At 64.3% G+C, this 53,620-nt stretch carries 57 protein-coding genes, 1 tRNA gene and 1 pseudogene (2 of these 59 cut by a window edge); 24 read left to right on the top strand and 35 right to left on the bottom strand.

From position 1 onward, the window contains the following. From ABIC03_RS14165 to ABIC03_RS14155, 3 genes are all read left to right on the top strand, one after another. Positions 1 to 145, top strand: partial view of an ABC transporter permease gene (locus tag ABIC03_RS14165; RefSeq protein ID WP_354058760.1) — the 3' portion only. Its footprint begins 1,079 nt before the window's first position; the window shows 145 of its 1,224 coding nt (coding positions 1,080-1,224); its start codon lies off the left edge, out of view; its stop codon occupies positions 143 to 145. A gap of 48 nt (positions 146 to 193) precedes the next feature. Continuing rightward, positions 194 to 502, top strand: a complete 309-nt coding sequence (locus tag ABIC03_RS14160) for a response regulator transcription factor (RefSeq protein WP_275168044.1) — start codon at positions 194 to 196, stop codon at positions 500 to 502. A gap of 910 nt (positions 503 to 1,412) precedes the next feature. Further along, the gene (locus ABIC03_RS14155) at positions 1,413 to 3,278 is read left to right on the top strand and encodes an alkaline phosphatase family protein (RefSeq protein ID WP_354058759.1); all 1,866 of its coding nucleotides are present in this window, start codon (positions 1,413 to 1,415) and stop codon (positions 3,276 to 3,278) included. Between the two features lie 56 nt (positions 3,279 to 3,334). Here ABIC03_RS14155 and ABIC03_RS14150 read toward each other — a convergent pair whose 3' ends face one another. Then, positions 3,335 to 3,907: a hypothetical protein gene (locus ABIC03_RS14150; protein ID WP_275168047.1), complete on the bottom strand. Its 573-nt coding sequence runs from the start codon at positions 3,905 to 3,907 to the stop codon at positions 3,335 to 3,337. Positions 3,908 to 4,299: 392 nt separating this feature from the next. Here ABIC03_RS14150 and ABIC03_RS14145 point away from each other — a divergent pair, with 392 nt between their 5' ends. Further along, a complete protein-coding gene (locus tag ABIC03_RS14145) occupies positions 4,300 to 4,959 on the top strand; it encodes a peroxiredoxin (RefSeq protein WP_007603114.1) in 660 nt (219 codons plus the stop codon). A 56-nt stretch (positions 4,960 to 5,015) separates the two neighbouring features. Here ABIC03_RS14145 and ABIC03_RS14140 read toward each other — a convergent pair whose 3' ends face one another. Continuing rightward, complete coding sequence (locus tag ABIC03_RS14140; RefSeq protein WP_354058758.1) at positions 5,016 to 6,746, bottom strand: methyl-accepting chemotaxis protein; 1,731 nt, start codon at positions 6,744 to 6,746, stop codon at positions 5,016 to 5,018. Between the two features lie 77 nt (positions 6,747 to 6,823). Between ABIC03_RS14140 and ABIC03_RS14135 the strand changes: the two genes are divergently transcribed. Together ABIC03_RS14135 and ABIC03_RS14130 are read left to right on the top strand one after the other, a co-directional pair. After that, entirely contained in the window at positions 6,824 to 8,335 is a 1,512-nt protein-coding gene (locus ABIC03_RS14135) for a cryptochrome/photolyase family protein (protein ID WP_354058757.1), read from the top strand. A 69-nt stretch (positions 8,336 to 8,404) separates the two neighbouring features. Next, the gene (locus tag ABIC03_RS14130) at positions 8,405 to 8,725 is read left to right on the top strand and encodes a histone (RefSeq protein ID WP_275168050.1); all 321 of its coding nucleotides are present in this window, start codon (positions 8,405 to 8,407) and stop codon (positions 8,723 to 8,725) included. A 56-nt stretch (positions 8,726 to 8,781) separates the two neighbouring features. Here ABIC03_RS14130 and ABIC03_RS14125 read toward each other — a convergent pair whose 3' ends face one another. From ABIC03_RS14125 to ABIC03_RS14115, 3 genes are all read right to left on the bottom strand, one after another. Continuing rightward, positions 8,782 to 9,528 (bottom strand): hypothetical protein, encoded by a 747-nt coding sequence (locus ABIC03_RS14125; protein ID WP_354058756.1) that lies wholly within the window; start codon positions 9,526 to 9,528, stop codon positions 8,782 to 8,784. Positions 9,529 to 9,621: 93 nt separating this feature from the next. Continuing rightward, positions 9,622 to 10,494 carry a DMT family transporter gene (locus tag ABIC03_RS14120; protein ID WP_354058755.1) on the bottom strand — a complete coding sequence of 291 codons (873 nt, stop codon included), beginning with the start codon at positions 10,492 to 10,494 and terminating at the stop codon, positions 9,622 to 9,624. Between the two features lie 101 nt (positions 10,495 to 10,595). Continuing rightward, positions 10,596 to 11,042, bottom strand: a complete 447-nt coding sequence (locus ABIC03_RS14115) for a hypothetical protein (RefSeq protein WP_354058754.1) — start codon at positions 11,040 to 11,042, stop codon at positions 10,596 to 10,598. A gap of 289 nt (positions 11,043 to 11,331) precedes the next feature. On the opposite strand from ABIC03_RS14115, the gene ABIC03_RS14110 reads away from it, so the two are divergent. Next, positions 11,332 to 11,595, top strand: coding sequence for a hypothetical protein (locus ABIC03_RS14110; protein WP_275168054.1), 264 nt, complete (start codon positions 11,332 to 11,334; stop codon positions 11,593 to 11,595). Positions 11,596 to 11,624: 29 nt separating this feature from the next. Here ABIC03_RS14110 and ABIC03_RS14105 read toward each other — a convergent pair whose 3' ends face one another. Further along, positions 11,625 to 12,086: a host attachment protein gene (locus ABIC03_RS14105; RefSeq protein ID WP_354058753.1), complete on the bottom strand. Its 462-nt coding sequence runs from the start codon at positions 12,084 to 12,086 to the stop codon at positions 11,625 to 11,627. Between the two features lie 315 nt (positions 12,087 to 12,401). Here ABIC03_RS14105 and ABIC03_RS14100 point away from each other — a divergent pair, with 315 nt between their 5' ends. The 3 genes from ABIC03_RS14100 to ABIC03_RS14090 all read left to right on the top strand — a co-directional run bounded on the left by ABIC03_RS14100 (position 12,402) and on the right by ABIC03_RS14090 (position 14,078). Further along, positions 12,402 to 12,674: a hypothetical protein gene (locus ABIC03_RS14100; RefSeq protein WP_354058752.1), complete on the top strand. Its 273-nt coding sequence runs from the start codon at positions 12,402 to 12,404 to the stop codon at positions 12,672 to 12,674. A 157-nt stretch (positions 12,675 to 12,831) separates the two neighbouring features. Continuing rightward, on the top strand, positions 12,832 to 12,966 hold the full coding sequence (locus ABIC03_RS14095) for a hypothetical protein (RefSeq protein WP_354058751.1): 135 nt from the start codon (positions 12,832 to 12,834) through the stop codon (positions 12,964 to 12,966). Positions 12,967 to 13,112: 146 nt separating this feature from the next. Beyond that, on the top strand, positions 13,113 to 14,078 hold the full coding sequence (locus ABIC03_RS14090) for an AraC family transcriptional regulator (RefSeq protein ID WP_354058750.1): 966 nt from the start codon (positions 13,113 to 13,115) through the stop codon (positions 14,076 to 14,078). Between the two features lie 60 nt (positions 14,079 to 14,138). Here ABIC03_RS14090 and ABIC03_RS14085 read toward each other — a convergent pair. From ABIC03_RS14085 to ABIC03_RS14075, 3 genes are all read right to left on the bottom strand, one after another. Then, positions 14,139 to 14,215, bottom strand: a tRNA-Arg gene (locus tag ABIC03_RS14085). A gap of 146 nt (positions 14,216 to 14,361) precedes the next feature. Continuing rightward, positions 14,362 to 14,901, bottom strand: coding sequence for a hypothetical protein (locus tag ABIC03_RS14080; protein ID WP_275168058.1), 540 nt, complete (start codon positions 14,899 to 14,901; stop codon positions 14,362 to 14,364). Positions 14,902 to 15,061: 160 nt separating this feature from the next. Continuing rightward, complete coding sequence (locus ABIC03_RS14075; protein WP_354058749.1) at positions 15,062 to 15,631, bottom strand: hypothetical protein; 570 nt, start codon at positions 15,629 to 15,631, stop codon at positions 15,062 to 15,064. A gap of 179 nt (positions 15,632 to 15,810) precedes the next feature. Between ABIC03_RS14075 and ABIC03_RS14070 the strand changes: the two genes are divergently transcribed. Continuing rightward, positions 15,811 to 16,194 carry a VOC family protein gene (locus ABIC03_RS14070; RefSeq protein ID WP_275168059.1) on the top strand — a complete coding sequence of 128 codons (384 nt, stop codon included), beginning with the start codon at positions 15,811 to 15,813 and terminating at the stop codon, positions 16,192 to 16,194. 49 nt (positions 16,195 to 16,243) lie between these two features. Here the strand turns inward: ABIC03_RS14070 and ABIC03_RS14065 are convergent, their stop codons facing one another. After that, positions 16,244 to 16,741 carry a hypothetical protein gene (locus ABIC03_RS14065; protein ID WP_275168061.1) on the bottom strand — a complete coding sequence of 166 codons (498 nt, stop codon included), beginning with the start codon at positions 16,739 to 16,741 and terminating at the stop codon, positions 16,244 to 16,246. Between the two features lie 257 nt (positions 16,742 to 16,998). Between ABIC03_RS14065 and ABIC03_RS14060 the strand changes: the two genes are divergently transcribed. Next, positions 16,999 to 17,349: a GrlR family regulatory protein gene (locus tag ABIC03_RS14060; RefSeq protein WP_007603093.1), complete on the top strand. Its 351-nt coding sequence runs from the start codon at positions 16,999 to 17,001 to the stop codon at positions 17,347 to 17,349. Between the two features lie 102 nt (positions 17,350 to 17,451). On the opposite strand, the gene ABIC03_RS14055 is transcribed toward ABIC03_RS14060, so the two are convergent. From ABIC03_RS14055 to ABIC03_RS14015, 9 genes are all read right to left on the bottom strand, one after another. Beyond that, on the bottom strand, positions 17,452 to 20,139 hold the full coding sequence (locus ABIC03_RS14055) for a PAS domain S-box protein (protein ID WP_354058748.1): 2,688 nt from the start codon (positions 20,137 to 20,139) through the stop codon (positions 17,452 to 17,454). A 125-nt stretch (positions 20,140 to 20,264) separates the two neighbouring features. After that, positions 20,265 to 21,179 carry a DMT family transporter gene (locus ABIC03_RS14050; protein WP_354058747.1) on the bottom strand — a complete coding sequence of 305 codons (915 nt, stop codon included), beginning with the start codon at positions 21,177 to 21,179 and terminating at the stop codon, positions 20,265 to 20,267. An 80-nt stretch (positions 21,180 to 21,259) separates the two neighbouring features. Next, positions 21,260 to 22,075 (bottom strand): NUDIX hydrolase, encoded by an 816-nt coding sequence (locus tag ABIC03_RS14045; RefSeq protein ID WP_354058746.1) that lies wholly within the window; start codon positions 22,073 to 22,075, stop codon positions 21,260 to 21,262. Positions 22,076 to 22,079: 4 nt separating this feature from the next. Further along, on the bottom strand, positions 22,080 to 23,033 hold the full coding sequence (locus tag ABIC03_RS14040) for a dihydrodipicolinate synthase family protein (RefSeq protein ID WP_247396731.1): 954 nt from the start codon (positions 23,031 to 23,033) through the stop codon (positions 22,080 to 22,082). 107 nt (positions 23,034 to 23,140) lie between these two features. Then, entirely contained in the window at positions 23,141 to 24,019 is an 879-nt protein-coding gene (locus tag ABIC03_RS14035; RefSeq protein ID WP_354058745.1) for an SDR family oxidoreductase, read from the bottom strand. Positions 24,020 to 24,141: 122 nt separating this feature from the next. After that, positions 24,142 to 25,002 (bottom strand): MaoC family dehydratase, encoded by an 861-nt coding sequence (locus ABIC03_RS14030; protein WP_354058744.1) that lies wholly within the window; start codon positions 25,000 to 25,002, stop codon positions 24,142 to 24,144. Positions 25,003 to 25,216: 214 nt separating this feature from the next. Continuing rightward, positions 25,217 to 25,606: a Zn-ribbon domain-containing OB-fold protein gene (locus ABIC03_RS14025; RefSeq protein WP_354058743.1), complete on the bottom strand. Its 390-nt coding sequence runs from the start codon at positions 25,604 to 25,606 to the stop codon at positions 25,217 to 25,219. After that, positions 25,606 to 26,763 (bottom strand): thiolase family protein, encoded by a 1,158-nt coding sequence (locus ABIC03_RS14020; RefSeq protein ID WP_085360843.1) that lies wholly within the window; start codon positions 26,761 to 26,763, stop codon positions 25,606 to 25,608. The genes ABIC03_RS14025 and ABIC03_RS14020 overlap by 1 nt, the downstream gene beginning before the upstream one ends. Positions 26,764 to 27,151: 388 nt before the next feature. Then, positions 27,152 to 30,643 carry an indolepyruvate ferredoxin oxidoreductase family protein gene (locus ABIC03_RS14015; RefSeq protein ID WP_354058742.1) on the bottom strand — a complete coding sequence of 1,164 codons (3,492 nt, stop codon included), beginning with the start codon at positions 30,641 to 30,643 and terminating at the stop codon, positions 27,152 to 27,154. A 280-nt stretch (positions 30,644 to 30,923) separates the two neighbouring features. Between ABIC03_RS14015 and ABIC03_RS14010 the strand changes: the two genes are divergently transcribed. Then, positions 30,924 to 32,150 carry a c-type cytochrome gene (locus ABIC03_RS14010; protein WP_354058741.1) on the top strand — a complete coding sequence of 409 codons (1,227 nt, stop codon included), beginning with the start codon at positions 30,924 to 30,926 and terminating at the stop codon, positions 32,148 to 32,150. A 1-nt stretch (position 32,151) separates the two neighbouring features. Here the strand turns inward: ABIC03_RS14010 and ABIC03_RS14005 are convergent, their stop codons facing one another. Next, positions 32,152 to 32,802 (bottom strand): trimeric intracellular cation channel family protein, encoded by a 651-nt coding sequence (locus ABIC03_RS14005; protein ID WP_354058740.1) that lies wholly within the window; start codon positions 32,800 to 32,802, stop codon positions 32,152 to 32,154. Between the two features lie 164 nt (positions 32,803 to 32,966). On the opposite strand from ABIC03_RS14005, the gene ABIC03_RS14000 reads away from it, so the two are divergent. After that, positions 32,967 to 33,359, top strand: a complete 393-nt coding sequence (locus tag ABIC03_RS14000; RefSeq protein WP_354058739.1) for a hypothetical protein — start codon at positions 32,967 to 32,969, stop codon at positions 33,357 to 33,359. Between the two features lie 58 nt (positions 33,360 to 33,417). Here ABIC03_RS14000 and ABIC03_RS13995 read toward each other — a convergent pair whose 3' ends face one another. Genes ABIC03_RS13995 through ABIC03_RS13985 form a run of 3 tightly spaced genes read right to left on the bottom strand, consistent with a single transcriptional unit; the run spans position 33,418 to position 34,975 of the window. Then, positions 33,418 to 34,227, bottom strand: coding sequence for an isocitrate lyase/PEP mutase family protein (locus tag ABIC03_RS13995; protein ID WP_354058738.1), 810 nt, complete (start codon positions 34,225 to 34,227; stop codon positions 33,418 to 33,420). Between the two features lie 51 nt (positions 34,228 to 34,278). Beyond that, entirely contained in the window at positions 34,279 to 34,629 is a 351-nt protein-coding gene (locus ABIC03_RS13990; RefSeq protein ID WP_007603077.1) for an antibiotic biosynthesis monooxygenase family protein, read from the bottom strand. Positions 34,630 to 34,666: 37 nt separating this feature from the next. After that, positions 34,667 to 34,975, bottom strand: coding sequence for an NIPSNAP family protein (locus ABIC03_RS13985; RefSeq protein ID WP_063995954.1), 309 nt, complete (start codon positions 34,973 to 34,975; stop codon positions 34,667 to 34,669). A gap of 194 nt (positions 34,976 to 35,169) precedes the next feature. Between ABIC03_RS13985 and ABIC03_RS13980 the strand changes: the two genes are divergently transcribed. The 3 genes from ABIC03_RS13980 to ABIC03_RS13970 all read left to right on the top strand — a co-directional run bounded on the left by ABIC03_RS13980 (position 35,170) and on the right by ABIC03_RS13970 (position 37,499). After that, on the top strand, positions 35,170 to 35,868 hold the full coding sequence (locus ABIC03_RS13980) for a metalloregulator ArsR/SmtB family transcription factor (protein WP_354058737.1): 699 nt from the start codon (positions 35,170 to 35,172) through the stop codon (positions 35,866 to 35,868). 176 nt (positions 35,869 to 36,044) lie between these two features. After that, positions 36,045 to 37,055, top strand: a complete 1,011-nt coding sequence (locus ABIC03_RS13975) for an alpha/beta fold hydrolase (protein ID WP_354058736.1) — start codon at positions 36,045 to 36,047, stop codon at positions 37,053 to 37,055. A 192-nt stretch (positions 37,056 to 37,247) separates the two neighbouring features. After that, a complete protein-coding gene (locus ABIC03_RS13970; protein ID WP_007603074.1) occupies positions 37,248 to 37,499 on the top strand; it encodes a GCG_CRPN prefix-to-repeats domain-containing protein in 252 nt (83 codons plus the stop codon). Positions 37,500 to 37,642: 143 nt separating this feature from the next. Here ABIC03_RS13970 and ABIC03_RS13965 read toward each other — a convergent pair whose 3' ends face one another. Both ABIC03_RS13965 and ABIC03_RS13960 read right to left on the bottom strand, forming a co-directional pair. Further along, the gene (locus tag ABIC03_RS13965; RefSeq protein ID WP_354058735.1) at positions 37,643 to 37,921 is read right to left on the bottom strand and encodes a twin-arginine translocation signal domain-containing protein; all 279 of its coding nucleotides are present in this window, start codon (positions 37,919 to 37,921) and stop codon (positions 37,643 to 37,645) included. Positions 37,922 to 38,051: 130 nt separating this feature from the next. Continuing rightward, entirely contained in the window at positions 38,052 to 38,366 is a 315-nt protein-coding gene (locus tag ABIC03_RS13960; protein ID WP_275168079.1) for a hypothetical protein, read from the bottom strand. 125 nt (positions 38,367 to 38,491) lie between these two features. On the opposite strand from ABIC03_RS13960, the gene ABIC03_RS13955 reads away from it, so the two are divergent. Next, a complete protein-coding gene (locus ABIC03_RS13955; protein WP_354058734.1) occupies positions 38,492 to 39,139 on the top strand; it encodes a glutathione S-transferase family protein in 648 nt (215 codons plus the stop codon). A gap of 90 nt (positions 39,140 to 39,229) precedes the next feature. Next, complete coding sequence (locus ABIC03_RS13950) at positions 39,230 to 39,382, top strand: hypothetical protein (protein WP_354058733.1); 153 nt, start codon at positions 39,230 to 39,232, stop codon at positions 39,380 to 39,382. 10 nt (positions 39,383 to 39,392) lie between these two features. Here ABIC03_RS13950 and ABIC03_RS13945 read toward each other — a convergent pair whose 3' ends face one another. Then, positions 39,393 to 39,740, bottom strand: coding sequence for a hypothetical protein (locus ABIC03_RS13945; RefSeq protein ID WP_354058732.1), 348 nt, complete (start codon positions 39,738 to 39,740; stop codon positions 39,393 to 39,395). 121 nt (positions 39,741 to 39,861) lie between these two features. Then, positions 39,862 to 41,394, bottom strand: a complete 1,533-nt coding sequence (locus ABIC03_RS13940; protein WP_211399411.1) for an acyl-CoA carboxylase subunit beta — start codon at positions 41,392 to 41,394, stop codon at positions 39,862 to 39,864. A 138-nt stretch (positions 41,395 to 41,532) separates the two neighbouring features. Between ABIC03_RS13940 and ABIC03_RS13935 the strand changes: the two genes are divergently transcribed. The 3 genes and pseudogenes from ABIC03_RS13935 to ABIC03_RS13925 form a co-directional block, all read left to right on the top strand. Further along, complete coding sequence (locus ABIC03_RS13935) at positions 41,533 to 41,937, top strand: DUF4260 domain-containing protein (RefSeq protein WP_354058731.1); 405 nt, start codon at positions 41,533 to 41,535, stop codon at positions 41,935 to 41,937. 140 nt (positions 41,938 to 42,077) lie between these two features. Further along, positions 42,078 to 42,671, top strand: a complete 594-nt coding sequence (locus ABIC03_RS13930) for a hypothetical protein (protein ID WP_354058730.1) — start codon at positions 42,078 to 42,080, stop codon at positions 42,669 to 42,671. 153 nt (positions 42,672 to 42,824) lie between these two features. After that, positions 42,825 to 42,932 (top strand): annotated as a pseudogene (locus ABIC03_RS13925) (dienelactone hydrolase family protein); the annotation flags it as partial. A 140-nt stretch (positions 42,933 to 43,072) separates the two neighbouring features. Here ABIC03_RS13925 and ABIC03_RS13920 read toward each other — a convergent pair. The 5 genes from ABIC03_RS13920 to ABIC03_RS13900 form a co-directional block, all read right to left on the bottom strand. After that, positions 43,073 to 43,729, bottom strand: coding sequence for a carboxymuconolactone decarboxylase family protein (locus ABIC03_RS13920; protein ID WP_354058729.1), 657 nt, complete (start codon positions 43,727 to 43,729; stop codon positions 43,073 to 43,075). Between the two features lie 62 nt (positions 43,730 to 43,791). Beyond that, positions 43,792 to 44,610 (bottom strand): penicillin-binding transpeptidase domain-containing protein, encoded by an 819-nt coding sequence (locus ABIC03_RS13915; protein ID WP_275168083.1) that lies wholly within the window; start codon positions 44,608 to 44,610, stop codon positions 43,792 to 43,794. 128 nt (positions 44,611 to 44,738) lie between these two features. Then, positions 44,739 to 44,999, bottom strand: a complete 261-nt coding sequence (locus ABIC03_RS13910; protein ID WP_354058728.1) for an EscU/YscU/HrcU family type III secretion system export apparatus switch protein — start codon at positions 44,997 to 44,999, stop codon at positions 44,739 to 44,741. Further along, complete coding sequence (gene fliK / locus ABIC03_RS13905) at positions 44,996 to 46,600, bottom strand: flagellar hook-length control protein FliK (RefSeq protein ID WP_354058727.1); 1,605 nt, start codon at positions 46,598 to 46,600, stop codon at positions 44,996 to 44,998. Before fliK ends, ABIC03_RS13910 begins: the two co-directional genes overlap by 4 nt. A 57-nt stretch (positions 46,601 to 46,657) precedes the next feature. Next, complete coding sequence (locus ABIC03_RS13900) at positions 46,658 to 47,452, bottom strand: ATP12 family chaperone protein (protein WP_354058726.1); 795 nt, start codon at positions 47,450 to 47,452, stop codon at positions 46,658 to 46,660. A gap of 74 nt (positions 47,453 to 47,526) precedes the next feature. Between ABIC03_RS13900 and ABIC03_RS13895 the strand changes: the two genes are divergently transcribed. Continuing rightward, positions 47,527 to 47,973 (top strand): hypothetical protein, encoded by a 447-nt coding sequence (locus tag ABIC03_RS13895; protein ID WP_354058725.1) that lies wholly within the window; start codon positions 47,527 to 47,529, stop codon positions 47,971 to 47,973. 50 nt (positions 47,974 to 48,023) lie between these two features. Here the strand turns inward: ABIC03_RS13895 and ABIC03_RS13890 are convergent, their stop codons facing one another. The 3 genes from ABIC03_RS13890 to ABIC03_RS13880 are packed head-to-tail and all read right to left on the bottom strand — an operon-like array spanning position 48,024 to position 52,028. Further along, complete coding sequence (locus ABIC03_RS13890; protein ID WP_354058724.1) at positions 48,024 to 49,238, bottom strand: RluA family pseudouridine synthase; 1,215 nt, start codon at positions 49,236 to 49,238, stop codon at positions 48,024 to 48,026. Between the two features lie 55 nt (positions 49,239 to 49,293). After that, a complete protein-coding gene (locus ABIC03_RS13885) occupies positions 49,294 to 50,625 on the bottom strand; it encodes a replication-associated recombination protein A (RefSeq protein ID WP_354058723.1) in 1,332 nt (443 codons plus the stop codon). Further along, positions 50,622 to 52,028 (bottom strand): DegQ family serine endoprotease, encoded by a 1,407-nt coding sequence (locus ABIC03_RS13880; RefSeq protein WP_354058722.1) that lies wholly within the window; start codon positions 52,026 to 52,028, stop codon positions 50,622 to 50,624. Before ABIC03_RS13880 ends, ABIC03_RS13885 begins: the two co-directional genes overlap by 4 nt. A gap of 310 nt (positions 52,029 to 52,338) precedes the next feature. Between ABIC03_RS13880 and ABIC03_RS13875 the strand changes: the two genes are divergently transcribed. Continuing rightward, positions 52,339 to 53,620, top strand: the 5' portion of a protein-coding gene (locus tag ABIC03_RS13875) for an OprO/OprP family phosphate-selective porin (protein WP_354058721.1). Its footprint extends 332 nt past the window's final position; only the first 1,282 of its 1,614 coding nucleotides appear in the window; its start codon is at positions 52,339 to 52,341; the stop codon falls past the right edge of the window.

Below are 53,620 nucleotides of genomic sequence, written 5' to 3'. Positions count from 1 at the left end.
CATGGCAGGATGGATCACCTCGATCGACGGCCAGGCGATCGGCCTTGCCCTCGCCTTCTCGATCGCGACCGGCCTGATCTTCGGTTTTTATCCCGCCCACAAGGCATCCAAGCTCAGCCCGATCGAGGCACTCAAGACGGAGTGAGAACATGCTGGGGTGTTCGCATCGACCAAAGGCCACGGAGGAGCATTCATGAGTCCGGATCCGAAACAATCGATCACACCCACGCCACGCGAGCGGGACCTGATGATGCTGATCGCACGCGGAATGCAGAACAAGAACATCGCGTACGAGCTCAAGATCTCGGAGAACACGGTCCGGGCGCATATCGGCAACATCATGCGCAAATACCGTCTCCAGAACCGAACCCAGATTGCGATCATCTTTGCCCTGCAGGCGGCGCCGCCATCGTTTCGCCGCCACCTGGCCAATGGCGGCCCCAATCCCGCGCCTGCCAAGGCGGTCGCGCAGAATACGCCGGTGCCGACGTCGCCGGATTGACCGCTCCGGCCACAATCCCTTGCGTCATCTCAGACGAAACACCCAAGTCCGGGGTCAACGGACCGGCGACAAAATATTTCTCTTTATTAGAATTCGGATTTTTGTTAGTAATTCCTCACTCCGGCCCAAGGAAGAGGGGCGTATCGCGATCGTCACGAACGCGGGCCGGACGGCGGTGGACGCAGGTCACATCGGCGCGAAGGGCTTCGGAGGGCGGGCAACCGTGAGCGAAGGCGTCGCGCACACGATCGGTGTGATCGGCGTACGGCAAAATCGTGTGGTCCTGGCGCCCGGGGTCTGTGCGCCAAGCGTTGCGGTGATATTGCGGCCCGACCGGGCACGTGTATCAGCCATCCGCAAGGCGACGGGGGCAATAGTGCATCGCTCCCCGGGGAGAGCGCGACATAAGCCGTAAAACCACTGCGCAGGGAAGGCCGGATGTTTTGGCTTCACCTGTATGCCGCTGTGCAATCTAGTTACCACAATCTCGCACAGTGGACCGCGGGTGCCAGCCGGCACCCGGTCTTCCCTGCGCCCTCTTTCATTTGAGGGTGAGACGACGAAGCAAAGCTCGGGCGAACACGCCGCGAGGATGCGAAGGTGCGTCTGCGATCCGGAATGCGAATGGAAGCGCGACGCTGCCACCCACAGATTCCGTCATTGCGAGCGCAGCGAAGCAATCCAGTCTGCCGCGGAAAGATTCTGGATTGCTTCGCTGCGCTCGCAATAACGATGCTGAAGCAGTTCCCTGCCGACACCGCGATCTCGTGCCCGGACGCAGCGCAGAGCGGGGTCCCTCCCCTTCTTTGCATGCCGCTCCGCTCTTGTAACAAAACCGTCATGCAGCGAAACTAAACGAAGCCGGGGGCCGCGGTTGGCGGCCAAGCTGTCTTCGCAGGGAGAGATTTTGATGCGCCGTTCACTGGTGTTGCTGTCAGCCGGACTGACAGTGCTGTCCGCCGGACTTTCGACCGGACCTGCCTCCGCCGAGAACAACACGCCCCGCAACCTGATCCTGTTCATTCCGGACGGTCTGCGGGCGCTGAAGGTCACACCGGAGACTGCACCGGCGATGGCCGAAATCCGCGACAAGGGCGTCAATTTCAAGAATTCGCACTCGCTGTTCCCGACCTTCACCATGGCCAACGGCTCGGCGATGTCGACCGGCCATTATCTCGGCGACACCGGCGTGTTCTCCAACACGATCTGGACCAACTACACCTCGGTGCCCGCCGGCGACACCGTCGTCCCCTTCATCGAGAATGACGCCGTGCTCGGCGACATCGACGAGCATTTCAAGGGCGATTATCTCAACGAGGACACGATCCTGAAGCTGGCCCGCGACAAGGGCTACAGCACCGCCGCGCTCGGCAAGCACGGCCCGACCTATCAGTTCGACCACACCGACAAGCCCGAAAAGTCCGGCCTGCATTCGGTCGTGTTCGACGATGCGACCGGCGGCAAGAACGGCGTGGCGCTGTCGGACGAGGTCAAGGCCGCTCTCACCAAGGCCGGCCTGCCCCTCGCAACGCCGCCGCGCGGCGACAACTCCAAGGCGGGCGATGCCAAGACGCCCGGCACCACGGCGGCCAACATCGCGCAGCAGGCCTACTTCGCCGACGTCGCGGCCAAGGTCGTGCTGCCGATGTTCAAGGCCCGCAACAAGCCGTTCGTGCTGGTGTTCTGGTCGCGCGACCCAGACGGCAGTCAGCACAACACCGGCGACAGCCTCAACCAGATCACGCCCGGCATCAACGGGCCGACCTCGATGGCCGGCATCAAAAATGCCGACAACAACCTCGCCCAGCTCCGCAAGGCGCTGGACGAGCTCGGCCTTGCCGCCAACACCAATATCATGGTCCAGGCCGACCACGGCTTCTCGACCATCTCCAAGGAAAGCAAGACCAGCCCCTCGGCCAAGGTCAGCTATGACGACACCCCGAAGGACTTTCTGCCGATGGGCTTTCTGGCGCTCGACCTTGCCAAGGCGCTCGAGCTGCCGCTGTTCGATCCCAACGACAAGAACGCCAAGATCGAGGGCAACAAGCATCCGAAGGCCGGCAACGGCGTGCTCGGCAAGGATCCGGAAAAGCCCGATCTCGTCGTCGCCACCAATGGCGGCTCCGACCTGATCTATCTGCCGAACAAGGACAAGAAGCTGGCGGCCAGGACCGTCAAACTGCTGCTCGAACAGGATTACGTCTCCGGCCTGTTCGTCGACGACTCGCTCGGCCGCTTCCCCGGCACCCTGCCGCTGTCGAGCATCAACCTGCGCGGCAAGGCGGCGACGCCGACGCCGGCGATCGTCGTCAACTTCCGCTCCTATGCCAGCGATTGCGGCGAGGCGCCAACCAACTGCTCGGTGCAAGTCGCCGACACCGTGCTGCGCCAGGGCCAGGGCATGCATGGCAGCTTCAGCCGCGGCGACACCATGAACTTCATGGCCGCGATCGGTCCGGACTTCAAAGCCGGCTATGTCAGTGAGATTCCGGTGAGCAACGCCGACGTCGGCATGACGGCCGCCCAGCTCCTCGGCCTGCGCAGTTCGCAGAACGGCGGTCTCGTCGGCCGCGTGATGTCGGAGGCCCTGCCCAACGGCACCGTGCCGAAGGCGTACAAGGGGGTCGAGAAGTCGAAAAAGTCCGAGAACGGCCTGCAGACCGTGCTGAACTTCCAGCGCGTCGGCAGCCAGCGCTATTTCGACACTGCCGGTTTCCCGGGCCGCACGCTCGGCCTCGAGTTGGAGACCGGCAAACAAAAAACGGCGGGGAAATAACCCCGCCGTTCAAATGCGTCCTCGTGAGAGGCGCAGAATTTTACATGCCCAAAATCTTACATGCCGATGTCGAACACGTTCGGCAATTGGCCCGCCAGAGGCAGCGCGGTGGCGCCCAGGAAGGTCGCCACCATCGCCATCAGGCGACGGTTGTTCTGGCGCTTGCCGCGCATCTGGCCGGCGATCCACTCCAGCATTTCGCTGTTGACCTTGGAGGCATAGGACGGCGCCCAGCTCTCGATGTCGGACTCGGCCGACAGCGCCACGCTGCGCGGCGGCACCTTCAGGCCGGAGGCGCTGGCGGCATAATGGGCCACCGCCTTGGCGAGCAGGTCGTCGAAACGGCCACCATCGGTGCGCTCGGTTGCGGCTTCGTTGATCTCGAACAGCACTTCGGCCTCGGCGCGGCTGATCGGCTGGTCGTTGACGGCCGTGGCCGTCAGAATGCGGGCGCACCAGGCGGTATCATCGGCATCGAGCGAGCGGGAGAAATGCACCCTTCCCTTGGTGGTCGGGCCTTCGCCCGTGATCACGCCGTCGCGCACGATGGTCAGTGCATGGGCCGAGGTATCGCGGCAGGACGGTTCGAGGGACGGCGACTCAACAGACTTATGCGCAGCGGCAGACATAGTTCACTTCCAGATTTCTTCTGATCGGCCAGCATTTTCATGTCGGCGTAAAGGGGTGGTTAATGATTCGATACGGGGATCGCGACTTTTCTAGATGGTTGCCAATTGGTCGCTGTCAGGACCATTTCGGTTCTAGGAAGCGACGGGCGAGCGTGATGAGAGTCATAAAAGGCTTTCTCGGGGCAATCGCGCCCGTATAGCCCCGGTGGAGATGTTTCGCCGCAGGCGCGGCTGTAACAAAAAGGTGCTAGGAAATCAGGCCTTCAAAGAACGAATTCACATTTTACTTGAAGCGGTTCAGTTAGCGTTCACTTGGGATCGTGGAGTCCCTATACTGGTCCGGACGATCAAAGATGAATTCGCAAGCAAATTCAATGGCATGAGGTAGAACCATGACACTTCCGATCGGCGCCACCGCCCCTGACTTCGAAGCCGAGACCACCGAAGGGAAGATCAAGTTCCACGACTGGATCGGCAATAGCTGGGCGCTGCTGTTCTCGCACCCCAAGGACTTCACGCCGGTTTGCACGACCGAGCTCGGCGCGCTCGCCAAGCTGAAGCCGGAATTCGACAAGCGCGGCGTCAAGCTGATGGGCCTCTCGGTCGATCCGGTCGACCGCCACGCCAAATGGTCGGAGGACATCAAGGAGACGCAAGGCGCAGCCCCGAACTATCCGATGATCGGCGACACCGATTACAACGTCTCGAAGCTCTACGGCATGCTGCCGGCCGCGATCTCGGGCGATCCCCTCACCCGCACCGCCGCCGACAACCAGACCGTCCGCAACGTCTTCATCATCGGGCCGGACAAGAAGATCAAGCTGGTGCTGGTCTATCCGATGACGACGGGCCGGAACTTCCAGGAGATCCTCCGCGTCATCGACTCGCTCCAGCTCACCGCCAAGCACCGCGTCGCGACCCCGGCCGACTGGTCGCAGGGTGACGACGTCATCATCGCGGGCTCGGTCTCCAACGACGAGGCCAAGACGATCTACCCGCAGGGCTGGAAGGAGCCGAAGCCCTACATCCGGATCGTGCCACAGCCGAAATAACCCAACTGTCATTCCGGGCGATGCGTCAGCATCACCCGGGATGTCGATGTTTGCTCTTACGCCGCGCGCACACGTTCGAGGAAGCCCTCAACCTCGGCCTTCAGGTGCAGGCTCTCGCCCGACAACGCCTGGGCGGAGGCAAACATCCGGCTGGACGTCTCACCCGTCTCGTTCGCACCCTCGGCGGCCTGACGGACGTTGACGGCGACATCGGCCGTGCCCGATACCGCTGCGCGAACGCTGGCGACGATGTTGTGGGTCGCGCTCTTCTGCTGCTCGACCGCAGCCGAGATCGAGCCGGCGATGCCGCTGATGCGTTCGATGGTCTGGCTGATCGCCTTGATGGCGGCGACCGATTCCTCGGTCGCAAGCTGCATGCTGGCGATCTGGTTCGAGATCTCGTCGGTGGCCTTGGCGGTCTGGCCGGCCAGCGTCTTGACCTCCTGGGCCACCACCGCAAACCCGCGGCCGGCATCGCCCGCGCGCGCCGCCTCGATGGTCGCGTTCAGCGCCAGGAGGTTGGTCTGCTCGGCAATCGAGGTGATCAGCTTGACGACATCGCCGATGCGCGCGCCCGCCTCGGAGAGCTGCGCGATGCGCTGATCGGTCGCTTCGGCCTGCCGCACCGCCTCAGCGGAAATGACGTTCGATTCCTGAACCCGCCGGGTGATTTCGGAGATCGATTGAGACAGCTCGTCCGAGGCCGATGCCGCCGAACGCACGTGCTCGGAGGCGTTTTCGGAAGCTCCAGCCGACCGCGCCGAGAGATCGGCGGTGGAGCGCGCGGTATCGGTGAGCTGCCGCGCCGCCCGCTCGAATTCACCTGACGATGTCAGCACCTTGTCGAGAATGCCGCCGACGCCGCCGCGGAACTCTTCGACGAAATTGCGCAAGTCGGATTTGCGCTGCTCGGCGGCTGCAGCCGAAGCCGCCGCCTGCTCGCTGCGCATCCGCGCCCGCTCCTGCGAATTGCTCTTGAACACAGCGACCGTGCGGGCGATCTCGCCGATCTCGTCGGCGCGATCCTCGCAATCGATCTCGACGTCGCTTTGACCTTCGGCGAGCGCCGTCAGCGAGCGCGTGACCGAGGTGAGCGGCTTGGTGATACGGCGGACGACCAGCAAGGTCAGGACCAGCACCAGCAGCGCGGCGAGCCCGGCGGCGACCGCCATGCTTTCGATCGTGTGGGCCAGCATGCTCTCGAACTGGGCCATCGGGATGCCGACATAGAGGATGCCGGCGACTTTGCCGTTGGCGTCGGCGATCGGGAAATAGGCGGTCATGAAGGTCTTGCCGAACAGGGTCGCCGGGCCCTTGTAGGCTTCGCCGCGGCGCAGCAGCGCCTGCGCCGGATGATCGGCGGCAAGCTGGGTCCCCACGGCGCGGTCGCCATTTTCCTTCTTTACGTTGGTCGAGCGCCGCACGAACTGCCCGCTCGCATCGTCGAACACGAACAGGGTCGCGTTGCCGCCGACATAGGACACCGCGCGATCGACGATGGCGTGATCCCTAAAGTCCGGCATCTTGGGAATCTCGGCGCGCGCCACCGCGCCATCCTTCATGCTGATCTTCGCGTCGGGATTGGTCTCGGCAAAGGCCAGCGCCAGCGTGCGCAAGCTAACCTCGATATCGCGCAGCGCACGATCGTTGAACACGGAGCTGAGCGACCAATAGCCGGCCCCGACCACGAGCGCCGTATTCATGGCGATCAGCAGCACCGCGCAGAGGAGCGCCTTGGTGCCAAGTTTGAATTGCGGCAGAAACTTCGCCGTTGCTCGTCCGTACATGAATGGAATGACTCCTGTAATTCCTGCATATTCATGCAATCGGCTTACGGCCGCATTAACGCGGTTCCCGTCGCGACATGCTTTCCAAATCGTTAACGAGGACACCCCTGACCACGCCCAGAACTACGCTAAGGACCACGCCAAGCGCTCCGCCCATCATCGTCTGGTTTCGCGATGACCTTCGCCTGTCCGACCATCCCGCGCTCCACGCCGCCGCCAAGGCCGCCGCGAAGGGCGGCGCGTCGGTGATCTGCCTCTATGTGCTCGACGACGCGGCCGGGCGAGCGCCGGGCGCGGCGGCACGTTGGTGGCTGGCGCAGTCGCTGCGGGCGCTTGGCGCCGACATTGCCACCCGCGGCGGATCGCTGATCCTGCGCAGGGGGCCGGCGGCGCGGGTGATCGCAGAGGTGGTCCGCGAGAGCGGCGCCCACACTGTCTACTGGAATGGGATCGCACAGGCGCCGCATCAGGCGGTTGAGCGGCAGCTCGAAGCTGCGCTGGCGAAGATCGGTGTGGACTCGCATAGTTTTGCCGGTGACTTGCTCGTCCCGCCCGCGGCAATCCGCAACAAGGAAGGCCGCGGCTTGCGCGTGTTCACGCCATTCTGGCGTCGCGTGCTGGCGCTCGGCGATCCGCCGAAGCCCCTTCCGGCACCCAAGGAGCTGCATTCTGCGCCGACGGTCGCCAGCGACGCGCTAGAGACCTGGAAGCTCGAGCCGGGCAAGCCCGATTGGGCCGGCGGCCTGCGCAAGACATGGACCCCGGGCGAAGCCTCCGCCCGCGCCCGCCTGCGCGACTTCCTCAAGCACACTGCATTCGGCTATGTCGGCGATCGCGACCGCCCGGACCGGGAGGGCACCTCACACCTGTCACCGCATTTGAGGTTCGGCGAACTCAGCCCGCGCCAGGTCTGGTACGCCGCGCGGTTCGCCGCGGCGGAAAATCCCGCGACCGGACCCGGTGTCGAAAAATTCCTGAGCGAGCTCGGCTGGCGTGAATTCTGCCGCCACCTGCTGCACGACCATCCCAACCTTGCCACCGAAAACCTGCAATCGAATTTCGACGGCTTCCCATGGACGCCCGACGCCAAGGCGCTCGCCGCCTGGCAGCGCGGCCACACAGGCTATCCCATCGTCGACGCCGGCCTGCGCGAGCTCTGGCATACCGGCGTGATGCACAACCGGGTGCGAATGGTGGTCGCCTCGTTCCTGGTCAAGCACCTCCTGATCGACTGGCGCGACGGCGAAAGCTGGTTCTGGGACACGCTGGTCGATGCGGATGCCGGCAGCAATCCCGCCAACTGGCAGTGGGTCGCCGGCTGCGGGGCCGACGCGGCGCCCTATTTCCGCGTGTTCAATCCGGTGCTCCAGGGCCAGAAGTTCGACCCGGATGGAACCTATGTGCGGCGCTGGGTGCCCGAGCTAAAAGACGTACCCGCCAAGCTGATCCACCAGCCCTGGCAGGCGACGCCGATCGAGCTTGCAAGCGCCGGCGTCACGCTCGGCAAGACCTATCCGCAGCCGATCGTCGATCATGCCAAGGGACGAGAGCGCGCGCTCGTCGCCTACGCAAAGATCCGCAAAGGTTGAGCGTTGCTTTGACACAATTATGAAACCCGCTATCGTCATCGCTCCATGCAAACCGTGGGGGACGACGATATGGACGACGACAAGCCGATCACCGAACAGGCGATGGACACGATCACCGCCGCCGTAGAAACGACCAAGGACGCCGCTGTCACCGCCGTCAAGCAGGTGAAGAAAGCCGCCAAGAAGGTCGCGAAGAAGGTAGCGCCGAAGAAGGCTTCCAAGAAGAAAGCCAAGAAGGCTGCGAAGAAAACCTCGAAGAAGGCGGCCAAGAAGACTTCGAAGAAAGCTGCAAAGAAGTCGTCGAAGAAGGCGGCCAAGAAAACTGCAAAGAAAACGGCAAAGAAGGCCACCAAGAAAGCTGCCAAGTCGAAAAAGAAGGCCAAGCGCTGATCGCAAAGCCCAAGTCTCCGGGTGCGGACGCGCCCGGAGACGGCTCCAGCGATACCCTACCTTCGCCGTTTGGCTGCACGCCGGCCCGGATGATGCTCGCCTTGCGGATCGCGGAATTCGCTGCGATGACCGCGCCGGTCCTCGGCGTTGAAGCGCCGCCGCTTCTCGGGTGAGCCGAACTGCTTGATCAATCTCCTGCCGTTCACCTTCTTGATGACGTAGCCGCCCTCGGTCATCGAGAACGGCTCCTTGAGCGATCCCATGTGGTCGAACTTCGTGCCGCGGGGATGCTTGAAGGGTTCGAACCAGGAGGGATAGACGAAGTTCGACATCGGGAAGCCGTTGACGACGAAGGCGTCCTCTTCGACCGCGTCGCAAACCTCGTAGGCATATTGGGTGTGCCGGGTCTTGTCGGCCCACAGATTGGCCATGGGGTCGAGCACCATCTCGAACAGCTCATGCGAGGCTGCCAGACTGACCGGGTCGTCCTCGGCCAGCGCCTTGAGGAAGATCTTCGAGATCGGCTGTCCCCGATGCGTCAATTCATGCCGCCCGAGGAAATTTTCGTGGGTCGCATCGTCGAAATAGACCAGCTGCCAGTCGGTGGGCTTCGGCTTGCGGGTGACGTCGAGATCGACGGGATAACCCCAGACCGGCAGGAAGTGCTCGTCATAGCATTTCTGCAGCGCGGCCGTGAGCCGCGCCATCATCCGCTCGCTCATCATCTCCTCTGCGTAATTGATGCAGGCAATCCGGACCGGCTTCAGGGATCTGGCGAGCAGTGCACGACGCGCCTTCTTCATGGAAATCACCGTGTGGGAGGCTGAAATGCCCCAAACCTAACACGAACGCACCCGCACGTCAGGGATGTATTCCGGGGATCCGGCCCGCCGGTCCTAGAAGCGTCGGTTGACCACGAACACCGCGGCCGCGCACATCACCATGCCCGCGATCGCCAGCGCATCGAGCTTCTCTCCGAACAGCAGATAAGCCATCAGCGCCGTCACGGCGGGCACCAGATAGAACAGGCTGGCAACAGATGTGGCGGCGGCATGGCGGATCAGCCAGTACAGCAGCCCGATCGAACCGATCGAAAGCGCCACGGCGAGCCAGGCCAGGGCGAGCATGAACTCGCGCGTCCAGTGCACCACGCGGTCCTCGAACAGGAAGGCGCCGATCGCGAAGAAGATCGTGACGGATACGTACTGCACGAGATTGCCGGCGCGCCAGTCGATCTGGTTGCAGTAGCGGCGCTGATAGAGCGTGCCGAGCGTGATGCTGATCAGCGAGACCACGGAGGCAAGCCAGCCGAGCCCGGCTTCGCCGGTCATGGGACGGCCGTGCAGGATCAGCACCACGCCGCCGAGGCCAAGCACGAGCCCCGCCCATTGCACCGGTGTCACCTTCTCCCCGAGCCAGCGGTTGGCGATGGTCGAGGTCAGAATCGGCTGAAGGCCCGGAATGAGCGCGGAGAGCCCGGCCGGAATCGAGTGCGCGATCGCGATTGCGGTGCCGCCGAGATAGAAGCCATGGACGAGGATGCCGGCGACCGCGCTGTGCGCGATGCCGATACGGTCCGGCCATTTCGGTCGCGCAATCGCGACGATGATTGCCATCAGACCGACCACGAACGCCATGCGTATGGCGAGGTAGGTCAAGGGATCGGCATTGTTGACGACGTATTTGGTGCCGATGAAGCCGGTGCTCCAGAGCAGGACGAACAGGATCGGCGCGGCGCGGGCGGTCAGGGCTTCTTGATTATGGTTCATTGCCGCCCTCATTGCCCCACAGGGAGGCAATGCGGCAATGCGAATTTCGACCAATTTTGTCGGGACGATGCTGCGCTGCGACGGAGCGACGGCTCAGCCGCTCACCATTCGTCCGGACAGGGATCGATGATCTTCCAGAGCTCGACGCCGTTCTTGATCTTTTTCATGTCGGTGGTGAGCCCGCCATTGCGGCGGATCCAGTCCTTCACCTTGTCGGGGTAATAGGCCATCAGGTCGGACGTCCCCTCCGCGCTGGTGACCTTGATGCCGAAGGTGAAGGCCTTGTCGTAGTAGGCTTGGTGGAAGCCGAGGCTGGCACGCGGCGTCACGCAGATCTTGTTCATCGGCACGATGCCGAGCACCAGGGTGCAGGCCGAGTTGCAGATGCCGTCGATGATGACGCGCTCGCCCTTCTCGCGGACGCGCTTGTACTTGGCCTTGTACTCCTCGACATAGCCGCCGTGGTCGCGGGTGATGTGCAGCTCCGCCCGCGCCGGCGAGGCGGCGAGGACTGAGAGCAACAGCAGACTCAGAAGCGTGATGCGCATGGTGAGGTGACGGCGAAAGCCTTCAGGAATGGACCGGCCTATGGACCCCAAAAAGCCGGCAACAGGAGTCTTATGCTAATTCTCTTTGGTCACACTTGTGTGGGGAATTCGTTAAGCATCTCGAAAAGGCCAAAAATGGGCAAGTCTGGACCACAGAACCGGCAATTCTGTCACACCCACTTGGGAATCTGCGGGATTGGCCCCGATTTCCGGGCTTCGGACGGGTGTTCCGGCCCCCCGAAGTGGCTATAAACGGGTGTCCTATTCGTGCGGGTTCCGGAGATTCGAGATGAGCAAGTTGAAGCTTGTAGCCGCGATTGCTGCCCTGTCGGCCGCAATCCTTGTCCCTGGCCTCGCAGAGGCGCGTGGACATCACCGGTACCACCGCCACTACACGAACCCGCTGCCCTATCCGATCAGCTATCTGCACAATTACGGACCCGGCATGACTCCCGGGACGTTCGCCTTTTACGACGGCCCGTCGACCAACCATTGCTACCAGAGCGCAGCCGCCTATGTCGGCCAGGACCGCCGCCGGCACCCCTGCTACTGAGGGGCGCAGGCGTATTCTCTGCGGGGGCCCTATTTGACGGCGCCCGACAGCAGCAATTGCTTCTCGATCTCGTAGACCGGCTGTTTGACGAGGTCCTTGCCGACCTCGCCCTGGAGTGCCTTGCGCACTACGTCCGAATAGTCGGCGCGGATCATCCCAAGCGCGCGCGGCGAGGCCACCATGGTCAAGGCCGAGGTCTCGCCTGAGCTGACGGCGGCATCGAGCCGTCCGGCGAGGCCGCGCAGGAAGGCGCGCTCGGCCTCGTCATGCCAATCAGTCTGCTCCACCGAGCTGCGCGCGCTGCCAGCCGCGCCATGGAGCCTGCCCGGGGCGTCGGTCCCTTGCGAACCGGTCGATGGATTGGGCTGTTCGTGCACCTCTCTGGTGTGGAGGTTCGGAAACATCTCGTCGCCGAGGTTTTCCAGAATGAGTGCCTTGCGCCCGTCGTACACGACCAGCCAGTCACCCTTGTCGATTCTCATTTTGTCCATTTGCACAGCTCCAAAGCGACCTCGCGAGCCTGCTCTTCGAATTGCTCGAAAGGCTGGCCACGACGCCAAGCTTAGGGACGAAGCCGCACCGGTGAATTGCGCCGGATCAAGGATGGCGGCAATGTCCTGCGGGGACGCAAACGCAAGCGCAGCATTGGTCAAGAGCTCGAAGCTGGGATAGTTTCCCGGAGCCAAAGGTCAGGCCCGCGGCGGGCTGGCTGAAGACCTGTTCATCAGCATTACATTTCGGTCCCGCCACAATTTGATCAGAACAAACTTCGATATCCCTGTATTGCGTAAGCGGAGAAAGACATCATGAAGCTTAGAATTGGCCTCGTCGCCGCGTCCCTGTTGGGTGCGTTGGTCGCATCATCGGCGGCGTCCGCCATGCCCATCGCGCCTGCTCCTGCGACGCCGCAGGTCTCGGACGTCGAGCAGGTCCGCATGGTCTGTGACGCCTGGGGACGCTGTTTCTGGCGCCCGAACTACTATGGATACTACGGGCCGCGGCCCTACTACGGTCCCCGATATGCACCGCGCTTTTATGGTGGTCCTCGCTATTACGGACCACGCTACCGCCGCTGGTGATTTTAAAGGGGCCCTCCGGGGCCCCTTCGCTTTTGCGAGATCAAGGATGTTGATCTGGAGTCATTCCAAAACTGATCTAGATCAAAGACGAAATCCGCCACGCCGTCATTCTCCGACGATGGTCGATTTGATCGTTTTTCGATGTCCCCAGACGGGCATGAATGTGCAGACCCATCTCGAGAAGCAACAGAAACAGGAGGCGCAGAGCTTTGCCTCCTTCGCCTGTCCTGCCTGTACGCGGCTGCATTTCATCGACCTCGCCTCCGGCCAGCCGATGACGCGAGACCGTTGACGACGACATCGATCCGCCGGGCTTTATGCCATGATGTCCGCAATACTACGGCCCGGAATCCGGTTTACTGAAGCGCGATGTTTCGCCATTGATGGCGATGTACTGACGTTCATTTGATTGTCACATTGCGGCAGCCGGCCACACCCATGTTGTTCGACGCCCTCGCCCCATCCTCGGCGCTTCAATTGATCGGCTTTGCCGACGTCGATGCGTTTCGGCCGATCGAGTCGATGGAGGATGCGAGAAGCATTCCGCTCGATGTCCAGAATTTCGCGGCGGCTCGCGCTCTCGTCTCCCTGCCCGGCTGCCGCATCGTCATGATGCGCTCGTTCGCGCGCATCCTGGACGCCGCCTATCGGATGCCCGGCGGGATGGTGATCCTGCCCATGACGGACGACCTTCAGGTCAATTCCAAGGGCATGGAGCTGGACGCGCGCTTCTTCATCGCGCTCCGCGGCAGCGATGAATGCCATTTCGTCGAGCGCCGGACCAATCATCATGCGATGATCATCTTCTCGCCTGGCCTGAGTGACCGGGGCTGGTTCGATCAGGTGGACGATTTGCGGGCCTTTGGCGCGAACCGCCCCGCTTTGCTCCACATACGCCAGCTCCTGCTCGACATTCTGCGAACCGCGTCGGTGCAGCCGGCCCTTTTCGAAACGACCGAGGTCGCCGCCCATCTCCAGGAAGGTCTGCTGCTCGCGCTCGACGATCTGTTTCGCATCGATCCGCTCTCAGACCGGAGTGCCTCCGTCCAGGGCGAGCGGTCGATCAAACTCGTGCAGCGGATCGACGATTACGTCGCGGCACATCCGACTGCTCCGATCTATACAGCCGATCTCGCCGGCGAGTTCGGCGTCTCGATCCGGACGCTCGGCGGCGCCGTCAGCAAGGTGCGCGGCATGAGCTTGCACCAGTACATTCGCCTGAAAAAATTGTGGGCGACCCGGTCTCGCCTTCTCAAGGGCGGCGGCGCCACCGTCACCACATGCGCGCGCGCCCAAGGCTTTCACCATTTGGGGGAGTTTGCCGCAGCTTACCGCGCGACCTTCCACGAAGCGCCGTCCGACACGCTGGCACGGGGCCGGCAAGCTGGTCCGACGGCAGGCTGACCAGGCAGGCCGCTGCGACGCTGGTTGTTGTCAGCGCCCTCTTCCGAACATATCCGGAATTGGCGCGCTCGGAGAGATTCGAACTCCCGACCCTCGGAATCGAAATCCGATGCTCTATCCAGCTGAGCTACGAGCGCCCTGGGCCCGACATTGGGCCGCAGCCGAGACGCCCCAGTTCGCTGCTGGCGGGCAGCAGGCCGGATGACGTTCGGATGGGTTCGAATTAGCAGAGAGGCCCGCCAATAAAAAGCCCTTCCCGCCCCGATTCGGGGCAGACCCGCTCTTACCAGGTGCTATCGAAGAAGCCGAAATGCGGCTGCTGCGCCATCACCATCATCGGCCGCCCTTGCTGCGGCACCGGATGCGCTCTGGCGACCTTGCGCTTGGGCTGCTGCGCTGGGGTCTGAAGTGGCTGGGCCTGAGGAGTCTGGGCCTGGGCCTGCGCCTGAACTTGCGTCTTGGCTTCGGCCTTCTTGACCGCAGCGGCATCAGCCTTCGCGGCCGGCGTGAATTGAGCGAAAGTCTCGCGGACCCGCGCCTTGGCTGTAATCTCGGCCAAGGCCGGCGACATACCCTCCACGGGCGGCTGGGGAGCCGCGGCGGCGGCGATCTTCACCGCAGGGGCGGCAAGCGGCGGCTGAGTGGTGTCGAGCACGACGCGCTCCGGCAGGTGGCGATCGGACCGGATCCGGATCAACGGCTGTTCGTTGCTTGCGGTTGCAACCGCCTGCGTCACAGGCGAAGTCGGCAGAACGTGGTTCGCCGCGAGCAGCAGTGCGAGCAAGGCTCCACCGACAAAAATGAAATACCGAAGGATAGGCATTGGCCGCGCTCCGCCCGCCGCATCCCCGCGTGGGCTCTCCGCCTCAACAGGCGATCATTTAATTGGTTCCTGCCCCAGCCATTCGGTTCAAATGGCGACGGCAAGTTTTTTGGCCAAGGCCCCAGGACAGTAACTTTTCCGCTACCGAAAAATGCCGGCCTTAGGTCCGACGTGCTGCCACAAGCGCACACTTCGCCTGATCGGCATTCACATTGACGAAGCCGACAGGAATGCGCGCAAAAGTCTTGCGGCTCTTCATGTTAACCGTATCCGCCAGAACGCGGCTGCGGTCAGTGAGATGACTGCCATCGCGCCGCGCAAAAGCACAGGCGATCTCGACATCCTTTACGGCATAGTCGTTGTCGTTGCGCAGCGTGAACGTCACCAGCGCCTTCGAGCCAAGGCCGCCGCGGCGCCAGGTCTGCGATGAAATCCTGATCCGACCGAGTTCAGCCATTGTCGGAATCTGAGCTTCGGATGGCGACGACACGACGGCCTCGTCGCCCGAAGGCGCCGTCTCGACCGATGCCACGTCAGACCTCACCGGTTCGGCACTGTTGCCTCTGGAGAGAGGGAGCAGCATCCAGACGCCGCAACCGACGATGATGGCCGCCAACAGCCACAGCAGGCCTCGCCCAAATGAAACGCTCGCGATCGTCACCGCCCGCGCCAGTCGTTCGCCGGTCCCGGCGAAACGCCCTAACCCGATGCGGTCAAACCGAGCGTTCATGGTTGCCTCACCGATCGCGGCGGAAGCACGTTCGACAACGAATTCGGCCACTGCTTACCTTAATCCGGAAGACGAACTAAGGTTCCCGCGCAGCTTTCGAGTCGGCAAGAGCGGTGGCGGTCACCGGCCGAGGCCGCTAACATGCGCTGCAACATCAAGACCCGTCGGGAGAACATGAAATGCCAGTCGTCACTTGGGATCACGTCCATCTGCGCAGCCCTGATCCAGAGGCCACGGCGGCCTGGTTGCGGGACATCCTCGGTGGCGAGATCGTGCAAGCGCCCGGACGGATCGACGTGAATCTTGGAGGCGCAAGGATCTTCATTGCGCCACTCGAAGGCGACAACGCGGTCAACCCGCCGCCGTCGCACCCGCATCAGGGCCTCGACCATTTCGGTCTCACGGTGAAGGACATCGACGCCGTCGCCGCCGAGATCAAGGCCAAGGGCGTCACCTTCACGCGCGAACCGACCACGATCCGCCCCGGCGTGCGCATCTGCTTCATCCGCGGCCCCGAAGGCATCTCCATCGAGCTGCTCGAGCGCGACAAGAAATATACCTGACACGGCGCGCGCCGCATCGGCTCACCGGTCGTCGTGCCGCCCGGAGCGCCTAAGTCATGCTGCCGGGCATGAAGCAGCGGATGGCGACGCCCATGTAGCCGTAGATCGGCCAGACCATGGTGCGTCCCACCCGGTTCGGCTCCGAGATCACGGCCTCCTCGGGCACCTCGACCCAGACGAGCTCCTGCGGTCGGCCGTCGATCACGTAGCCATAGCGTGGAACACGGACCCGATAGTGCCCGTCCTTGCTGTCCCAGTCGGTGTCCGAGAGCGCCGAGCCGTCTGCATCGGAGCAGCAAGGCCCCTTGCCGCTTCGCAGGCCGTCGAACCAGGCCTTCAATTCGGCATTGGTGTTGACGAACTGGCCGCGGTCGCGCGCGTGCCCGAAGGGGGCTGCGAGTGCGATCAGGGTCAGGGCGCAAGCGAGGCTCGCCACGCTTCGCCAGCGTGCCGCGCCGCCAATCCGCCGTTGTCGTGTTTCGCAAATCGTGGGACGCACACTGTACAGACGCGGCTTCTCGCCGCCGGAATCGATCCAGTTGCTCACGTTTGTCTTGCTCCAGCACCCCGCGGCCAGTGCAACAATGGTTATGCATTTCGCGGGCCAACTTGATTCGCAACGACTGGCCTCGCTTCATGATCAGACCGTCATGGCGGCGTCATAGACAAGCCGGGACAACTACGGCTCACGGGCAGGCGCGCAAGCCCGGCGGCCAAACTCCCGCGTTGCGTGGGCGCATGCGCTTTGGCATAAATGCCCTACCGGTTACGCCATTGGGCGATGGCGGCCGGCCTCGGGACGTTATGAAGAACGGCCTCTATTCGATTCACGTGAACCTGCTCGATGGTCGGGTCGGCAAGGGCAGCGGCGTGATTCTTTTTCGCGACGGCAAGATTCTTGGCGGCGATGCCTACCTCTATTACACCGGCAGCTACACGGTGAAGGACAATACCTTCAAGGGCGAGGTGCTGGTCCAGCGTCACACCTCGCCGCGGGGTGACGACAATCCGCTGTTCGGCGGCCCTGCCGCGGTCGGCATCGGCGTCAGCGGCACCTTCACGGAGACGCGCGGGGACATGACGGGGACCGCGCTGGTCGGCAAGGCTAGCCAGATTTTCGGCGCAACGCTGCACAAGCTTGCAGAGGCCGACTAGAGCTTCGGTTCTGATTGAATCAGAATCTCAGCTCTCAATTGTTGTTATTTCGACGTTTTCTTCGCGCGAACCGGGCATCTACTTCGCTCGAAAACGCTCGGGCTATTCCGCGGCCTGCTCGAGTGGCGCGACTCGCGGCAGGATGATCTGGATACGTGTGCCGCCGCCCGGTTCGGAATCCAGATCGAGCCGTCCGCCAAGCCTGTTCGTGACGATGCTGTAGACGATGTGCAGCCCGAGGCCGGTGCCGCCCTGGTCGCGGCGCGTCGTGAAGAACGGATCGAAGGCACGGCGGCGGACGTCGAGCGACATGCCGCAGCCATTGTCGGAGAAGATGATCTCGACATTGTCCTTGCCGGACTCGCGCACCTGGATGTCGATGGTCCCCGGCCGGCCGTCCGGGAAGGCGTGCGCCACCGCGTTGAGAAACAGATTGGTCAGGACCTGGCCGTACGGTCCGGGATAGCTGTTCATGGTCAGATCGGGCTGGCACTCGACATTGAGCGTCAGATTGTGCTTTCGCAGGCCGGGCCGCAGACTCATCACCACCTGCTCGGTGAGGTCACCGAGATCGAAGCTGCGCTGGTCCGAATAGTTGCGGTCGGCGGCGACTTGCTTGAACGATTGGATCAGCTCGGCGGCGCGATTGAGATTGGAGACGAGCTGCGAGGACGCGTCGCGGCTGGTATGGAGAAAGTCGTTGAGCGTGGAGCGGCGCAACTCGCCCCGCTCGACCTCGGCGGTGAACATCGCGGTCTTGCGCTCCAGCGCGGAGGCGACCGTGAGGCTGATGCCGACGGGATTGTTGACTTCGTGTGCGACGCCGGCGACGAGGCGCCCGAGCGCCGCCAGCTTCTCCGCCTCGATCAACGAGGCCTGGGTCTCGCGCAGATTGCGCAGCGCGGTCTCGGCGGATTCCTTGGCTTTCCGCATCTCCTGCTCGCCGCGCTTGCGCTCGCCGATATCGAGCGCCACGGTGACGATCCGCTCGATCTCGCCTTCTGCATCGAGCAGCGGCAGCTTGTTGACGAGCCATTGCCGCATGTGGCCGGAAGAATCAATGTACTCCTCTTCGTAGAAGCCGAGACCTTTTCGCAGCGTCAGCACGCGCTTGTCGCTCTCGTCGGACTTGGCCGCGCCGTAGCGCGACATCAGGTCGGCCGTGGTGCGACCCAGTGCATCGCCGGGCTCGATTCCGAAGATGCCGGCCATGTAACGGTTCATCAGCACGTAGCGCAGATCGCGATCCTTGACGTTGATGACCGCGGGCACGGTGTCGATGACCTGCTGGAGCAGGCGCCGCCCTTCGGCGATGGCGTCTTCGGCGCGCTTCTGGTCGGTGATGTCGCGCAGCGTGCCCTCGTAGCGGACGATGTTGCCCGCCTCGTCGCGGACGCCGGTGGCACTGTCGGACAGCCACAAGATGTCGCCGCCGCGCTGGCGCACCTGGTATTCGAACTCGCGCACCATGCCGTCGCGTGCCATCAGCCGCTGATATTCGACGCGTGCCTCGGGATTGACGTAGATGGTGTGGGCGATGTCGTTGATGCTGTCGATCAGCTGCTGCGGGCCATCGTAACCCATCATCCGCGCCAGCGCCGGATTGGCGTTGAGGAGGTCGCCGGCCGGCGTCGTGACATAGATGCCATCGACCGAGCCCTCGAACAGCTTCCGGTAGCTCTCTTCGGCAAGGCGCTGCTCGGTCAGTGCGCGCACCGCCGCCTCGCGCGCCGTGTCGGCCTCTTCCAGCGCGCGGCGGAACACTTCGGCCGCCCGCGCAATGTCGCCGATCTCATTATCGAGGTCGGCGGACGGGATCGAGGTGTTCTTCTCGCCGGCTGCGAGCGCGCGGATCGACCGCGCGATCTGGGCAAGAGGACGGACTGTCCGCCGCACCACGAAGCCGGCCGCGAGAATGCCGATCAGCACGCCGATGGTACCGAGCACGATGCTCTGCCAGCGCGCCTCCGTCAGCGTGCGGGCAAAGTCGCGCGACAGCACGTGGCCGCGCCGGGCGCTGACCTCGCGCAGCAATTCGGTGACGCGGCCGATCAGCCGGCCCTCGGTTCCCAGTACTTCGCGGTCGATGTCGGCGATCTGCCGTTCCCGGACAGCGACCGCGATGATAGCCTCGGCGTAATCGTTGACGGCCGATCTGAGCTTCGGATCAGCGATCCCCATCGCCCGCATGCTCTGCGCCGCCTGCTCGGCCGCGGACGGGTTGCGCGCAAGCAAACCGAGCGCGATCCGGCTCTGCGCTTCCGACAGGCGGGATGCCAGTTCTCGGTCCCCGGTGCCGGAGACAGCCGCATCGAACTGGTCGCGGAGCGGCGGCAGGCCGGCAAGTAGCTGGGCGCGGCGGTCGATCAAGGTCGAGATCCGCTCCAGCCCGCTGCGATAGGTCGCAAGCCGCTCGCTGACCCCGTCGATCATATCCTGCTGCTCGGGCACGAGCTCGATGCGGGTCTTCTTCAGGATGTCACTGAGCGTCGAGGCCGCCTCGCCCACCTGCTTGAACTGGATGCCGGCGCCGGGATCGGTGACGAAGTCGCGCGCGGCGAGCCGCAGCTCGTTCATGCGGCGGTCGATGTCCTCGGCGAGATCGCCGACGCTCTGCAGCCGCTGCAGCTCGGCAAAGGTCCTGTCGATATGCCGGATCGCGATCACGCTCGCGGTCGAGGTGACGATGATCACCGCCAGCACCAGAAGGAAGCTGCCGAACGTGAGCTGGCCGATGGAGAGCGAGAATGTTCGCTTTTTCTCAGGGGTCGGCGTCAATTCGGCGGACATTGGTGATGTGAGGACCGGGCTATTGGAGCTCCCAATATACGACGTATTGCGGTCCCGGGGGAACATGCGTCTGGCCGCCGAATATCCTTAATATTTAAGCCCTGCCGCCCTCCCTGGCCCCGGTCTTACGACGTTTTGACGTCGGCCGGCCGCCGGGCCGGGATGGTCATGGCGGCGACGCCGAGGACGACGCAGGCAAGGCCGATCCAGGCGGTCCGGCTCAGGCCCTCGCCCAGCAAGGCGACGCTGATGGCAACCCCGATCGGCACGCGGAGATAGGCCTGCGCGGTGGTGCCGACCGAGCCCAGGGTCTGGATCAGGCGGAAATAGATCACGAAGGCCGCGGCGGTCGAGAAGGTCGCCAGCGCGAGCAGCGCCAGCACGGAACTCAGCGAGGGCGACAGCGTCCAGGGCTGCTCGACGATGAGCGAGGCCGGGATCAGCGCCGCCGCCCCCGCCAGCAGCGAGCCGGCCGCAGGCGCCATGGGATCGAGGCCCTTGAAGCTGCGACCGAAGATCGCGGCGCAGGCGTAGCAGATGGTGGCGGCAACGATGGCGGCCTCCGCGACGAGGCCGCTTCCGACATCATGGACGGCATCGACGCCGACGATCAGCAGGATGCCGGCCATGCCGGCGACCACGCCGACCAGCTTTCGCGGTGTCGTCACCTCGTGACGCGTCACAACGGCCGTGAGCAGGAAGGTGAAGATCGGGCCTGCCGAGTTGAGGATGGTCGCGAGCGCGGCATCGACGTGGCGCTCGCCCCAGGCGATCAATGTCCAGGGGATCACGCTGTTGAGCACGGCCTGGAAGGCGAAGCGTTGCCAGGTCGCGGCATCAGTCGGCATCCTGATGCCCCGCGCCCACATGATCGCGAGCAGCAGCAGGCCGGCAATCGTGGTGCGCGCTGCGATCAGCGTGATCGGCGGAATGGTGGCGACGCCGAGCTTGATGAAGGTGTAGGAGCCGCCCCAGAGCGTTGCGAGCGCGAGCAGCAGCGCCAGCTCGACGGCAATGTTGTTGTCCTGCCGGTTGTCCATGTCGCGCGCTCCGTCCCGTTGTCCGGGACGGAACCTAGCGCGTCTGCCCTCGCGGATACTTCGTTGTGTGTCGAACTGTCCTAGCCGACCGCCCCAACCTCGAACACTTCGCCGTCATAGCCGGCCTCGCGGGGGATGCGGAGCTGGCGGCCGGTGTCGGTCTTGGTCATGACAGGCATCACCGTCACGACAGACATGCCGCGGGCGTGCGCGAGCGCGGCGCTCACGCTCGACTGCTTGGCGAGCCGGATCAAATTGCGCGTGGTCGGGAACGGCAGCTTGAAGCGGCCGCTCTCGCCGCCCTCCACCGCCTCGCGCGGCGAGATCCAGATCGAGTCGGTCGACTCCCGGCCGTCATGTGCGCCGAGCTGGTCGGGCGGTGCCGCCGCAAGGAAGAACCAGGTGTCGAAACGTTTTGGCATTCCCTCGGGCGTGATCCAGTGCGCGTAAGGCACCAGCGTATCGAGCGCGAGCTGGAGGCCGTTATCGGCCAGAATGCTCAGGAAGCTGATCTTGTGCTCGTTGAGCGCGAGGCGATGCGCATCGGCGATCTCGCCGGCGCGCCTGGCATCGACCGGCGTGCCCGAGTCCTTCGAGCGCGCCAGCAGGATGCCGCTTTCCTCAAAGGTCTCGCGGATCGCGGCGATCCGAAAACCGCGGTCCGCTTCGCTCAGGCCCTCGCCGCCCGAATACAAGTCGGAGCGCTTGACGATCTCCTGATCGCCGGCATCGATGCTGCCGCCGGGAAACACCAGCGCGCCCGAATTGAACTCGATCTGATGATGGCGGACCATCATGAAGACTTCAATTTCGTCGCCGCTCTTGCCGTCGACCTTCACGCCGTCGCGCAGCAGGAGGATCGTCGACGCAGGGCGTGATGCTGATGCCTCGGCCATTCGATTAACCTGCCGCGCTGGATTGCGGGCCGAGATTGGCGCGCTTGTCGACGCGGGCGACGCGCGACAGCAGGTACTCGACCTCTGCCTTCGCCGCCGGCGTGATGGTGGCGCCGGGCTTGCGCTGGGCGCTGGAGGCGATGATGCCGCGCTTCTGCAGCACGTATTTGCGCACGGCGAGGCCAGCACCAGGCTGCTGCTCGTAGCGGATCAGCGGCAGATGTGCATCGAACAGATCATGGGCGGCGTCGCGCTTGCCTTCTTTCGAAAGGCGCACGACGTCGATCAGAAGCTCTGGGAAGGCATAGCCGGTCATGGCGCCATCGGCGCCGCGCTCCATCTCGAAGTCCAGGAAGAGTCCCCCATTGCCGCAGAGGATCGAGAGCGGTCGCAGCGAGCCGTCCTTCTGGAAATTGCGCAGCGTCGAGATCTTTTCCAGCCCCGGCCAGTCCTCGTGCTTGAGCATCACGCAGTTCGGATTGTCAGTGACGATCTTGCGGATCACGGCAGGGGTGAACACCACCGACAAGGTCAGCGGATAGTCCTGGAGCACCCAGGGCACGTCGGGGCCGATGGCCTCGGCCGCCTGCTTGTAATAGCCGATGATCTGGTCGTCGGTCCGCAACGACGGCGGCGGTGCGATCATCACACCGGCCGCACCGGCCTCCATCGAGGCCTTCGCCAGCGAGCGCATGGTGGCAAAACCCGGCGCGGAGACGCCGACGATCACCTGCATTGTCTTGGCGCGCTTGACGAAGCGTACCGCCACCTGCTCGGCCTCCGCGGCATCGAGCTTCGGCGCCTCACCGAGGATGCCCAGCACCGTGACGCCGTCGCAGCCGACCTCCTCGTAGAAATCGGTCAGGCGGTCGATCGAGCGCTCGTCGATCCGGCCGTCATCGTGGAACGGCGTCGGCGCGATTGCGAAGGTGCCCTTGGCGTCGGCGGTGAGTTTCATCTAGTCCTCTATCCTCTTGTTCGTCATTCCGGGACGATGCGTTAGCATCGGACCCGGAATCTCGAGGTCCCGGGTTCGCGCGCTGCGCGCCCCGGGACGACCATGGCCTAAAACCGCCGCGCCCCCATCTTGATCTGCTCTTCGGAGAAGAAGATCTCCTTGGCATGATCGGCGATGTCCTGGGCCTTCCAGCCCGTGTGCGGCGGCTTCCAGCCGTCCATTTCCATCATCCGCATTTCGCGCACGCCGCGGGGCCCGGACACGCCCAGCACCTTGCCGGTCTGGTCGCCGGACAAGTCGCTCACCATGTATAGCACGGCCGGCGCGATGCCGTCCGGCCCCAGCGCCGCGCCGGGGTTCTCCTTATAGCGGGGCAGGTCTGCGGTCATGCGGGTCAGCGCGCCCGGCGCAAGCGTCCAGATCCGGATGTTGTATTTGCGGCCCTCGATCGCCAGCACGTTGGACAGGCCCCAGATGCCGCCCTTGGCGGCGCCGTAATTGCTCTGGCCGAAATTGCCGATCAGGCCGGACGTCGAGGAGGTGTTGACGATGACCCCGCCGCCGTTTTCCCGCATCCAGCGAAACACCGGCATGGTGCAACAAAAGGTGCCCTTCAGATGCACCTTGATGACCTTGTCCCAGTCGGACTCAGACGCCTTGGCGAAGGTCTGGTCGCGCAGAATGCCGGCATTGTTGACGAGGATGTCGGCGCGGCCGAAATGCTTGATGGCGTCGTCGAACACCGACTGGCCGCCTTCCATGGTGGAGATGTCGGCGCCGTTGGCGACGGCCTTGCCGCCCTCGGCCTCGATCGCATCCACCACGAGTTGCGCCATCGATGTGTCGGCGCCGGAGCCGTCACGGGGCCCGCCGAGGTCGTTGACGACGACGGAGGCGCCTTCCCGCGCGAACAGCTTTGCGTAGGCCTCACCGAGCCCCCCACCCGCGCCGGTGATCAGCGCAACCTTGCCGTCTAGTAGTCCCATGGTGGCGTCTCCCTGTTTTTTATTGTCATTCCGGGGCAGCGCGCAGCGCTAACCCGGAATCCGGAGCTTGTCGCGCGAGATTCCGGGTTCGCGCTTCGCGCGCCCCGGAATGACAGCGGAGGCTATCCCAGCACCGTCTTGCCGTTCTTGATCACGGTGACGCCGCGAGACTTCACCTTGGCTTCGAACGAGATCACGCTGCCGTCCTTCCAGAGGTCCATGGTCACGGTCTCGCCGGGATAGACTGGCGAGGAGAACCGCGCGACGTGCTGGCGGAAGGCGGAGGCGTCGTAGTCGGCATAGGTCTGGAGCACGCCGCGGCAGGTGATGCCGTAGGTGCACATGCCGTGCAGGATCGGGCGCGGGAAGCCGGCCTTCTTCGCGAATTCGGGATCGGAGTGCAGCGGGTTGCGGTCGCCGCAGAGACGATAGACCAGCGCCTGGTCGGGGCGCGTCACGATGTCGATGGTCTTGTCGGGTGCGCGCGACGGAATCTTGTGCGGATCCGGCTGGGTCAGGTTCGGGCCGCCAAAGCCGCCATCGCCGCGGGCGAAGCGCGAGGCGACTAAAGTTGCCAGCTTCTCGCCCTTCTCGTTCTTGAGCACGGTCTGGTGGCTGATGACGACGCCCTTGTCCCTGCCCTTGTCGTAGACCTCAATCACGGAGGAATCGGCGGTGATGTGTGCCGCCACCGGCAGCGGTTGGTGGAAGGTGATGTCGCGCTCGCCGTCGACCACCATCACGCGGTTGAGGTTCATCTCGCCGGGACCCGCGCCCCACGCCGCGACGGATGCAAAAGTCGGCACCACCTTGAGCGGCCGCGGCGTCAGCGTGCCCTCGTTGACGAAAGCGAGCTCGTTCTCGTCCATCGGATCGGCGCCGAGCCCGATGCCATAGGCATAGAGCATCACTTCGCGATCGGTGTAGGCATATTTCTGGCCGAGGTTCTTGAGGCCTTTGAGTTCGTTGTATCTGGCGGACATTTTTGTTGTTTCCTCCCGGCAGCTTCAGCTGAGCGGCGCCCATTGTTGCGCCCTCACCCCTTGTGGGAGAGGGCTACAAGGTGCCCGCAACAAACTCGTTTGGGTGAGGGGTTCGCTCCTCATCGAACAATCTCTCTGTGGAGAGATACCCCTCATCCGGCGCTTCGCGCCACCTTCCCCCACAAGGGGGGAAGGGAAGAACTCACCGCGCCTACTACGCCGGCGTAAAAAACGGCAGCGGCGCGCCATCGGTCGGCTTGAACACCACCTTCACCTTCTGGCCGATCTTCAACGTCGTCAAATCGCAATCGACGAAATTGGTCTGGAGCGACGGCCCCTCCTTCAGAGTGACGTAGCCGATCGCGTAGGGGCCGGTCGGCGACTTTCGCATCAGGCTGTAAGTGTAGATCGTGCCCTCGCCCGAAGACTCCTCCCACACCGTCTGGTCGGAGTAGCAGAACGGGCAGATCGCGCGCGGGAAGTAATGCGCTTCGCCGCAGGCCGTGCAGCGCTTGATCATGAACTTGCCCTGCTTGGCCGCGTCCCAGAACGCGGCGGTCTCAGGGTTCGTCACCGGGGCCGGATATTTCTTGGCTTCGCTCATCACACGCGCTCCAGAATGGCCGTCGAGGCGGCGTGGCGGACGCCGAGCAGGCCGCCGGTGCCGTGGGCGATGGCGAGATCGCAATTCTTGACCTGCACCTTCGGATGCGCCTCGCCGCGCAGTTGCCGCACGGCCTCGAGAATCTTGGTCATGCCGCCGCGGTTGACGGGATGGTTGCTGCAGAGGCCGCCGCCATCGGTGTTGAACGGCAGCTTGCCGACGCCGGAGATCAAATTGCCGTCGGCGACGAACTTGCCGCCCTCGCCCTTCTTGCAGAAGCCGAGGTCTTCGAGCTGCATCAGGACGGTGATGGTGAAGCTGTCGTAGATCGAGGCGTATTTGATGTCCTTCGGCGTGATGCCGGCCTCCTCGAACGCACGCGGGCCCGACCAGATGCCGGCGGAGTACGTGAGGTCGAGATCCTTGCCGCCGCGCGGGCCCTTCATCGCCTCGCCATGTCCGATCAGTTTGACCAGCGGCTTCTTCAGGCTTTTTGCGATCTCGGGCGTCGTCACGATCAGCGCGCCGCCGCCGTCGGAGACGACGCAGCAATCCATGCGATGCAAGGGATCGGAGATCATCGGGGAGTTCAGAACGTCCTCGACGGTGACGACGTCCTTGAGCATCGCGTGCGGATTGTATTGCGCGTGGTGCGAGGCCGCGACCTTGATCCAGGCGAGCTGCTCGCTTGTGGTGCCATAGTCGTGCATGTGGCGCATGGCACACATGCCGTAGGCATTGTGCGTAGTCGCGCCGTAAGCCGTCTCGAAATCGGCTTCCGCGCCGGCCGCGCGCGGCGGCATAGCCCCGGTGCGCGGCTTGCCGGCCAACGTGATCAACGCGATCGAGCACTTGCCCGCGGCGATGGCTTCAGCGGCATGGCCGAGATGGATAATGTAGGAACAGCCGCCGGTCTCGGTGGAATCGACATGGCGGAGTTTCTTGGTGTTGAGGCCGAGATAATCGACCATCGGCCAGGCGCCGCCCGGGGCGTCGCCCGCGCAGAAATAGCCGTCGACGTCGTCCTTGCTGAGCCCGGCATCCTCGATCGCGCCCTTGGCGACCTCGGCATGGAGCTGCGCGGTGGATTTGTCCGGCGCGTGCCGGGTCGGGTGTTCGTAGATCCCGGCAATGTAGGCCTTGCCCTTGATGGTCAAATAAGGTCTCCGCTGGCGTTTCTCACTTCCGGTTTTTCTGAACCGCTGCTGCCCTGTTGGCAAGCGCGGAAATATTCCGCCGGGCGAGAGGGCAGCGGGTTGGCGTAAGCGGCCGGTGCGGTGGGAGCGCCTCTGTTTCCGCAGTCGTCATTGCGAGCGCAGCGAAGAAATCGAGGAATCTTTCCGCGGACGCATTTCTGGATTGTTTCGCTGCGCTCGCAATGACGGGAACGACGGGCAGAACCCTAAAGGTGTTTTGCCCGACGGCACAAGCGGTTTCGTTTTATCGAAAAACCCTTTTCGCGAAAACAACCCCATGCACAGTAGAACGGTGGTTGATTTCAAACAGGAATTTGTAGGGTGGATTAGCGAGCCCACCCCACAAATTCTACTCCGCCGCGATCTGCCTCGGCGCGGGCGGCGGGTTCGCCAAATCGGCGGCGAGCTGGGCGTAGCGGGCCTTGGCGTCCGCGACGGCCTTCTCCTTGACCGGGCCGTAGCCACGGATGCGGTCGGGCAACGACAGCAGCTCCACCGCGGTGTCGATCGTGAGCGGCGACAGCAGGCTGAGCACGGTGGCGACGTCCTTCTCGTAGCCGGCGATCAGATCGCGTTCGAGCTTGCGGTCCGCACTGCGACCGAAGATGTCGAGCGGCGTGCCGCGCAGGAACTTGAATTTTGCTAGCACACGAAACACCGGAAGCATCCACGGGCCGAACGCGCGCTTCTTCGGACGACCGAGCGCATCGACGCCCCTGCTGAGAATCGGCGGGGCCAGGTTGAAACTGAACTTGAAGTCGCCTTCGAAGTGGTCGCGAAGCTGCTTTTCGAACGCGCCGTCGGTGTAAAGGCGCGCGACTTCGTATTCGTCCTTGTAGGCCAGCAGTTTTGCGTAGTTGACCGCTACGGCGCGCGTCAGCGCCTCGTCGTAGCCGCCCTGCCTGGCGGCGTCGCTGACCTGGTCCACCAGCTTGCGGTAGCGCTTGGCCAAGCGGCCGTTCTGATAGGCGGTGAGGTGTTTTGCGCGGTGCTCGACGAGTTCGTCGAGCGTCATGGCGTCCAGGGTCCTGGGCGCCACGGCCTCATCCGTTCCCTTGAGCATGCCTGCGAGGCGCTGGGGATCGGCGACCGCGAGGCGGCCGAGCCGGAAGGCTTCCTTGTTCATCTTGATCGAGACACCGTTGACCTCGATCGCCTGCTCGATCGACTCCGCCGACAACGGCAGCAAGCCCTTCTGATAGGCGTAGCCCATCATCATCATGTTGGTGGCGATGCTGTCGCCGAGCAGCTGTTCGGCCGGCTTGGTGAAGTCGAAAAACACCGAGTCCTCATGTAGCGCGGTCTCCAGCAATCCGTTCAACTTGCGGGTCTGGAAATTGAAGTCGCGGTTGAGGACGAAGTCGGCGGTGGGAATGACGTGGCTGTTGATGATGCCGTGGGTGCGGCTGCTATCGCAGAGCGAGATGGTGTCCTTGGCGACCGCGACCACCTCATCCGCTGCGAGCACGACGTCGGCGGTGCCGGTGACGATGCGCGAGCAGGTCACCTCGGCCGGATGATCGGATAGGCGGACGTGGCTCAGCACCGCTCCACCCTTTTGCGCCAGGCCCGACATATCGAGGATCATCGAGGCCTTGCCTTCGATATGGGCGGCCATGCCGAGCAGCGCGCCGATCGTCAGCACGCCGGTCCCGCCGACGCCGCCGACCGCAATGTTGTAGGGCTTGTCCAGGTTGGGGCGCGATGCCGGCTCAGGCAGATCGCCGATATCGCCGACGCCCGCAGGCGCGCGCTTGCGCATCTTGCCGCCGTCGACCGTGACGAAGGACGGGCAAAAGCCTTTGACGCAGGAATAATCCTTGTTGCAGGTCGACTGGTTGATGGCGCGCTTGCGACCGAACTCGGTCTCCAGCGGCTCGACCGAAATGCAGTTCGATTGCACCGAACAATCGCCGCAGCCTTCACACACCGCCGGATTGATGAGCACACGGCGCGCCGGATCCTCCATCGTGCCGCGCTTGCGGCGGCGACGCTTCTCGGCGGCGCAAGTCTGCACGAAGACGATCGCGGACGCGCCCTTGACCTTGCGCAGGGTTTTCTGAACCGCGTCGAGCTCGTCACGATGCGCGGTCTTGACGCCGGGCGCGATCTCGTTCGCCGGATAGGCGTCGGGATTTTCCGAGACCAGATAGATCTCGCGGATGCCTTCGCTGTGAAGCTGGAAGGTGATCTGCTGCGGCGACAATTCACCGTCGACATGCTGGCCGCCGGTCATCGCGGTCGCGTCGTTATAGAGGATCTTGTAGGTGATGTTGGCGCCGGAGGCGATCGCCTGGCGGATCGCGAGGCTGCCGGAGTGGAAATACGTGCCGTCGCCGAGATTGGCGAACACGTGCTCTTCCTTGGTGAAGGGGGCAACGCCGACCCACGGCACACCCTCGCCGCCCATGTGTGTGAAGGTCTCGGTGGAGCGATCCATCCACAGTGCCATGAAATGGCAACCGATGCCGGCAAAGGCGCGACTGCCTTCGGGCACCTTGGTCGATGTGTTGTGCGGGCAGCCGGAGCAGAAATACGGGGTGCGGGCGACAGGCGCGGTCGCCTGCATTTGCGACGCCTGGCGGCCGTTGAACCAATCGGCCTTGGCGCGCAGCATCGTTGCAATTTCGGGATTGAGATCAAGTCGAAGCAGGCGCTCGGTCAGCGAGCTCGCCAGTGAGGCGACGCTGAGTTCTTCGGCAAAGGGCAGGAAGCGCTTGTCGTGATCGTCCATCTTGCCGATGATGCGGGGACGGACATCGTCGCGCCAGTTGAACAGCTCCTGTTTCACTTGATTTTCGACGATCTCGCGGCGCTCTTCGATGATGAAGATTTCCTCGAGGCCTACAGCGAATTGCCTGACGCCTTCCGGCTCCAGAGGCCAGGGCATGCCGATCTTGTACAATCGAAGTCCGATCTTGGCGGCGACCTCGGGCGTGATGCCGAGCTCGCGCAGCGCCTGCCGGATATCCTCGTAGCTCTTCCCGGACGCCATGATGCCGTAGCGGGCGTTCGGCGAATCCATCGTGACACGATTGACCTTGTTGGCGCGCGCAAAGGCGATCGCGGCAAAGCCCTTGTAGTCCTGCAGGCGGCGGTCCTGGGCGAAGCGGTCGTCGGGCCAGCGCAGATTGAGGCCACCTTCGGGCATCTCGAAATCGGTCGGGATCACGAACGGCGTCATCTCGTCGGTGAGATCGATCTCGGCGGTGGTCTCCACCGTCTCGGTGATCACCTTCATGCCGACCCAGCAGCCCGAGTAGCGCGACATCGCGATACCCAGAAGACCCATCTCGATCATCTCGTGGACGCTCGATGGGTAGAGATAGGGCATCAGCGCCGACATGAAGGCGTGGTCGGATTGATGCGGGACCGTCGAGGACTTTGCACCATGATCGTCGCCGGCGAGACACAAGACGCCACCGTTCTTGGCGGAGCCCGCGGCATTGCCGTGGCGGAAGACGTCGCCGCAGCGATCGACGCCGGGACCCTTGCCGTACCAGATGCCGACCACGCCGTCATACTTGGCGCCGGGCGAGAGGTTGAGCTGCTGCGAGCCCCAGACCGCGGTGGCGGCCAGATCCTCGTTCACGCCGGGCTGAAACTTGATGTTGTATTGCTCGAGATGCTTGCGCGCGGCGAAGAGCTGCTGGTCATAGCCGCCGAGCGGCGAGCCGCGATAGCCGGAGATGAAGCCCGCGGTGTTCAGCCCCGCGGCACGGTCGCGCCGGATCTGGGCCATCGGCAGGCGGACCAGGGCTTGAATGCCGGTCGTGAAAATATGTCCGGTGTCCTGGGTGTATTTCTGATCGAGACTGATCGGACCCTGGTTGATGCCCATTATGTCCTCTTCCGCCCTTTTGAGCGCTTGGCTGCTTAAGCCGTTGCCTGCCCGTTGTTTTTAGCTAGGGCGCGCCGACCATTTCCGCCACTCTATGTCGGATATTTCACGCTCCGCATCACAATTCTGGACCAAAGGCAGCGCCGGGTAAAAATCGCAATTTCGTGGCTGCATTGGCATCCGCGATTTTCATTTTGTGTCACCATACCCCCGCCGTCGCGCAACGAATTGACGCCCCGTCATCCGGGACGGCGTCGATGGGTCGCAGGAGAGGCTTTCGATGCGAACGATTCTGGCTGGGCTGGCTCTCGTGGGTCTGGCGTTGTGCAGTGCGGTTGGGAGCGCGGCCGTCGCTGCCGAGCCGTCACCGGAGCTGATCGCCTACGGCAAGGCGCTGGTGGAGGCCGGCGACTGCGCTGGCTGCCACACCGCCGATCCCGCCACACCGTTCGCGGGTGGAAAGCGCATCGCCACTCCCTTCGGCGCGATCTATGCCCCGAACCTGACGCCGGACCGCGACACCGGCATCGGCGCCTGGACCGACGCCGACTTCACCCGCGCCGTGCGCACCGGCGTCGCGCCCGACGGCTCCAATTATTACCCGGCGTTCCCCTACCCGTATTTCACGCGGATGACGAAGGACGACACGCTGGCGATCCGGGCCTATCTCGGAACGCTCGCGGCCGTCAGCAGCCGCAACAAGCCGCCGGAGCTACGCTGGCCGTTTGGCTATCGCGGCCTGATGCGGATCTGGAACATGGTCTATTTCAAACCCGGCCTGTTCGAGCCGGACCAGAGCCAGAGCGCGGCGTGGAATCGGGGCGGCTATCTCGTCACCGGGCTCGGTCATTGCGGCGCCTGCCACACGCCGAAGAACTATTTTGGCGCGGACAAGCAGGCGCAGGCACTCGCGGGCAACGAGGTCGGCGGCTGGTACGCGCCACGGCTCGATGGCGCCGCCCGCACCGGGCTGAAATCGTGGAGCGTCGAGGACGTCACGGAATATCTGCAGAGTGGGCGCAACGCCAGGAGCCATGCCAGCGGCCTGATGGCGGAGGTGGTCGTCAACTCGACCTCGAAGATGAGCGATGCCGACGTGCGCGCGATCGCGGTTTACCTGAAAAACCTGCCGCCGGCACGGCGTGAGACGATCGTGACGCCGCCTGACGATGCCGAGATGAAGGCCGGCCAAGCCGTCTACGCCAAGCTCTGCATCGCCTGCCATGAGGCCGACGGCACAGGCGCACCGCGCATCTATCCGCCGCTGCCTGCCAACGCGCTGCTGCAATCGGTCAATCCGTCCTCGACCTTGCGCATCATCCTCGACGGCGCCCACACTGTGACCACGCCACGCGCGCCCAATACGGGGGAGATGCCGGCCTATTCCAACCAGCTGTCCGACCAAGAGGTCGCGGCGGTGACGAACTACATCCGCAATTCCTGGGGCAACGCCGCGCCGCTGGTGACGCCGGCGCAGGTGGCGAGGGCGCGGAAGCAGGAGCCGTAACTCAAGGCTCCCGCTCCTCCTCTTCCGTGAACACGAATTTCGGCATCTCCCATTTGTAGCGCACTGCCAGCAGGCGGAAGCTGATGCCGAGGGCGAACGTCAAAATGGTCCAGAGCTCGGCGTTCAGCTTGAGACCGAACGCGGTGGCATAGAACAGCCCCGTCACCACGGAAACGCTGGCATAGAGCTCGGAGCGAAACAGCAGCGGCACGTCGTTGCAGAGCACGTCCCGCAACACGCCGCCGGCGCAACCGGTCACCATGCCGGAGACGATGACGATCGGCAGCGTGGCATCCATCTGCCAGGCGATGTCGCAGCCGGTCATGGTGAAGACGACGAGGCCGATGGCGTCGAGCACGATGAAGGCCAGTTTCAGCCGGTGCGCCAGCCGTGCCATCAGGATGGTGAGGAAGGCGGCGCCGCCGGCCAGCGCGAGGTAGATGGGATTCTGCACCCAGGCCAGCGGATAATGCCCTAGGAAGAGATCGCGCAAGGTGCCGCCGCCGAGCGCCGTGATGCAGCCGAGGAAGCAGACGCCGAGCCAGTCCATGCTGCGGCGGCCGGCCGCGAGCGCGGCGGTCATGCCTTGCGCGGCGACCGCGACCAGCGACAACAGATGCAGCACGCTATCGCTCGGCGGCAAGCTCCACATCGTTCTATCCCCTTCCGTCAGCGGAGCTTACGCTTCAGGTTCCCCGGCGAACAGGTTCCCGATTCACGCTGCGGGCGCAACATGCGACGAAAGCATTAAGGAGGGGGGAACAGAATCTCGCATCCACGGGTTGTCCCGCCGCAATAATCGAGGAGAACCAATCGATGGCTGACGACCGTTTTACGAACGATCCGTACCGCCCGAATCTCGCCGATGATGAGTATCGCAATGCGGCGCGACGGGATGCTCAGCTTCAGGTCGACCCTGAGCTTGGCGAAGGCCCCGCCTCCAGCGGCAAGGTAGCCCTGTTCGCAGTGGCAATTGCCTTGGTGCTGGGTGCCGTGTTCTACGGCCTGAACAACACGAACACCGGCAACCAGGCGAGCACCACGCCGGCAACGCAGACCGCCCAGCAGGCGCCAGCTACCAATCCGGCCGCACCTCCCGGCATGCGTGACGTGACGCCGCGCACCAACACCGGGCCCGGCGTGACCACGGGCGCCGCGCCGAGCAAGCCGGCCCCGGATACGCCGGCCCCGACTGAGGGCGCGAAGTAACGATTTGCAACAATATGCGACAACGGCGGGATTATCATCCCGCCGTTTTCATTTGTCTCTAGCTGAACATCCTGTTGAGCTCGCCGCCGGGATAGCCGCCCGCGAGTTCCGCGAAGGTGCCCTTCTCCGCCATTTCTTTCGCGGCCCGCATGAAGCCGCCCCAGGCGGCGCGAGCGAGCGAACCGCCGACGCTGATCCTGCGCACGCCAAGATCGGCAGCTTCCTGCAACGACAGCCCGGAGCCGCCGATCAGCAGGTTGAACGGTTTGGGTGCGACAGCCTTCACCACCGCGGCGATGTCCTCGCGGCTCTTCAGGCCCGGCGCGTAAAGGCAATCGGCGCCGGCATCGGCGTAAGCGGTGAGCCGGTCGATGACGAGCTTGAGGTCGGTCACGCCCCACAGATACGCCTCGCAGCGGCCGACCAAGAGCACGCCGCTGTCGCCGATCGCCTTGCGTGACGCCTTGATGCGCTCGACTGCGAGCGTGCGCTCGTAGATCGGCTTGTCCTTGTCGCCGGTGGAATCCTCGATCGACAGGCCGGCAACGCCGGTGCGCACACAGCGCTCGACATTGTCCACGACCTTGTCCGGCTCGACCGCAAAGCCGCCCTCGAAATCCGCGTTTACGGGGATATCGACGGACGTGCTCAATGCCGCCAGATGCTGACAGACGTCCTCGACGGAGACGTGGTTGTCGGCCTTGCCGATGGTCCAGGCAAAGCCCGCACTCGACGACGCGAGTGCCTTGAAACCGAGATGCTGCAACGCTTTCGCGCTGCCGACGTCGACCGGATTGGGCAGGATGAAGCAGCCGCTCTCGTGCATCTTCCTGAAGGTCGCGCGCTTGTCAGCAGTTGTCACATGCATGTTTCTCTCCCTTGTTGGCCGCGCAGACATGGGGACTTGCCGCCGCGCGCGCTAGTGCGCGTCGTGCACCGCGCGGCTATCCTTCGGCGCCTGCTCGCGATCATTCATGCTGTAGTCGCGGATAACGCTGGCGATACGCAAATGATAGTCGGCGAAGATCTTCGCGCGGCCCTTGGCCTGCGTGCGGCGATGCTCCATCGTGTTGCGCCAGGCTTGCACGGCCGCCTCGTCCCGCCAGAACGACACCGACAAAATCTTGCCCTTGTCGGTCAGGCTCTCGAAACGCTCGACCGAGATGAAGCCGTCGATGGTTTGCAGGATCGGCTTGAGGTCGGCCGCGAGGTCGAAATAATCCTGGCGGTGTTCCGGCTTCGGCCAGACCTCAAAGATCACGGCGATCATGGGCATCTCTCCTGTCGTTGATAGCCTACAATACCACTTACAAAACCACTTGGCGCAGAAACGTGCGCTCTTCCGCGAGGATGAATTTGTGCTCCTCGGCGAAGTGGAAGTTCGCCATGCCTTCCGTATCCTGACGCAGCCGGGCGCGATAGGCCTCATACGCAGCCAGACTCTCGAAGGTGATCAGCGCAAACGCGATGTTGTTGGTGCCCTCGTGCGGCATGAAATAGCCGATCAGATCGCCGCCGCATTTCGGGATGATGGTGAGCCAGCGCTTCGAATATTCCTCGAACTGCGCGCGCTTGAAAGGATCGAGCTGGTAGCGGATGAAGACGGTGATGGACATGATGGGCTCCTCTGGTTCCACACCGTCATTGCGAGCGCAGCGAAGCAATCCAGGAATCCCTCTGCGGAGGCAGCCTGGATTGCTTCGTCGCCAGTGCAAAATTGCTTCGCAATTTTGTCACGGGCTCCTCGCAATGACGAGCAACACCACGCTACGCGCTTGCCCCACCGCAATGCTTCGGCTACCATCGAAGCATGAAATCAGGTCCAGACATCGCCATGATCGCCTCGCTCGTCGGCGATCCCGCACGCGCCAACATGCTCACGGCGCTGATGAACGGCCGCGCGCTCACCGCGAGCGAGCTGGCGCAGGAGGCCGGCATCACGCCGCAGACCGCGAGCTCGCATCTATCCAAGCTCGAGGCCGGTGGCCTGATCGAGCCGGAGAAGCAGGGCCGCCATCGCTACTACCGCCTCACCGACGACGATGTCGCCGGTGTGCTGGAGGGCCTTGCGGGCCTCGCCGCGCGGACCGGCCATATGCGCGTGCGCACCGGGCCGAAGGATCCGGCGCTGCGGCGTGCGCGGATCTGCTACGACCATCTCGCCGGCGATCTCGGCGTGCAGATGCTCGACACCCTGCGTGCGAAAAACCTGGTCAGGCAGAAGAAGCAGGAGATCGAGCTGACGGCCGAGGGCGAGCGCTTCCTGGCGAAGCATTTGCAGATCTCGCCCGACATGCTCGCCCATCCGCGCCGGCCGGTCTGCAAGGCCTGTCTCGACTGGAGCGAGCGGCGCCATCATCTCGCCGGCACGCTCGGCGCCGCCATGATGCAGCGTTTTGCCGAGCTGAAATGGGCCGCCCGCGACGCCACGCCCGGCAGCCGCGTGGTGAATTTTACGCGCACCGGCGAGAAGCAGTTTGCCGTGTTGTTCGGTGACGGGCGGGACTAAACACAACTCCGTGTGAACTGAGGATCTCGTCATGGCCGGGCTTGACCCGGCCATCCACGTCTTTACTGCGGCTGCCACGTGGATGCCCGGGACGTCTGCGCGAAGATGCGCTTCGCGCTTTTGCCCGGGCATGACGGAGATTGTGTCGAGCACCTCAGTCCCAACCAGAGACCTCAATGAACCGCTTCCTCCCGGCTGCCCTCTGCGCCGCTCTCCTCTTCTTCGCTCCTCTTACATCCCAAGCCGCCGACACCGCCCCGCGCGAGCCTTACGGCGTCGCGCTCGAAGGCTTTGCCTATCCTTATCCCGTGCACCTGCTGCCGCTGACCAATGACGGCGAGCAGCTCAGCATGGCCTATATGGACGTGCCGGCTGCGCAGCCGAACGGCCGCACCGTGGTGCTGCTGCACGGGCGCAATTTCCCGTCGAGCTACTGGGCGCCTGTTATCAAGATGCTGAGCGAGGCCGGCTTCCGCGTCGTGGTGCCCGACCAGATCGGCTTCGGCAAATCCTCCAAGCCGACGGGCGAATTGCATTTCGACAATCTGGCGCGCAACACCATCGCGCTGCTCGATCACCTCAAGATCCACAAGGCCGAGATCGTCGCCCATTCGCTCGGCGGCATGCTGGGCGTCCGCATCGCCCGGGCCTTTCGCAACCGCGTCGCCCACCTTGTTCTGACGGCTCCGATTGGGCTGGAAGACTACCGCCTCTATGTGCCGCCGACACCGACCGAGAAGATCATCGAGACCGAGGACAAACTCACGGCCGATGGCTATCGCAAGCAGCTCCAGACCAATTATGCGATCAAGCTGCCGGCGGAGGCGATCACGCCGTTCATTGATGCCCGCTTCAATATCAAGGGCAGCCCGGACTATCCGCGCTGGCTGCGCGCCTTCGTTAGTTCCGGCCAGATGATCTATCGCGAGCCGGTGGCGCACGAGATCGCACTGATCACCGAGCCGACGCTGTTCATCATGGGTGCCGACGACCACAACGCACCGGGCCGACCGAACGCGCCGGAGGCGCTGCGCGCGAAAATGGGAGAGAACGCCGAGCTCGCGAAGGCGCTCGCGGCGAAGATGCCGAATGCGCGGGCCGAGGTGATCCCGGACACCGGCCATCTCGTCTTCCTGGAGGCGCCTGAGAAGTACAAGGAGCTGGTCCTGGGCTTTCTCGGCCGCTAACGACATTGCTGTCGTCCGGAGCCGCATGCGGGGAATGTTCATGCCGCATTCAGGTCATGATTGGCAGATTTGGCTCGCGTCGTGTCGGCATGTTGCGATTTTAACGTGTCGAATCGTGTCTTTTGATTCATGGTGCGCCGAAAACGCCAAGCCCTCCTAGAACTTGCCCCCAAAGACGAGAAGGAAGATCAAATGAAATACCTGTTTGCCGCCGTGATGCTTGCCAGCGCGGTCGTTGGTTTCAGCGAGGCGGCCAGCGCCGCCGGCGGTTGCGGCCCCGGCTGGTATCGCGGCGCCTATGGCGGCTGCCGCCCGATGCGCGGTCCGGTCGTTGTCCGCCCGGGTCCGATCGTGGTTGCGCCGGCCCCTGTCGTCGTCGTGCCGCGCGCGCGCGTGTGCCCCTACGGCTTCCGCTGGTACGCCGGCCGCTGCCGCCCGTTCTGATCTCGTTTTTTGCATAGCTAAATGGCCGCGCGGCGAAAGCCTGCGCGGCCTTTTTTTGGGGCACCTGACGTCGCACCGGGATGTTTCGAATCAAAACGGGGACCGCGATCGCGGTCCCCGTTCGAGCCTGGCTTGCGCGAAGCTTACCAATGGCGGCGGTGCCATCGCCGGCGATGCCAGCCCCAGTGACGGCGGCGCCAACCCCAATGACGGTGGTGGCCGTGCCAGTGCACCTGCTCCGGCTTCAACTGCGCCGCCTCATCGCTGCTGGTGACTGCGGGATGAGCGTCGGGATTGCCTTGCGGCATGCTGGGATCACCGAGCGGCTGCGGCGCCAGCGGCGCAGCCTTCGCGGCGATCGTGAACGCGGCAGCTCCGGCCGCGACACCGATTGCAAATTTCAGAAAGTTCCGGCGCTCCATAATTTCTTTCCTCTTGGATGGTCGTGCCAGTGATGCAGAGGCGAGTGTCGCGGCGACGACATGAACCGAAGCTGAATCGCGCGTTCAGGTTCGTTGCGACTCTGACAGTGACGGCACGCCGCCCCAGGCGCTACTCGCCAAACTCCTGCGCCAGCACCAGCAACTCGCGCGTGCGCGTCACGTCGGGCCAATCGCGCTTGAAATCAGCCACCAGCTGCGTCAGCGCATCGCCCTTCAGCATGGCGTGCAGCGCAGCCTCGCTCTCGAACTGATACATCGCCTGATGCAGTGACGGATCGTCGAGGCTCCAGAACCGCCAGGCCTTAGCCACACCGAACGCCTTCGCCGCGTCGGGCAGATGTTCCGTCTCGTACCATCTGTCGAACGCGGCGCGCCTGCCGGCATCGGCGACGATGGCGCGGACGACGAAGAAGGCTGACGGCATCAGATTTCCTCCTGTTGTTTGGGGAGACTAGCGGGTTACGCTGACGACGACAAAAATGACGGCACCGGTGTCGGAACGCGCGCCTCTCGTCCGTCCTATGCCTGGACAGCAGACGGAGACACGACATGCCCGACCTCACGCTCACCACCTTCGACTGGGTTCCCCCACCCCCGCGCGGTTTCGTCCGCGACCTTCGGGTGCGCTGGGCGCTCGAAGAGGCCGCATTGCCCTATCGCGTCGCGAGCGCGCCGTTCGACGACCGCGGCGCCCAACATCTCGCGCACCAGCCGTTCGGCCAGGTGCCGTGGCTGACCGATGGCGACCTCTCGATCTTCGAGAGCGGCGCGATCCTGCTGCATCTCGGCGGCCTCAGCGCAAAGCTCATGCCATCAGATCCGCGCGGCCACAACGAAGCCACGGAATGGCTGTTCGCCGCACTCAATTCGGTGGAGATGGCAAGCCTGCCCTGGGGGATGTCGAAGTTCATGGGACATCCGACCGATACGGCGGCATGGAAATTCGTGGACGATTTCCTCAAACTCCGCCTCAAGCACATGGAGGCGGTGCTGGCCAACCGCGAATGGCTGGCAGGCACGTTCTCCGTCGCCGACATCCTGATGTCCGACGTGCTGCGCGTCGTCGATCAGTCCAATGGGCTCGCGGACAGTCCCGCCTGCCGCGCCTATGTCGCACGCGCCACGGCTCGCCCGGCCTTCGGCAAGGCCCACGCCGACCAAATGGCGCATTTCGCGGCGGCGGATGCGGCTCGCTGACGCGGCGTGGGGTGTGACGTGCCTCACATAAAAAATCCGGCGATGGCCGTAGGGTCACGGCCATCAAATCATCCCTGCGGAAGGTGACACATGCCCCGCATCGCATATCTCAGAGACCAGCTTGCCCGCGCCGAACGGCTGGCAAAAGCGATCCTCGACCGGCAAACCGCGGAGCAGCTTCAGGCGTTTGCAGCCGAATGCCGCGAGGAGTTGTCCGTGCTGACGCGCAGGGCTGCGGCGTAAGGCTGCTCGGTTACACGAGCTTCATCGGCGTGTCGGCGACCACGCGAAGGTCGAAGCTCCCTATCAACGCTGAGCGGCGCGCCTCCGCAGCACCGATGGCCTCGTCAGTCTGCCGCAGCGTACTGACGTTCGAGCCGAGCGAGACGATCCCGCCGAGCACGAGAGCTACTGAGCCGAGCGCGGCGGTCTGCCCCGTCCCGAGCAGACCGAGGATCGTGATCAGCAACAGTGCAGCCCCGCCACCGATGGCAATCTTGGATGCCAAAATATACTTCCGGCATCGCTCGGCGACCTCGGCCAAAGCCGCAATCCGGTCTTCAATGTCTGAAATCTCGTCGGTCGGATCGTCTTCGGTCATTGGATTCGGATCGAGGATGCCAAGTCAGAAACAAGATCAGTAGTCCGCATGAGCGAAGCAACATGCGGGTGTTGGATAGAAAACCCGGATGTCGCTACGCTCATCCGGGCTACAAGTCCCCTCACAACGGCAAATTGTCGTGCTTCTTCGCCGGCGTTTCCACCTTCTTGTCCTTCAGCATCGACAGCGCCCGCGCGATCCGCTTCCGGGTGGAGTGCGGCATGATGACGTCGTCGATGTAGCCGCGCTCGGCGGCGATGAAGGGGGACAGGAAGCGGTCTTCGTATTCCTTGGTGCGGGCGGCGATCTTGTCTGGGTCGCCGATGTCGGCGCGGAAGATGATCTCGACCGCGCCCTTGGCGCCCATCACCGCGATCTGGGCGGTCGGCCAGGCGTAGTTCATGTCGGCGCCGATCTCCTTGGAGGCCATGACGTCGAAGGCGCCGCCATAGGCCTTGCGGGTGATGATGGTGACCAGCGGCACGGTGCACTGCGAGTACGCAAACAGCAGCTTTGCGCCATGCTTGATCAGGCCGCCATATTCCTGCGCGGTGCCCGGCAGGAAGCCCGGCACGTCGACGAAGGTGACGATCGGGATGTTGAAGGCATCGCAAAAGCGAACGAAGCGCGCGGCCTTGCGCGAAGCGTCGGAGTCGAGCACGCCGGCCAGCACCATCGGCTGGTTTGCGACGAAGCCGACGGTGCGGCCGGCGATGCGGCCGAAGCCGGTGACGATGTTCTTGGCAAAAGCGTCCGCGATCTCGAAGAAGTCGCCCTCGTCCACGACCTTGAGGATTAGCTCCTTCATGTCGTAGGGCTTGTTCGGATTGTCCGGGATCAGTGTGTCCAAGGACATGTCGACCCGGCCGATGTCGTCGAAGCTCGGCCATTCCGGCACGCCGTCGGTGTTGTTGGACGGCAGGAAGTCGATCAGGCGCCGCATCTGCAACAGCGTCTCGACGTCGTTCTCGAACGCGCCGTCGGCGATGGAGGAGCGCGTGGCATGCACGGAAGCGCCGCCGAGCTCTTCCGCCGTGACGACCTCGTTGGTGACGGTCTTCACCACGTCGGGGCCGGTGACGAACATGTAGCTGGTGTTCTTCACCATGAAGATGAAGTCGGTCATCGCGGGCGAATAGACGTCGCCGCCGGCGCAGGGGCCCATGATGACGGAGATCTGCGGGATCACGCCGGAGGCGAGCACGTTGCGGCGGAACACGTAGGAATAGCCGGCGAGCGCTGCGACGCCCTCCTGGATGCGGGCGCCGCCCGCGTCATACAGGCCGATGATGGGCGCCCTCGCCTTCATCGCCATGTCCTGGAGTTTCGTGATTTTCAGCGCGTGCGTTTCCGAGAGCGACCCGCCGAACACGGTGAAGTCCTTGGCAAAGACAAACGTCTTGCGGCCGTTGACGGTGCCCCAGCCGGTGACGACGCCGTCGCCGGGCACCTTGTTCTTCTCCATGCCGAATTCGGTGGAGCGGTGCTCGACGAACATGTCGAATTCCTCGAACGATCCCTTGTCGAGCAAGAGCTCGATGCGCTCACGTGCGGTCAGCTTGCCGCGGGCGTGCTGCGCCTCGATGCGCTTCTCACCGCCGCCGAGCTTTGCGCCGGCGCGACGGTCTTCAAGGGCGTCCAGGATGTGTTTCATTTGCTCCCGCCAGTTCTTAAGTGATGCGGGGTTCTAACACGGCATTTTGCGAGCCGGAAAGCGCCTTTCGACCTCGCAGGGCTGCCTTGCCGCAGCGGGAAAGCGCAAGGAATTCAAAGTTTTGCCTGGGAGACGAGCATGACCGAAGGAACGGCCGAGGCCGGCGCGGCGACGGGCGGCGTCAACATCCTGCTGCGGCTGGAGGGACTGACCCTCTTCGTGGGCATGGTGATGCTCTACTGGGCCTGGGACGGCTCATGGCTCGTGTTCGCCCTGCTGTTCTTCGTCCCGGATCTGAGCTTCCTGGCATATCTGTCGGACGCCAAATTCGGCGCGCTGGTCTACAACGCCGCCCACAGCTACATGGCGCCGGTCGCGCTGCTGACGCTCGGCTTCGGCCTCGCCTCGCCGCTCACCCTGTCCATCGCCTTGATCTGGCTCGCCCATATCGGCATCGATCGGGCGCTGGGCTATGGCCTGAAATATTCGGCCGGGTTCGGCTTCACCCATCTCGGCCGGATCGGCCGGCAGAAGGACCACTGACGCAGTTGCAAATCTGGCTCGGCCCGGTTGACCGGGCGTGCCGATTCAGGCTTGCTCCAGGCTTGCGATCAGGCGCCGAATGTTGCGTGAGCTCAGTCGGTACGGCGGCGGTCATCATTTCCGGCTGCAAGCATCACCCCATGTCCGCGACGGTCGCTCCACTGCCGCCGAACCCATCGTCCGAAACCACCGACTTCCTGCGGCGCATGGCCAGCATGGTGTCGGGGCGGAACGGCGAGATGCTGCTGCGCGCGGCCGCGCTGATCGAGTCGCTGGCGCAGCGGGCGATGTCGGCGGAACGCCTCTATCACCGGGAGCACGAAGAGAACACGCGCAACAGCGAATTGCGCGAGGCCGGTGAGATGGCGTCCGACGCCATGGTCAAGAAAATCGACGGGCTGCGCAGCCAGCTTGCCGAAGTCACCGCGGCCGCGGCGGCCGAGCGCGCGGCATTCGATGCCGAGCGCGGCAAGCTGCTTGGCCTGATGCAGCACGCGGAGGGCCATATCGGCCAGCTCACAAGCGAGCTAAAGACGCTGCACGCCTCGCTCGACAGTTTGAACGAGACCGCCATCTCCGTGCCGATCGAGGTGCTGCGGCTGGCGCGCACCCAGTTCGATGTCCTCTCCGCCGGCTTTGCCCGCAAGGGCGACGTGATCTCGCAGGCGATGAGCGAGATCGGCGGTTTTGCGATCGACCAGGCGCTGACGGTGAAAAAGGCTGATCCCGCCTGAGGCCCGCGCAATCACATTCACGATTGGGCGTCATGCCCGGGCTTGTCCCGGGCATCCACGTGCTTGAAGCCGATGAGAAAGGTCGTGGATGGCCGGGACAAGCCCGGCCATGACGCGGGAGCGATCCGCGCGCATCAAATTGCCATCGCGCTAGACGCTTGCGTCGAGCTCGATCCGCATGTCGGCGGTAATCCAACGACTGCCGCCGAGTCGCGCAAGGCCGTGGAGGGATTTTTGCAAGCGCTGTTCAAGCTGGGGTAGCGCTGGGAAGCAGCTCGGCCTTGGGAGCCGGCGTCGGCGCCACATACTCCGTCATTGCGAGCGAAGCGAAGCAATCCAGAATCTCGCCGCGGAGGCAATCTGGATTGCGTCGTCGCAACGGCTCCTCGCAATGACGGAGGCTACGGCTCGCCCGGCTTGAACGGCTCCTGCTTGTCCGGCGGTACGGTCTCCTCCGCCATTGCCAGCAGCATCGCGACCATCACGTAATTGCCGGCGACCGCGGTGAGGTCGACAATCTGCTGGTCATTGAAGACCTTCTTCGCGCGCGCGTAAGTCTCGTCGGCGATCTTCCTGGTCGTGGTGAGCTCGGTGACGAAGTCGTAGACGACGGCCTCGTCCTCGGCCATCTTCGACGGCCGCTTGTTGGCCTTCAGCTCCGCGATGATGTCGGGCGACAAGCCCGCCTTCGCAGCGAGCGGCGCATGGGCGTACCACTCGACCTGCGAGCGCCATTGCCGCCCGATGATCAGGATCGCGAACTCGTTGAGCTTTGTCGGGACCGAGGTTTCCCAGCGCAGATAGTGGAACAGGTCGAACAGGCGCTGGCCGAGCACCGGGCTGCGGATCATCGGATTGTAGGGACCGCCGATGCCGACGCTCGAGACCTTCATGATCTGCTCGCCGAGCGGTTTCTGCTTGGCGTCGAGCTGGTCCATGGTGAGCTGCGGAAAGCGCGGCTCCTTGCTGGTGGCGGGACCGGCAAACATCGTGGCGGCGAGCCAGCCGCCCGCGGCAGCAAGCGTCAGCGACGACAGCCAGAGTGGCGTTGAGTTCATGTTGTCCTCCCGGTTTTTCTTGATCCGGAGGATGCTAGTCGAGCGGCACCGGCTTGGTAGCGCTAGATCGCGCCGATCTCGGCAAGGCAGGCTTGCGTCAGCGGCATGCGCTCGCCGACCAGACGCGGCTCCTTGCAGTCCATATTGAGCGCGAACACGGTGTGTGCTTCGCCCTTCTCCGCCCAGCCCACCATCCAGCCAAGCGACGGCTCGCCGCGCTCGGCGCCAAGCAGCCCTGACTTGGCGCGAATGACGCTATCGCCGACCTTGGTCACCGGCAGGATGTCAGCGACGAGATCCTGGCTGCGTTTGGAGATTGGCAGTGCGCGGCGGCGCAGCCTGTCAACGAAATCGACCTGCTCGACCGGATCGATGCGCAAGGCGCCGGTGAGCCAGAACTGGTCGATGCCGCCGCCGATGTCGCGATTGCCGTAGTCGAACAGATCGACGTATTTTTGCATGCGCTCCTGTCCGATCCGACGCGCGATCTCCTGATAGACCGGTACCGCGCTCACGAGAATCGCGCTGCGCAGCGTGTGATCCTTGTTCCAGGCCTCGATCGGACGCTTCACGCCATCCCAGGGAAATACGTCCTTGTCGGGATCGGCGACGACGCCAGTTTCGAGCGCGATCAGCGAGTTCGGTATCTTGAAGGTCGAAGCCGGCAGCTTCGCCTCGCCCGAACGTTCCTTGTCGCTCGCGATGACCAGATAATCCTCGACCTTGTAGCCGACGAACGTCCCGGCCGTGCCGAGGTCGGTGAAGCGCTTTGCGAGGCTGTCACGGATTTCATTTCGCGGCGGCGCGACATGGGCGAGTGCGCGCGACGGCAGGATCGCGGTTGCGGCGAGAAGACCGAGAGTCGAACGGCGGGTGAGCACTGGCGGTGTCCGTTTACGCGATGAAGAAGGCCCCGACCATGCAGCCGCTATCGTGGTGAAACGATGACAGGTTATTTCTTGAGCATGATCTCTTCGAAAAACCGCTGCACACTTTTGCGGATCATGCTCTACCGCCTACCCGACAGCCGCAGCACGAACACCAGCACTTCGGCGACGGCCTTGTAGAGGTCGGGCGGGATCTCTTCGCCAAGCTCGACCTTGGAGAGCGCACCGGCCACGATCTCGTTTTCCTCGATCGGGATGTCGTTGGCCTTGGCGATCTCGACGATCTTTTCGCCGATCGTGCCCTTGCCCTTGGCGACGACGACAGGCGCGTTGCTGCCCTTCTCGTAATGAAGCGCAATCGCTAGCTTCGACGGGTCGCTCATGTGGCGCGATCCAGGAAGTGGCCGGCACGGGTCGGTGCGGGCTGTGGCGGGGTGCCATCGCGAACCAGGATGTCGCCGGGCTTGAGCTCGGCCCTGGTCAGGGCCTGGTTGAGCTCACCGATTCCGGCGCGAAGCTGCTGTGCGGTCGCCGGCCGCTCCGCCCACATCCGCACGAAGGTCGTGTCGCCGTTCAGGGTAATCAAAGCGTGCACGGGGCCGGCCGGCTCGACACTGAGTGTGAAGCGCGCGCGCCAGGCGCGCCCGGCGGGATCGGCGGATTCATTGCCGCCGTCGCGCGAGATCTCGAACTGCGCCATTGCCGTGCCCTGCGGCGTCGCGAATGGAATCTCGAAATTCCACTGCGGCACGGTCGGATCGATCCTGTGACCGCTGGCATCGGTGCGATCGGGGAGCGAAGCGACCTGGAGCAAGGTCTGGCGCGCGATCGCGGCATCGGTATCATCGAGCAACCGATGCACGGTCGCGGCGAGCGGCGTATCGGGCGCGAGTGACGGCGAGGCGATGGATTGCGGCGACGGTAATGCGCCGCGAACCGGCGGTGGCGTCGCGCGCGCGGCGGCTTCGAAAATTTGTCCGTCGGGCACGGCTTTGTTCGAGCCCGGCAAATTGCCCATCATGCGCGGCAGGTTTTGCGTGATCTCTTGCAGGAGGCTCGCGGCAAGGCCCGCAGATATGGTTCGCGGCATCGCAGCCTGCGGCGCACCGCCAGCTATGTCCGCCAGCACAGCGGCCGCGAGATTGGCGCTGCGCGGCATTTGCGGTGATTGGGCGATCTCGGGTTCCGTTGCGGGCAAGGCGGCCTGTGCAGCCTGCGTCTGCGCGGTAGCGACCTGCGGTGTTGCCCCGGTACCGGCTGGAAGGGTGGCACCTTGCGTCTGTGGCGCCGTCTCGAGCGTTGCCAGCGTCTGCCGCAGCACCAGAAGCGCGGCTTTCAAATCCGGCATCGTGGCGGAGGACGGCGTCGCGCCTGCGGCGAGCGAGGCCTCTAGGAGCAGCCCGGATCTCTGGAAAGCGGATTCGACGTCGCCGCCATCGAGCCCGGTGTTGAGCGGCGTCTGCTGCGCCAGCACGCCCAGCATCGCCTGCTTCAGCCCCGCCGGAAGATCGCTGCCGGTGACCACCGCGGCCAGATTGGCGAACAGCGGCGCCTGGCTGCCCTGTTTTGTGACCGCCTCGGCCGAAGCTGCGGTAACGGCGACCTGCTCCGATGGCGTCAGCACGTTGCGTCCCGCGCCCGCCGACGGAGCAAGCGAGGGGCTGTCAACCAGCGAGGCCGCAGCAGGCGTCAGCGTGACCTGATCGGCGGCCGCCTCGCCTGCCCCGCCCATGACGGCGAGCCGGATGGTGCCGCCGTTCTGCGACACCGCAAGCTGAAGATTTTGTCCTGGTGTCAGCGCCACCTCGGACAGCACATCCATCGAGAGGTTGGCGATCGCGATCCGCACCAGATTATCGGCGAGCACGCTGACCACTCTGGCGTCGACGACGCTGCCGGCCTGCAGCACAAGATCGGGCGTCGCCGCGTCAGCAACAGGGCTGGCGGCACTGACGGGAAGAATCGAGCTTATCGGCGTCGGCATCGCGAGGGGCCCGGGGAGCGCAGGTCCTACCCTAAGGCCGCCCTCGTAAACCTCTCGTTAAGGACCCTTGGCCGCGGGCGGCCTCACGGCGTTCAAAACCGCCACGGCAGCCTCGAAATCCCGCAGACGGGCAGCGCGGCGGCCGGCCGCTTCTTCGTCCACGCCCCATTTCTCGGCGTTCCAGTCCTCGTCGACATAAGCCGCCGCCCAGACCTGGCCGGCGTCCCGTACGCCATGGGCCAGCGCCAGCGCCAGCAGGGCCGAGCCGGTCAGAGTGGTGATCACGTGGAGGGCGGCGACCGACCAGGCATCCCCCGGCAGCGCCGCACGTGCGGCCTGGAGCGCCTCCGCCGGCTGCGTCACATGCATGACGCCTTCGGACAGGATGAAATGCGCGCCCAGCGTCTCCGCGGCCCAGAACAGCACGGGATCCCAATGCGCGGCCTCCCGGGCGACAAGTCCCTCGGGATGGCCGGCGCGGTAGAACAGCAGATCGGACTGGAGGTATTTTGCGAGGTCTTCCGTGACGAGATCGACGCGGTCGACGACACCCTCGACCACGCTGTTGGCGATCCGCGTCAGCGGCATGGTCATGGGATTGATCGTCTCTTTCCGATCCGCCCATTCCGCGGCGACTGCGTCGGCTAGCGCGCGCGACGGGATCACCACCTGGCGGCCGGAGGGCGTCCGGATCGCCTTTCCATCGAGCGTGATGGCGAAGCCGCCTTCGGCCTCGGCCACCCCCACCTCCTTGTAGAAGCGCTTGCGCAACGGCACACGCGAGGCCTGGCGGACCGCCTCTTGCGGATCGAGCGGGGATCGCCCCGCAACTTCATCGAACAATTCGCGCATCTGGTTTTCGGCCCTGATCACTCAATGCTAGGCTTGTAAGGTAAGAGCGGCGACCGATAAAGCGAGCGGCAGGTATGAGGGAACTTGCGGGCATTGTGGCTCTGCTAGCCGGGTTTGGGTCGGCCGCGGCGCAGGCCGGCTTTCGGACTCCGGAATCGGTGGTCCGCAACGTCTACGCTCATTACGGCCAAGGCGCGCCGGAGCTCTCAAAAGGCCTGCCGCGGGATGCCGCCACCGCCCGGCAATTCTTCGACCCCTCCTTGCGCAAGGTGTGGTCCGCGCCGCAGGTCGCGCCCTACGATTTTCTGGTGCAGAGCCCGAGCTGGAAGCTCGGCCCCGTCGCCATCGCGGTCATTCGCAGGCAATACGACAAGACCTATGTCGCGGCGAATTTTGACAACCGCGGCCGGCCGGTGACATTAAATTTCATCCTGGTCAGCGGGCCCGAGGGCTGGTTGATCACGGATGTCGAGAGCCCGCACGACAGCCTGCGGATGTTTCTGGAGCAGTTTCGGAATTGAGCGGGCTTCATTATTCGGGGCGCAGCGAAGCAACCCGATCGCAAACTCAACTACTCTTCCGGCGCGTTCTCGATCGGATCAAATCTCGTTGCATCGAGCCCGAGCAGGTTCCACGACTGCTGCATGTGCTGCGGTAGCGGCGCGGTGGCATCGATGAAGCCGCCGCGCGGATGCGGAATGACGATGCGGCGCGCCAGCAGATGCAGCCGGTTTTGCAGGCCGCCTGGCAGTTGCCAGTTCTCGATGTTGAAATATTTGGGATCGCCGACGATGGGGTGACCGATATGTTCCATGTGGGCGCGCAGCTGGTGGGTGCGTCCCGTCACCGGCTTCAGCGACACCCAGGTCAGCTTGTTGCCGGCGGTTTCGACCACCGCATAGTACGTTACCGCGTGGCTTGCGCCCTCGTCGCCATGCTGGGCGATGCGCATGATGGTGTCGTCCTCGCTCTCCTCCTTGGCAAGGAAGGTCGAGATGCGGCCCTGCTTCGGCTTCGGTAGTCCCGGCACCAGCGCCCAATAGGTTTTTCGCGCCGACCGCGAACGGAACGCGCCGGTCAGATGCGAGGCGGCAAAGCGGGTCTTGGCGACCAGGAGACAGCCCGACGTCTCCCTGTCGATGCGGTGCACGAGGCGCGGCTTCTGGCCCTTGGAATCGCGCATCACCTCCAGCATCTGATCGATGTGTCGCGTCATGCCCGAGCCGCCCTGCACGGCGAGACCGGCCGGCTTGTTCAGCACGAGAACGTCGTCGTCCTCGTAAATCGTCATCTCCTTCAGCGCGGCAAGCGTCTTTTGCGCCGCCTCCGACTGCGGGTTGGGCGCCTTCGGCGTGTCGAGCTTCAGCGGCGGAATGCGAACGCTCTGACCCTCCTCCAGGCGGTCCTTGCTGTCGACGCGCTTGCCGTCGACGCGCAGTTCGCCTTTGCGAACGACGCGCTGGATGTGGGAGAACGACAGGCCGGGAAAGTGCGCCTCAAGGAAGCGATCGACGCGCATGTTGTTCTCGTCGGCTGTCACCTTGACGGTCTGCACCTTGGCCGGCAGCAATGCCTCGACGGGCTTTGCCGGTGCAGCCTTTTCCGGTTCGGCTTTGGGCGCGCGCCGCTCGACGCGATCGCTGGCAAAGCGCGGCGGCTTCGTGCCCGGCTTGCCGCCCGGCCGCGGCCCTGCCGCCTTCGCGCTGCGCGCCTTGAACGGACGTGCCTCCTTGCGTTCATCGCGCGAACGGGGCTTTGGATCGGTTCTTTTGATGCGGCGGCTCATGGTGCCTGCCTAGCTCAAAAGCGGCCTCACGTCACGGCGAAATGGCGATTTGGCTTCAGCCGCCCCGCTCCTTCCGCAACTTGGCCCAATAATCCAGCCGCTTCCTGATCTCCCGCTCGAACCCGCGGTCCGGCGGGTCGTAGAAGGTCTGGCGGCCCAGGGCCTCCGGAAAGTAGTCCTGGCCGGAAAAGGCGTCGGGGGCGTCGTGGTCGTATTCGTACGACGCGCCGTAGCCTTCCGACTTCATCAGCTTGGTCGGCGAGTTGAGAATGTGTTTCGGCGGCAGCAGTGAGCCGGCCTGCTTTGCGACCTGCATCGCCTTGCCGAAGGCGGTGTAGACGGCATTCGATTTCGGTGCGGTGGCGAGATAGACCACCGCCTGCGCGATCGCAAGCTCGCCTTCGGGATGACCGAGGAAGTCGAAGGCGTCCTTGGCGGAGTTGGCAATGACCAGCGCCTGCGGATCGGCAAGCCCGATATCCTCGACCGCCATGCGCACGACGCGGCGGGCCAGAAACAGCGGATCCTCGCCGGCATCGAGCATGCGCGCGAGATAATACAGCGCGGCATCGGGATCAGAGCCCCGCACCGACTTATGCAGCGCCGAGATCAAATTGTAATGGCCGTCGGCCGACTTGTCGTAGATCGGCGCGCGGCGCTGCAATATCTCCTGCAACTGCGCGGCGTCGAAAATCTCGTCCTTGCGCGCGGCGCGCCAGACTTCCTCGACGAGCGTCAGCGACGCGCGGCCGTCGCCATCGGCCATGCGCACCAGCACGGCGCGCGCTTCCTCGTCGAGCGGCAGCTTGCGGCCCTCGACCTCCTCGGCATGCGCAAACAGCTTTTCGATCGCGGTCGCGTCGAGCGAGCGAAACACCAGCACACGCGCGCGGGACAGAAGCGCCGCATTGAGCTCGAAGGACGGATTTTCGGTGGTGGCGCCGACCATCACCACGGTGCCGTCTTCCATGACGGGCAGAAACGAATCCTGCTGGGCGCGGTTGAAGCGATGCACCTCGTCGACGAACAGCAGCGTGCCCTTCCCCATCTCGCGGCGTGCACGCGCGGCCTCAAAGGCCTTCTTCAAATCGGCGACGCCGGAGAACACCGCGGAGATCTGCTCGAAATGCAAATCGGTGGCGTCCGCGAGCAGCCTCGCGACCGTGGTCTTGCCGGTGCCGGGCGGGCCCCAGAACACCAGCGAGCCCAGCGTGCGCGTCTCCAGCATGCGCGTCAGCGCGCCGTCGGGACCCAGGATGTGATCCTGGCCGACGACCTCCGAGAGCGCGCGCGGTCGCAGCCGATCCGGCAGCGGATGCGGAGCCTCGTGATCGAGCCCCGCCGCGGCGAAGAGAGTTGGCGTCTCCTGTGGTCGCTTCGGACTCATCCGCCCAGCGTGACGTTGATCTGCTGGCCGCCGCGCACCAGCGTGATGCGCCAGATGCGTTGGCGCTCGGCCGCCGCCTTTTCGAGATCGCTTGTCTTGCTGATCTTTTGGTTGTTGACCGCCAGGATGACGTCGCCCTTCTGAAAGCCGACATTCGCGGCCGCGCTGTCGCCGCCGAGATCGGTGACCACGACGCCTTCGGTGTCGGCGTCCAGATGCAGCTCGTCGGCGAGCGCCGGGGTGATGGTCGAGACCTTCGCGCCTTGCAGAGGCGAGCGCGCGGTGATGACGAGCTCGTTGCGGCCGGTATCGGGCGCGGCATCCAGCGCCACCGTCAGCTTGACCGGCTTGCCGCCGCGCTGCACGTCGATCTGCGCCGTGCCGCCGAGCGGCCGTGTGGCGAAGCGATAGTCGAAAGCGTTGGGATCATCCACGGTCTGGCCGTCGATCGAGACGATCAGGTCGGAGGATTTCAGCCCGGCCTTGGCCGCCGGTCCGTTCGGAACGACGCTTGCGACCAGCGCACCGGTCGGCGAACGCAGGCCGAGGCTCTCGGCGATCTCCGGCGTCACCGCCTGCAGCTTCGCGCCGAGCCAGGGCCGCTTTACCGCCTTGCCGCCACCCTTGGCGGAGGCGACGACGACGCGCACCATGTTGGCGGGGATCGCGAAGCCGATGCCCTGCGAGCCGCCGGAGCGCGAATAGATCGCCGTGTTGATGCCCGCGAGCCGGCCGTTCATGTCGACCAACGCGCCGCCGGAATTGCCGGGGTTGATCGCCGCGTCGGTCTGGATGAAAAATTGGTAGTCGGTGATACCGACCTGCGTGCGCGCCAAGGCCGAGATGATGCCGTGAGTCACGGTCTGGCCGACGCCGAAGGGATTGCCGATCGCCATCACGACGTCGCCTACCAGCAGCTCGTCCGAATTGGTGAATTCGAGAGCCGGAAACTTCTCCTTGGTGTCCTTCAGACGCAGAACCGCGAGATCGCTGCGAGAGTCCTTCAGCACGATCTCGGCCTCGAACTCACGTTTGTCCGACAGCGACACCTTGACCTGGTCGGCGCCTTCGATGACATGGACGTTGGTGACGACGAGCCCGGACGCATCGACGATCACGCCCGAACCGAGCGAGCGCTGCACCTGCTCCTGCTGCTGGCCGGGCACGCCGAAGAAGCGGCGGAAGATCGGGTCGTCGAGCAGCGGATTGCGGTTCTGCACCACCTTGGCGGCATAGACGTTGACGACTGCCGGCTGCACCCGCTGCACGATCGGCGCATAGGACAGCCGCAGTTCGGCGGGCGAGGACGGCACTCGGCGGTCTTGCGCGGCGGCCGGATTGACGTTGGCCGAAAAGGCTATGCACAGCGCCGTGACGACGGCGGTCCAGGTCGATCGAAACATTCCTACCTCTTGGAAAAGACGCCGGAATATAGGCGCGTTCGCCCCCCAATAGAAGGCGCCCGGCGGCATATTCGGCCCCCTTTTGGTGTGTCCGGCCTGCAAGCTCCGCGTGCCAAATGGCAATTTGGCGGGGCTGTGGATTGGCATGATGTGCGTCATCTTGCATGGTGGTGCAAGGCGGATTCGGTTGCGACGAATTTACACCACTGGGAACCGCGCAACCGGGCGCAGCGTCGCGGGGCAGTCATCGATCATATCTAGGCTCTCCGGCAGCGACTTGGGGAAGTTCGTCAAACGATGGAGTCATGACGTGAGCAGGACAAGAATTGCAGCCACGGCGATTGGTCTCGCCGCCGCACTGGCAGCCTCGCAGGCCCAGGCCCAATCGGCGAGCAGCAGTGACCAGGAGATCGCGCTCCTGAAGCAGCAGTTGAAGATGCTGGAGCAGAAGCTCGACAAGCTCCAGAGCCAGACCGCCGCGAACACTGCCGCTGCGGCAAAGGCCAGGACCGAAGCCAAGGCGGAGGCGAAAGCCGAAGCGCGTTCCGAAGCGAAGGCCGCGGTCGCCAACGCCAACGCGGCGATCCCGCTCAAGGGACCGGCGCCCGCATCCGGCGTCGTCGTGACGATGCCGAATAACCGGCCGACCATCTGCACTGCCGATGGGGCAAACTGCGTCGGGATCACAGGCCGCGTGCATTGGGATGTCGGCGGCTACGACTATCGGCCCAACACGGCGGCAACCGTGCCGCAAAAGCTCGACAGCGGCGAGAATGTCCGCCGCGCGCGCATCGGTCTCGCCGGCAAGTTCTTCCACGACTGGAATTTCGCGCTGGTCTACGACTTCGGCGGCTCCTCCGACGGGTTTGGCGGCGCAGCTCCGGGTTCGCTGCCCGGCGGCGGCGTCTCCGGCGTCGAGAATGCCTATCTCAGCTACACCGGCCTGAAACCGTTCGGCGGCAAGATGGCCATCGAGGGCGGCATCATGGACCTGCCCTACACTCTCGATGAGGCCACGAGCTCCAACGACATCATGTTCATGGAGCGCGCCTCAGCCGGCATCGTCGCCACCAGCATCGCAGCGGGCGACTTCCGCTCGGCGATCGGCACGCGCTGGTACAACGACCAGCTCTGGATCGGCGGCTATGTCACGGGACCCTCGACCGGCGCGATCCATTCGGCGTCGAGCGTAGCACCGAACGGTGCTTCCGAGCAGTATGGCGCCGTCGCCCGCGTTGCCGGCCAGGTCGTCAGCGGCAAGGATTACTCGCTGCATCTTGGCGGAAACGCCGAATGGCTGATCCAGCCGTCGCGCAACATGGTGACGGGCGCACAGACGGTGACACTCAGCGACCGCCCGGAACTGCGCATCGATCCCACGGCACTGGCCACGACCGGCGCAATCGCCAATGCCTCCGGCGCGCAGGTCTACAGCGTTGAAGCGGCCGCCACCTATGGACCGCTGATCCTGCAAGGCGAGTATTTCTGGTACAACATCGATCGGAGCGCCAATACCGGCCTGCCGCCGCTGGGTGCGCCGAGCCTCAAATTCCAGGGCGGCTACGCGCAGGCCGGCTACGTGCTGACAGGCG

Origin of the sequence: Bradyrhizobium sp. RT6a (genome assembly GCF_040547675.1) — a bacterium.
In the GTDB taxonomy this organism is placed as follows: Bacteria; Pseudomonadota; Alphaproteobacteria; order Rhizobiales; family Xanthobacteraceae; genus Bradyrhizobium.
Note: the sequence above shows the minus strand (reverse complement) of the source record. Positions and strands in the feature narration are given on the sequence as shown.

What these genes read in the sequence shown, in the direction of transcription:
- ABIC03_RS14160 (WP_275168044.1), top strand. Translation starts at nt 194, where the DNA reads ATGAGTCCGGATCCGAAACAATCGATCACACCCACGCCACGCGAGCGG.
- ABIC03_RS14155 (WP_354058759.1), top strand. Translation starts at nt 1,413, where the DNA reads ATGCGCCGTTCACTGGTGTTGCTGTCAGCCGGACTGACAGTGCTGTCC.
- ABIC03_RS14150 (WP_275168047.1), bottom strand. Translation starts at nt 3,907, where the DNA reads ATGTCTGCCGCTGCGCATAAGTCTGTTGAGTCGCCGTCCCTCGAACCG.
- ABIC03_RS14145 (WP_007603114.1), top strand. Translation starts at nt 4,300, where the DNA reads ATGACACTTCCGATCGGCGCCACCGCCCCTGACTTCGAAGCCGAGACC.
- ABIC03_RS14140 (WP_354058758.1), bottom strand. Translation starts at nt 6,746, where the DNA reads ATGTACGGACGAGCAACGGCGAAGTTTCTGCCGCAATTCAAACTTGGC.
- ABIC03_RS14135 (WP_354058757.1), top strand. Translation starts at nt 6,824, where the DNA reads ATGCTTTCCAAATCGTTAACGAGGACACCCCTGACCACGCCCAGAACT.
- ABIC03_RS14130 (WP_275168050.1), top strand. Translation starts at nt 8,405, where the DNA reads ATGGACGACGACAAGCCGATCACCGAACAGGCGATGGACACGATCACC.
- ABIC03_RS14125 (WP_354058756.1), bottom strand. Translation starts at nt 9,528, where the DNA reads ATGAAGAAGGCGCGTCGTGCACTGCTCGCCAGATCCCTGAAGCCGGTC.
- ABIC03_RS14120 (WP_354058755.1), bottom strand. Translation starts at nt 10,494, where the DNA reads ATGAACCATAATCAAGAAGCCCTGACCGCCCGCGCCGCGCCGATCCTG.
- ABIC03_RS14115 (WP_354058754.1), bottom strand. Translation starts at nt 11,042, where the DNA reads ATGCGCATCACGCTTCTGAGTCTGCTGTTGCTCTCAGTCCTCGCCGCC.
- ABIC03_RS14110 (WP_275168054.1), top strand. Translation starts at nt 11,332, where the DNA reads ATGAGCAAGTTGAAGCTTGTAGCCGCGATTGCTGCCCTGTCGGCCGCA.
- ABIC03_RS14105 (WP_354058753.1), bottom strand. Translation starts at nt 12,086, where the DNA reads ATGGACAAAATGAGAATCGACAAGGGTGACTGGCTGGTCGTGTACGAC.
- ABIC03_RS14100 (WP_354058752.1), top strand. Translation starts at nt 12,402, where the DNA reads ATGAAGCTTAGAATTGGCCTCGTCGCCGCGTCCCTGTTGGGTGCGTTG.
- ABIC03_RS14095 (WP_354058751.1), top strand. Translation starts at nt 12,832, where the DNA reads ATGAATGTGCAGACCCATCTCGAGAAGCAACAGAAACAGGAGGCGCAG.
- ABIC03_RS14090 (WP_354058750.1), top strand. Translation starts at nt 13,113, where the DNA reads ATGTTGTTCGACGCCCTCGCCCCATCCTCGGCGCTTCAATTGATCGGC.
- ABIC03_RS14080 (WP_275168058.1), bottom strand. Translation starts at nt 14,901, where the DNA reads ATGCCTATCCTTCGGTATTTCATTTTTGTCGGTGGAGCCTTGCTCGCA.
- ABIC03_RS14075 (WP_354058749.1), bottom strand. Translation starts at nt 15,631, where the DNA reads ATGAACGCTCGGTTTGACCGCATCGGGTTAGGGCGTTTCGCCGGGACC.
- ABIC03_RS14070 (WP_275168059.1), top strand. Translation starts at nt 15,811, where the DNA reads ATGCCAGTCGTCACTTGGGATCACGTCCATCTGCGCAGCCCTGATCCA.
- ABIC03_RS14060 (WP_007603093.1), top strand. Translation starts at nt 16,999, where the DNA reads ATGAAGAACGGCCTCTATTCGATTCACGTGAACCTGCTCGATGGTCGG.
- ABIC03_RS14055 (WP_354058748.1), bottom strand. Translation starts at nt 20,139, where the DNA reads ATGTCCGCCGAATTGACGCCGACCCCTGAGAAAAAGCGAACATTCTCG.
- ABIC03_RS14050 (WP_354058747.1), bottom strand. Translation starts at nt 21,179, where the DNA reads ATGGACAACCGGCAGGACAACAACATTGCCGTCGAGCTGGCGCTGCTG.
- ABIC03_RS14045 (WP_354058746.1), bottom strand. Translation starts at nt 22,075, where the DNA reads ATGGCCGAGGCATCAGCATCACGCCCTGCGTCGACGATCCTCCTGCTG.
- ABIC03_RS14040 (WP_247396731.1), bottom strand. Translation starts at nt 23,033, where the DNA reads ATGAAACTCACCGCCGACGCCAAGGGCACCTTCGCAATCGCGCCGACG.
- ABIC03_RS14035 (WP_354058745.1), bottom strand. Translation starts at nt 24,019, where the DNA reads ATGGGACTACTAGACGGCAAGGTTGCGCTGATCACCGGCGCGGGTGGG.
- ABIC03_RS14030 (WP_354058744.1), bottom strand. Translation starts at nt 25,002, where the DNA reads ATGTCCGCCAGATACAACGAACTCAAAGGCCTCAAGAACCTCGGCCAG.
- ABIC03_RS14025 (WP_354058743.1), bottom strand. Translation starts at nt 25,606, where the DNA reads ATGAGCGAAGCCAAGAAATATCCGGCCCCGGTGACGAACCCTGAGACC.
- ABIC03_RS14015 (WP_354058742.1), bottom strand. Translation starts at nt 30,643, where the DNA reads ATGGGCATCAACCAGGGTCCGATCAGTCTCGATCAGAAATACACCCAG.
- ABIC03_RS14010 (WP_354058741.1), top strand. Translation starts at nt 30,924, where the DNA reads ATGCGAACGATTCTGGCTGGGCTGGCTCTCGTGGGTCTGGCGTTGTGC.
- ABIC03_RS14005 (WP_354058740.1), bottom strand. Translation starts at nt 32,802, where the DNA reads ATGTGGAGCTTGCCGCCGAGCGATAGCGTGCTGCATCTGTTGTCGCTG.
- ABIC03_RS14000 (WP_354058739.1), top strand. Translation starts at nt 32,967, where the DNA reads ATGGCTGACGACCGTTTTACGAACGATCCGTACCGCCCGAATCTCGCC.
- ABIC03_RS13995 (WP_354058738.1), bottom strand. Translation starts at nt 34,227, where the DNA reads ATGCATGTGACAACTGCTGACAAGCGCGCGACCTTCAGGAAGATGCAC.
- ABIC03_RS13990 (WP_007603077.1), bottom strand. Translation starts at nt 34,629, where the DNA reads ATGATCGCCGTGATCTTTGAGGTCTGGCCGAAGCCGGAACACCGCCAG.
- ABIC03_RS13985 (WP_063995954.1), bottom strand. Translation starts at nt 34,975, where the DNA reads ATGTCCATCACCGTCTTCATCCGCTACCAGCTCGATCCTTTCAAGCGC.
- ABIC03_RS13980 (WP_354058737.1), top strand. Translation starts at nt 35,170, where the DNA reads ATGAAATCAGGTCCAGACATCGCCATGATCGCCTCGCTCGTCGGCGAT.
- ABIC03_RS13975 (WP_354058736.1), top strand. Translation starts at nt 36,045, where the DNA reads ATGAACCGCTTCCTCCCGGCTGCCCTCTGCGCCGCTCTCCTCTTCTTC.
- ABIC03_RS13970 (WP_007603074.1), top strand. Translation starts at nt 37,248, where the DNA reads ATGAAATACCTGTTTGCCGCCGTGATGCTTGCCAGCGCGGTCGTTGGT.
- ABIC03_RS13965 (WP_354058735.1), bottom strand. Translation starts at nt 37,921, where the DNA reads ATGGAGCGCCGGAACTTTCTGAAATTTGCAATCGGTGTCGCGGCCGGA.
- ABIC03_RS13960 (WP_275168079.1), bottom strand. Translation starts at nt 38,366, where the DNA reads ATGCCGTCAGCCTTCTTCGTCGTCCGCGCCATCGTCGCCGATGCCGGC.
- ABIC03_RS13955 (WP_354058734.1), top strand. Translation starts at nt 38,492, where the DNA reads ATGCCCGACCTCACGCTCACCACCTTCGACTGGGTTCCCCCACCCCCG.
- ABIC03_RS13950 (WP_354058733.1), top strand. Translation starts at nt 39,230, where the DNA reads ATGCCCCGCATCGCATATCTCAGAGACCAGCTTGCCCGCGCCGAACGG.
- ABIC03_RS13945 (WP_354058732.1), bottom strand. Translation starts at nt 39,740, where the DNA reads ATGACCGAAGACGATCCGACCGACGAGATTTCAGACATTGAAGACCGG.
- ABIC03_RS13940 (WP_211399411.1), bottom strand. Translation starts at nt 41,394, where the DNA reads ATGAAACACATCCTGGACGCCCTTGAAGACCGTCGCGCCGGCGCAAAG.
- ABIC03_RS13935 (WP_354058731.1), top strand. Translation starts at nt 41,533, where the DNA reads ATGACCGAAGGAACGGCCGAGGCCGGCGCGGCGACGGGCGGCGTCAAC.
- ABIC03_RS13930 (WP_354058730.1), top strand. Translation starts at nt 42,078, where the DNA reads ATGTCCGCGACGGTCGCTCCACTGCCGCCGAACCCATCGTCCGAAACC.
- ABIC03_RS13920 (WP_354058729.1), bottom strand. Translation starts at nt 43,729, where the DNA reads ATGAACTCAACGCCACTCTGGCTGTCGTCGCTGACGCTTGCTGCCGCG.
- ABIC03_RS13910 (WP_354058728.1), bottom strand. Translation starts at nt 44,999, where the DNA reads ATGAGCGACCCGTCGAAGCTAGCGATTGCGCTTCATTACGAGAAGGGC.
- fliK (WP_354058727.1), bottom strand. Translation starts at nt 46,600, where the DNA reads ATGCCGACGCCGATAAGCTCGATTCTTCCCGTCAGTGCCGCCAGCCCT.
- ABIC03_RS13900 (WP_354058726.1), bottom strand. Translation starts at nt 47,452, where the DNA reads ATGCGCGAATTGTTCGATGAAGTTGCGGGGCGATCCCCGCTCGATCCG.
- ABIC03_RS13895 (WP_354058725.1), top strand. Translation starts at nt 47,527, where the DNA reads ATGAGGGAACTTGCGGGCATTGTGGCTCTGCTAGCCGGGTTTGGGTCG.
- ABIC03_RS13890 (WP_354058724.1), bottom strand. Translation starts at nt 49,238, where the DNA reads ATGAGCCGCCGCATCAAAAGAACCGATCCAAAGCCCCGTTCGCGCGAT.
- ABIC03_RS13885 (WP_354058723.1), bottom strand. Translation starts at nt 50,625, where the DNA reads ATGAGTCCGAAGCGACCACAGGAGACGCCAACTCTCTTCGCCGCGGCG.
- ABIC03_RS13880 (WP_354058722.1), bottom strand. Translation starts at nt 52,028, where the DNA reads ATGTTTCGATCGACCTGGACCGCCGTCGTCACGGCGCTGTGCATAGCC.